Source organism: Achromobacter sp., from assembly GCF_032102605.1.
Lineage (GTDB): Bacteria > Pseudomonadota > Gammaproteobacteria > Burkholderiales > Burkholderiaceae_B > Achromobacter.
Genome location: NZ_DAMDGT010000017.1, coordinates 42,752 through 100,105 on the forward strand (window position 1 = coordinate 42,752; position 57,354 = coordinate 100,105).

Sequence of the window (57,354 nt, forward strand, 5' to 3'; positions counted from 1 at the left end):
GAGGATTGAAAATCCTTGTGTCGGTGGTTCGATTCCGCCCCAGGCCACCAAAAGAATTTCCGGGAACCTCGGTTCCCACGAAAAACCCAGCCATAGCGCTGGGTTTTTTGTTGGCTGTGCGGGCCCCGCGCCCGCTGCCCCGACAATTTGTGTATAGTTGCGGGCTTCGTTGGCCTGGTAGCTCAGTCGGTAGAGCAGAGGATTGAAAATCCTTGTGTCGGTGGTTCGATTCCGCCCCAGGCCACCAAAAGATTCAAGCACTCAGCCCCGCCCGGTATCACTACGGCGGGGCTTTTTGCTTTGGTCTGGCCGGCTTTTCATTCATCGGTCACGCTTCTTCGAGACGTCCCATGCCAACATGCGATTGAGCACCGCGGCCAAATCGGCCTTCTTGATCAAGGTTCATTGACCCAAGGTGTTAAGGCGCTCCATGACCACGCCGGCGCGCTCCGGCTCGGCGATGAGACCCGGCAGCACATTGGCAAAGTCCGGATTTTTAGCAAGATGAATGAAGGCAGCTCCAACGGCGTGCCGCAATTCAACCGGTGCGGCGGCCATTTCCACGACCAGTTCATCTCGACCATCTATGATGTTCAGCACATCTTCCAGGTCATGGCTGTTCATGAAGTCGCCGCCGCCTCGGCCCGCAAAAGCCTCCATCTTGGTGGCGACAAACGCCACGGCACTTATCAGACGAATAGTGACGCCTGAGCCCAGATCCACGATACCGGCAGTCTCGACCGCGTAGGGGTACCAGCGATTGGAAAAGCCCAGAACCTCCGGCTGAACGGGCATGAGGTCAAACGGCACCCCGGATTCCTTGTGTACCCATCGGCAAATGATCTCGCTGCTCACATCGCGCACGAATCCGCGCGCGGCGACCGCTTCTTCGAACCGATGAAACACGGCGCGATCTGCCTCCACTACGGCATCCACGTCGCGCGTTGCGCGTACGGCGTCCGCCAATGGGTCCGTGATCAGGAGGCCCGCGACGGCTCCCCCGACAAACACCACTTGCTCGCGCAATTCGCCCAGCGCTTCGGCGATGCTGCGCAAATAGGGAAGATTCGGATCATTCGCCCGCATCAGCAACTCCCGTGTCAACGCTCATGATTTCGGTCTCCATCAGTTTGGCGGCCAACGTCCGCTCGCGAGCGCGACCGGCTCGCAAGGCATCCAACAGGGCCAGCAATCGGTGAAGGGCCGGGTCCGCAAGCGCTGCCTGTGGCGCGGTGCGGTACAAGGGCGAAAGCGTGGGTCCTTTCGCCATGCCCGAAGGATGCGCCCAGACGGGCGCGTCCGCAGGCGCGGCTGTCAAATGGCTGGCAAGAGGCTCGGCCCCAAACGCGGTCGGCACACCGCGCTTGACCGGCCCTGGCATGGCCGGCCAAACATAGCGCACGCCGTGCACGGCAAACTCCAGGATGCTGGTGCGTACCGGTGACCATTCGCCACGCGCCGGCGCGACCGCCAGACCGGATGCCACGGCGCGTTTGACACTCGCGTGGGTTTCCGAGCCGCTCATGAACAGCGCCTCGCCCAACATTGCATATGTCCAACGGCGAGGGGGGTGAGCGGCCACCTTCAACAACACCAGCAGGTCTTGCGGTTTCAGTTCCATTTGATTGCCGTATTCGCTATTCGCGAATTACGAATATCGCCGATGGGACGGCTTAATGCAAGTGCAGAGGCCAAGGCATGAAGTGCGCTCCCATCCTGACAGGGGAACGCACCCAGACGATCTCCGCCGGCTCAGCTTAAAAGCAGGCCGAGATGAAGCGGCCCGCCGACCTGGATTACGCCCCTCTTTTTGCGGCCAGCATTTCGCGATATCGTGACATGCCGCCGTCCCCCAGTAGATTCCGCCCCCTTGGCCGCTAGTCCGTCGTCTACAACGGAGTCGCGATATGCGCCCCCGCGCACGAATCCTCTTCTGCTTGTTTGGACTGGCCCTGGGATGGGCGCGCGCAGCGTTTGCAGCGGACGTGCCTGCGCCCGCCGCGCCGGCGCCGGCTGCGATTCAGATGGCCGACATCCCCCTGCGCGCGGATACCGACCTGCGCTATGCCGAAGGCGTGCTGCAGCGCGCCGCCACGGCGAATCCCGTTTCGTCGTTCATGCCCCCGCTTGATGTGATCGCGCAGTCGGTGGATGAAAAGCTCTACGAATTCCAGCCGGCCAAACTGCGCAACCTTCCCATCCTGCGGCTGGAAAGCCTTGAGCGGCACTGGCTCTTCGACGTCCGCCGGCTGGCGCGATGGCAGGCCGACATGCGGCAGGCGACGGCGTGGTACGCCAGCGACGCGGCCGAACTGGTGCGGCGGCGCACCGCCTGGCAGGCGATCAAAGACGCGCCCGGCGCAGCCGGGCTGCCCGCCGCCCTGTCCGATCGCATCGAGGTGGTGATCGCTCAATTGACGGCAGCCGGCCAGGCGCTGTCCGGCCCACTGTCCCACCAGGTCGAACTGGAGCAGCGCGCCAACGCCATCGAAGAACAGATCAAGGCTGGCCAGCGGGTGGTGACCGATGCAATCGACTACGTCGACGCCCGTCTGCTGCGCGTCGATTCGCCGCCGTTATGGGCGCTGACGACCTCTGCCGGCTCTGATCAGGACACGCTGGCCCTGCTTCGGGACGGGCTGGATATCGAATTGCGCTTCGCCCGAGAATATGGCGCAGCGGGCGCAAGCAACCAGCGCGCGCTGCACGCGTTGCAGTTGCTGCTGCTGCCTTTGCTGCTGTGGCTGGCCCACAAGAGCCGCAACGCGATCCGAACCGGCGTCATGAGCGAGACCGCTGCAGGCGTGCTGGGCCGGCCGCTATCCACGTGGGTGCTGCTGTCCATGCTGGGAGTGCTGGCGCTGGAGCCGGACGCGCCGCTGATGGTGCAGCAGATCGCCATGGTGCTGGCCGCCGTGCCGGTCCTGCGTCTGCTTCCGCCTTCCAGCCGCCGGCATCTTGATCATTGGCCCCGCGTGATCACGGCGCTTTTCCTGGCCGAGCGGCTGGGTTTTTTGTTCCTGGCCAATACCCTGTTCTACCGCATATCCACCGTTGCGATGACGGCCCTGGCGCTGGCGGCCATCCTGTGGCTGCTGGCGCGCGGGCGGCGCCATGCGTATCCGCCGGGGTCCGAGCGCCTGGTGCGCACCTTGCGCGCCGTGGCCTGGGGCGCGGCCGCCCTCTTGTGCGTATCCTTGAGCGCGAACCTGATCGGCAACGTGTCGTTGTCTGAAATGCTGACCAGCGGGATCATCGGCAGCGGCTACCTGGGCCTGGTGCTTTACGCGGGCGTTACCGTCATCATCACCTTGCTGCAATTACTGTTGGCGCGCCAGGGCATATCGCGGTTCAGGCTGGCGCGCGAACACGCGCCGCCCGTCGTGCAACTGCTCATCCGCCTGTTGACGGCCGCAGCGGTCGTGGGCTGGGCGCTTTATACGATGGACCGCTTCCGCGTGCTGCGCGCCACCTACGCCGTCGTGGTGCAAGTGCTGTCGTACACCCTGGAAATCGGGCAGATCTCGATCAGCCTGGGCAACATCCTGATCTTCGTGATCTCGGTGGTGATCGCGTTCTGGGCGGCGCGCACGATCCGCCTGATCCTGCACGACGAATTGCTGACCCGCATGTCGCTGCCGCGCGGCGTGGGCAACAGCATCGCGTCGCTGACGTACTACCTGGTGCTGCTGCTGGGCCTGGGCGTCGCGCTGTCCGCGGCGGGCTTTCAGACCAGCCAGCTGACCATCGTGTTCGGCGCGTTGGGCGTGGGGATCGGATTCGGCCTGCAAGCCGTGGTGAACAATTTCGTGTCGGGTCTGATCCTGATGTTCGAACGCCCCATCCAGCCGGGCGACGTGGTCGAAATCGGCGGCACGTCAGGCCAGGTGCGAGACATCGGCATGCGCGCCACGCGCATCAAGACCTTTGAAGGCGCCGACGTCATCGTGCCCAACGGCACCCTGCTCTCCGACAAGCTGATCAACTGGACCATGCTGGACCGCAGCCGGCGCATCGAGATCAGCATCGGCCTGGCCTACGGCACGGAGCCGCGGCAGGTGCTCGAACTGCTGGACAGCCTGGCGCGGGAGACGCCGGGTGTGGTGACGGAGCCCCCGCCCATGGTGCTGTTCATGGGTTTTGGCGCCAGCACGCTGGATTTCAGCCTGCGCGCGTGGACATACGACTTCGACCGGTGGATCGAGATCCGCAGCGACCTCTTGGCGCGGATGTATGACGCGCTGAGAGAGGCGGGCATCGAGATTCCGTTTCCGCAACGGGACCTGCACCTGCGCAGCGTTTCGGAAGAGGCTGGCCGGACGCTGGCCGCCACGCGGCCGCCAGGTTCAGCTCCCGATCCCGCCCCCGATTCCGTTTCCGCCCCGTTCGACGCCCCGCCCCCACGGCCTCGCTGATCGGCCAGGCAGCCGAAGTCAGACGCCCGTCGCGACCGGCACCGTCAACCCATTCTTCACCCGGCTCATCACCACCAGCGTGGAAAACCGCTTTACGTTGGGATTGCCCCAGAAATGCCGCTGCGCGAAGACCTCGTATTCCGCCATGTCGCGCATGGTCAGCGTCAGCACGAAATCGACCTCGCCCGTGACGGACAGGCATTGCATGATTTCAGGCGCCCCCTGCATGGCGCGCTTGAACAGGTCCAGCTTGTCGGCCCGCTCGCTTTCCAGGGACACCAGCACGACCATGGTGATTCCACGTCCCACTGCGGCGGGATCCACCACAGACACGTCGGCGGTGACCACCTTCGATTCCCGCAGGCGCTTCATCCGCCGCAGGCACGACACGGGCGACAGGTTCACGCGCTGCGCGACGTCCTGGCTGGTGCGCTGGTTGTCTTCCTGCATGCTCTGCAGGATCTGGAGGTCGAAATCGTCTAGTTCCATGGGTGTCTCGGGACGCAAGCCGGCGGTCTGGCACGGCCTTGGGCAGATTTTAATCTTGGCCGCGATGAAAACCTGCGCGATTTAGACGGGAACCTTCATTTCGCGACCCCGGGATGCAGGAAATATTCATGCCGCTTGCTTACACTGGGAGCCCTCCGCCCGCCTCGCGGGATACCCAGCCGCACCCTGCAATGCCCTCACTCCAGCTTTTCCTGCTGTTCCTCGCCGCCGATGCGGCGCTCAAGCTTACGCCCGGCCCGGACATGGCGCTGACGTTGTCCAGGGGCATGACCCAGGGGTTCCGGCCAGCTTTCCACAGCGTGCTGGGCAACGTGGCGGCGGGATTCATCCAGGTGCCTGCCGTGGTGCTCGGCCTGGCGTCGGTGCTGCGCGCCTTCCCCACCCTGTTCGTCGGCATCAAGGCGGCAGGCGGTTTGTACCTGGGCTATCTTGGCATCAAGGCGATTGTCCGATGCGCCCGGTCGGCCGAGGTTTCGCTGGCGGCGCGCCCGGGCGACGCGCGCGACGCCTTCTGGCAAGGATTCATCACCAACCTGCTGAACCCGAAGGTGCTGCTGTTCATGATCGCCTTCCTGCCCCAGTTCACCACGCCGGACAACGGACCGGTCTGGGTGCAGATGTTGGTGCTGGGCGTAACGATGAAGGCGCTGAGCCTGCCGTACGGCAGCTTCTTCGCGTATGGCGCGTCGCGCATCCGCGGGTGGGTCGGACGCAATCCGTGGTTCCTGCGGGCGCAGCAGGGCCTGCTGGGCGCCATCATGCTGGGGCTGGCGCTGTATGTGCTTTACTCCACCGCCTCGAATCCGTTGCCCTGAGCGTCCGGCACGACAGACGTTCCCGCTTTTCCCTGAACCGCCACGCATGACGCCAGCCCCATGACCGCCGCCACCTTGAACAACGGACACAACGACTCCGCGTCCACCCTGCTTCCCACCCTGTCGCTGATCGGCGCGATGGCCTCGCTGTGCGTGGGCACCTCGTTCGCCAAATCGCTGTTTCCGGAAGTGGGCGCGCAGGGCACGACGGCGTATCGCATCGTCATCGGCGCCATCATCCTGCTGGCGTTCTGGCGGCCGTGGCGCTTCCCGTTGACCCGCCAAAACGCCGCCAAGATCGCGCTGTACGGGGTGACGCTGGCGTGCATGAACCTGCTGTTCTACATGGCGCTGCGCACCTTGCCGCTGGGCGTGGCGATCGCCATCGAATTCACGGGGCCCTTGACGCTGGCCGTGGTGCTGTCGCGCCGCGCCATCGACTTCGTCTGGATCGCCTGCGCGCTGGCGGGCCTGATCCTGCTGATTCCCACCGGGCAGTCCGTCCACGACCTGGACCCCGAGGGGATTGCCTACGCGCTGGGCGCCGCCGTGTGCTGGGCGCTGTACATCATCTTTGGCAAGAAAGCCGGCAACGTGCATGGCGGCCAGGCGACATCGCTGGGGCTGCTGGCCGCGGCCATGGTCGCGCTGCCCATCGGCGCGGCGCACGCCGGCATGGCCCTGCTCGACCCCAAGCTGGTTCTGGCCGGCATCGGCGTCGGCATCCTGTCCAGCGCGCTGCCGTATTCGCTGGAAATGGTGGCGCTGCGGCGCCTGCCGCAAAAGACGTTCGGCGTGCTGCTCAGCATGGAACCGGCCATGGGCGCCCTGGCCGGCGTGATCGTGCTGAACGAACACCTGTCCCAGACCCAGTGGCTGGCCATCTGCGGGATCATCGTGGCGTCGGCGGGCTGCGCGGCGACGGCGCAGCGCAGCCGCAAGGCGGCTCCCGTGCCGGCGCCGGATTGAAAAACTGCGCGGCCTCCGGCGCATGCCGGAGGCCGAAGCACGTCCTACACGCAAACGACAGGAAATACCCAGCGATCAGCCAAAGTGCGGTTCGCGTTGAGGCGGCGCCAGCGGATCGAAGTCTTCCCAGTGGTTGTTGCGCCAGCGGCCATTGGCGTGTTCCACGTCCGCCCCGCCCGCTTCCCGCAGGATGCGGCACGCCAGGACCTCGCGTTGCGGCCGCGTGCGCACCGCGACCATCACGCCCGCCTGGCGGATCTCAGCGTGTGCGTCGGGATTGAAGTGACCGTGCTGGGTCGTACCGTGGCCCGTCACCCATAGCGCGCCAAACAGCGACCCCAGGTACGCGCCCACGCCAGCAGCGGCCAGTATGGCCGCGGTCGAATCGCTCACTTCCGCCGCCACGAAACCGCTGAACACCGCGAACACGGCGCCCACGCCACCCGCGCCCAGATAAGCGCCCATGTCGGCGCGGCCGGAATCGGGATCGGAACGCCGGTCTCCGCCATACGGGAAGCGCCCATGCTCGCCGGCGGGATTGACGTAGAAGGTATGGATATCCCAATCGGGAAAGCCGCTGGTGGCAAGGCGGCCGGCGGCGGCTTTCGCCGCCTCGAAGCCCTCGAATCGGGCAGCTACGATCAAAGACATGGCAGTCTCCTCGCCCGGATGCCGGGCCGGATGCTCATCGTTTTATCGTACGCCCGCAACGTCCGGGCGAACGCAGCCGTTACACCTTGCCGCGGCTGTTACCCCGGCTCATTGGGCGGAGATTTTCTTGGTTCGTATGACCGCACCCCAGCGCTCGTACTCCTGCCGCACATAGCGCTCGAAGGCCCGTGGTGTGCTGCCGGTGGGCTCCATGCCTTGCAGCGTCAACTGCTGCGCGACGTTCGGCGACTGCAGCGCTTTCACGATCGCCTGGCTCAGCCTTTCGACGATGGGTTCTGGCGTGCCGGCGGGCGCCACCACGCCCTGCCAGGCCGCAGCCTCGAAGGCCGGCCCGCCAGCCTGGGCGAAAGTCGGCACGTCTGGCAGTTGATCCGACCGTTGCGCGGCGGGCACGGCAATGGCGCGCAGCCTTCCCGCCTGGATCAGCGGACGCGCGGCGGCCAGGTCAGCCATCATCATCGGCACCACGCCCGCAGCCACGTCCTGCAGCGCGGGCGGCGTGCCCTTGTACGGCACCGCCGTCGCGCGGCCGGCGATCGTTTCCATGAACAGCTCCATCGCCAGATGGTGCGGGCTGCCCACGCCCAGCGACGCATAGCTGCCCGGCTCCGCGCGCTTCAGATACGCTTTGACGTCAGCCAGCGTGTGCAAACCCGAATCCGGCGAAACAACCAGCACGATGGGCAGCATCACCAGCGTGGATACTGGCGTCAGCTGTTTTTGCGGGTCGTAAGGCAGCTCGGTGTACAGCCAGGGATTGAGGGCCAGCGTGCTCATGCCGGCCGTCAGCACCGTGTAGCCGTCCGGATCGGCGCGCGCGGCTTCCTGCGCGGCGACGATCGTGGCCGCGCCCGGACGGTTTTCGACCACCACGGCCTGCCCCAGGGTTTCGCCGACATGACGGGCAACGATGCGAGTGGCGATGTCGCTGCCGCCGCCCGCACTGAAAGGCACGAGCCAGCGGATGGGACGTTCGGGATAGTCGGCTGCCAGCGACGCCGCCGGCGCGGCAGCGGCCAGCGCCGCCGACAAAAGCATGCGCAGCATGCCTGGAAACATAACGGGAACTCCTTTTGATGCCTGCCCGGCGGTGCGGACGATCGACTACGCCCGGGCGGCGCCCAGCCAGCGCAGACCCGCGGACGTCATGCCCGCGGGACGGTATTCGCAGCCGATCCAGCCGCCATATTGCAGTTCGCGCAGCACGTTGAAGATCCAGCCGTAATCCAGTTCGCCGCGGTCCGGCTCCTGACGCAACGGCACGCCCGCGATCTGAATGTGCCCGACCCGGCCCGTGGGAAGGTATTCGCGCAGCTTCATGGTGACGTCGCCCTCGACGATCTGGCAATGGTACAGGTCCATCTGCACCTTCAGGTTGGGCGCGTTGACCGCCTGCACGATGGCATGGGCTTCGTCCTGGCGGTTCAGGAAGTAGCCCGGGATGTCGCGGGTGTTGATGGGTTCGATCAGCAACGTAACGCCCGCCGAGCGCGCCTCGCGGGCCGCCCAGTCAAGGTTCGCGTGATAGCAGTCCAGCATGGCCTCGCGCGACCCGTCCGGCGGAGCCACGCCTGCCATCACGTGGATGTTGGAGCACGACAGCGCCGTCGCATAGGACAGCGCCTGTTCGATGCCCGCCTGGAACTCCGCCTGCCGGCCGGGCAACGCGGCCAGCCCGCGATCACCCTGGGCGGTGATGCCGGGCGGCGCATTGAACAACACCTGCGCCACGCCGGCGGCATCCATGCGCTCGCGCACGAAAGCGGCCGGCGCTTCATAGGGAAACATGCATTCCACGCCGGCGTAGCCGTCGGCGGCGGCAGCCGCATAGCGGTCCAGGAACGCATGTTCCGTGTACATCATCGACAGATTGGCGGCGAACTTCAGCATGGCGGGCTCCTGGCGCATTATGCCGCCGCCGGCGGCGGCATCGGGCGAAAATATCACAGCCCGACGCCGCCCCCAAGCACCAATCAGTACGTCATGCGCACGCCCAGCAGCACGCTGCGGCCGGGCAGGGGCGCCACCGACGAAATGAACGACGCATGGTTGTAGGCCAGCTTGTTCAGCAGGTTGGTGCCCCGCAGAAAGACCTCGTAGCCGGTCGCGCCATACTGCCCGCGATAGGCCACGACCGCGTTGACCATGTTGTAGCCAGGCGTCGTGTCTTCGTAGGCCGCAATGTCCTTCTGCGCGAAGACGCGCGCGTACTCGACGCCGCCCGACCACTGCTGCCAGTTCACGTTGCCCCGCACACCCGCCCGAGCGGCCGGGATGCGCGGCAGATTGCCGTCGCCACCCGTCAGCTTGCCGCGCACGTAGTCCCCGAACACCGCCGCCGAAAACACCGGCGTGAACTGGTGGCGCAACTCGCCTTCCACACCCGTGAATTCCGCATCCTGCTGCGTGTATTCGATCAGGCGGAAATCCTCGTAGCGGTCCAGCGTATTGGCGTAGATGTAGTTCTTCACGCGGTTGTGGAACACGCTGGCCGAGAACGTCGTGTCGCCGGAATGCTTGCGCAGCGTCAGGTCGATGTTGTGCGACGTTTCGCGAGTCAGGTCCGGGTTGCCCAGTTCGTACGTGTTGGTGGCCAGGTGGACGCCGTCCGCGTACAGTTCCTGGGCGTTCGGCAGGCGCTGCGAACGCGACAGCGACAGGGCCACCGAATACTGGGGCGCGAAGTCCCAGATCGCGGCCGCCGACAAAGACGTGCCCGACATGTTGCTGCGCGGCGCGCCGCCCGACGGCGAGACGCGCTGCCAATCCTGGCGCGCGCCCAGCTCGAAGCGCCAGTCGTTCAACTGGTATTCCTCCAGCACGAACAGCCCTGTCGAGCGCGTCTTGCTGGGCGGCAGGAACGCCTCTTCACCTTCGGCGCTGAAGTCGCTATAGGCGTTCTGCAGGCCGATCACGCCGCGCCAGCCCGCGATGGGCTTGTGCTGCAATTCGACGCGCACGTCGTAGCCCTTGTTCTTGAAACGCGTGCCGACTTCGCCGCCTTCGATCTCGTCGTGCTGGTAATCCGTCAACCCGCCGCGAAAGCGGATCTTTTCGAATCCGGCGAACGGATCCTGGTATTCGGCGCGCAGGTCCACCCGATTGCTGCGCAGCTTCACGTAGGGCACGCCGCCATGCTCGTGGTCGTGATCGTGGTCGTGGCCTTCTTCGCCCTCGTGGTCGTGGTCATGCCCGCCGCAGTGCAGATGCGTGCCATGCGGATGGCAGCCTTCGTACTCGTGGTTATGCCCCGGCAGCCCATACTCGCTCTCCAGATGCGTGAACGCCACGCCCACGTAGCCGCGCGGCGTGATCCACGACATGCCGACCGAGCCCTGAGTCGATTCGCTGTACGAGCCTTCCAGCTTGCCCCCGGGCCAGTCCGGCACGTCATAGTCGCTGGTGCGACGCTTCATGCCCTCGACGCGCACGGCGAACTGGCCTTCGCCCGCGGTGATGCCGACGGCCCCGGCGCGCTCCTTGGTGCCGGTCGCGCCGCGCAGTTCCGCCTCGGCCGCGATGCCTTTCTCGGGCACTTCGACCGGGATCTTCTTGTCGATCACATTGACGACGCCGCCGATCGCCCCGCCGCCATACAGCAGCGTGGCCGGGCCGCGCAGCACTTCGATGCGGTCGGCCAGCAGGGGCTCGACGGTCACCGCGTGATCGGGGGAAATGGCCGACGCGTCCATCACTTCGGACCCATCCGACAGCACCTTCACGCGTGGGGCGGTCTGCCCGCGGATCACCGGCCGGCTGGCGCCGCCGCCGAACGTGTCGCTGTTCACGCCGGGCAGGTTCTTGAGCGTCTCGCCCAACGTGCCGTTGCGCTGCTCGACCAGCGCATCGCCCTCCAGCACCGAGGCCGGCGTCGTCGTGCTGTTCAAGTCCAGGCCCAGCGGATTGGCCGACACCGTGATGGGGGCCACGGTCTGCGCCCGCGCCGCCTCGGCTTCGGTCTGCGCCTGCGCGACGGGCGCCATCAACATCAATGAGCACACCAGCGGCCTCAAGGGCGCCCGGTGCCCCGCCCGGCGACGAACGGCCCTGCTGCTTGCTTTCCCGATCCCCTGCTTCTTACCTTTCATGTCGAATCTCTCGGATGTTATATCATTACAAATAGCAGGCGGATGATATAACATTTCATAACCAGTGCAAATGAACGGGTGAAGAGAATCGAACCCAGCCTGCGTCAATGGGGCGCGCCCGCAACAAAAAAGCGCGATCCCACAGGAATCGCGCTTCGATGCAGAACGGCCGACAAGCAGGACGGGCCAAAAGGCCCCTAAGCCTTACCCCGCCTTGAACTCCTTGTTCCAGAATTCCAGGATGTCCGCCTTCTTCTCCGTCAGTCCCTTCAGGTCATACGCGTGCAGCAGCTTGACCTCGGCATCGGAGAAGCCCACGCGCTTCAACGGTTCGGGCAGCGACGCGTTGGTCACGGTGGGCGCGTAGCCCATTTTCTCGGCAAACCCGATCTGTCCTTGCGGATCCAGCATGGCGTTCAGGTAGGCCCACGCCGCATCCTTGTTGCGGCTGTTCTTGGCGACGGCGGCCTCGAACGACACCGGCACCGAGCCCTCTTTGGGAATCACGAAGCCCAGCGGCAGGCCGCTGTCCTTCCATTGCAGCGCGCGCGCCTTCCACATGCACGCGATTGCAATTTCGCCGGACTTGAAGGCGGCGGCGACCGCCTCGTTGGACGGATAGATGCGGGGGGCATTGGGCTTGAGCTTGGCAAGAAAGCGCTTGCCGCCCTCGAAGTCCTTGGTGTTGCCGCCCGCGCCCAGGCCCACGAACACGGCGTTGTAGAGGTACAGAATGTCCGAAAAACCCACCTGTCCCTTCCATTTCGGATCAAGCAGCACTTCCAGGGAGTCGGGCGGCGTGGGGAATTTCTCGGTGTTGTAGACCAGGGTCATCGCGCTGAAGATGTGCGGAATCGAGTACGGCGTCTTCAGCGTGTCGATCGCGTTCGCCAGATTGGGCAGCTTCTTTACGTCTACAGGCTCCAGCGTGCCCGAACGCTCGGCGTCGTACATGTCGACTTCGCCCAGCAGCGCCACGTCCATGCTGCCGCGCCGCGAGTTCTTCTCGGCGCGCAGCTTGGTCACGCGCCCCACGGCGTTGCCGGTGTCGTACACCACCTTCACGTCCTGCTTGGCCACGATGGGATTGATGATCTGCTGCAGCAGGTTCTGGTAATCGCCGCCCCAGGTTCCCACCACGATTTCTTTTTCCGCGGCATTCGCCATGCCGGGCACCCAGCCCAGGGCGGGAGCCAGGGCCAGGCCGGAGGCCGTCTTGATGAAGCCACGGCGAGTCAGGTTTTTCTCTTGCATAACAACCTCGTATCGAAGGGAACAGACGACTTGCTGCGAAGCGCCGCGCGGCAGGCCATGCCCGGCCGCGTGGCTCTGAGTTCAATTTCGGTCACGCCAGCATCTCGACCGGCGAGTCAGGCGCCGACGCCCGGATCTCCTCGGTATCGATATCGCGCGCGATCACGATGATCGCCTCGCGCGCGTCGGGCTGCCGGGTCAGGCGCTGCGGCACGCTGAAGGTCGAGCCGACCGACTGGATCAATATGGGTTCCTCGCAATCGCTGACGCGCACCACCGCCTTGACGCGCAGAAGGCGCTCACCGCAGAGGCCGGCCAGGTTGTCCAGCCATTCGGAGAATTCCGTCCAGCTCGTTCCCGCTCGCGCGCGGGCCGCCATCACGCGGATGCGCGGATGCGCCGCGCCCTGCCCGCCCGCCGACAGCACCCGGGCCGCCAGTCCGGCCATGTCAGCCGTCCCTTGCGATGGCGAGAACGCCGCCTGCACGGCGCGCTGGCGGTCCGGGTCGGCGACAACGGATGCCAGCGGATTCAGGGCGACTGCGTGCGCGGCGCGGGCTTCCAGTCCACCTGGCGGCAACAGGTCGGTCTTGGTCAGGACGATGCGGTGGGCGGCGCCGAACTGGGCCATGGCCTCGTCCATTTCCGCCAGCGCGTCGGGATCGCGGCCGCAATCGTCGGTGCAGACCACCGTCAGGCGCAGGCCACGGCTTGCCAGCTCGGGATCCGCCAGCGACGCAATGATCGGGCCGGGCCGCGACAGCCCGCTGCATTCCAGGATGACTCGCTGCAACGGCCCCGCGCCCTCGGGACGCGGCGCATCCAGCAGCGCGCTCAGCGTGTACACCAGGTCGCTGCGCAGCGAGCAGCACACGCATCCGTTCGCCATCAGCGTCATCGGCACGTTGTCGCTCTCGTTGGCGACGATGGCCCCGTCCACGCCGACCTCGCCCGCTTCGTTGACGATCACGCCCGTGTCGCGGGAATCCGGATCGCGCAGGTAGTCCACCAGCAGCGTGGTCTTGCCGCTGCCCAAAAAACCGCACAGCAGGAACAGATCGACCGCCATCAGGAAGCGTCCTCGCCCGTATCGCACGGCGATCCGGCGGGCGCGCCGCCCGTCGGCGGCCGTTCGCCGTCCGGATCGTCAGCCCAGCTATCACTGACCATGGCCCGCACATCCGCAAGCAGCTCAGCCGTGTCATACACCACGCCGGACTTGATCGTGGTTTGCAGGCAGCGCTTCCATTCGACGTTGGCGGTGTCGTCGTTCAGGCGCATGGCGCCGGTGCCGAAGAGCAGCTTGAAGTCGGTCAAGGGGTTCTGGTCGTGGATCAGCAGGTCGGCGCGCTTCTGCACGTCGATGGAGCCGGTATCGTCGTCGATACCCAGCAGCGCCGCGCTGTGGGACGTGGCCGCCCGCAAGACCTCGATGGGGTGAAAGCCCGCTTCCTGCAGCAGCTCCAGCTCACGGATGAAGCCGAAACCGTAGATCTGGTAGATGAATCCCGAATCGCTGCCCGCGCAGACGCGGCCGCCCAGGTTCTTGTATTCGTTGATGAACTGCATCCACAGCCGGTAGTTCTGCTTCCATTCGATCTCGTTCGTGGTGCTCCAGCGATACCAGTACGCGCCATGCCCGCCGCGCTGCGGCTGGAAGTAGCGCCACACCGCCTTCCAGGTGTATTCGTCGTGCCAATCCGCCCGGCGCGCGCGCATCAGGTCGCGGTTGGCGTCGTAGATGTTGAAGGTGGGCACGAAGGTGTGCCCCAGCTCCAGGAACTCGTCCATGACCTGGCGCCACTTGGCCGACCCCGGCTGCGCCGCCTGCATGAAGGTCTGGCCCGCCACCGCGAAACGGTAGTACTCGTCGCTGTAGTTGTAGTCCGTGGGAAAGGACTGCACCACGCGGTCCTCGAACAGGGCCTCGGGCAGACCGTAGTAATGCTCGGAACTGGTCAGCCCCCAGCGTGCGGACTTCAGCGCGTTGACGCGCGTCACCGCCATCTGCGCATGGTGGCAGCCCGATCGCAGGCCCACCTTGGCGGCCTCGTCCAGCGCGGCTTCCATGATGGCGGGCGGCGCGCCGAAGAACTTGATGCCGTCCGCGCCGCGCGCAGCCAGCTTGCGCACCCACTCGCGGCCCTGTTCGGGCGTGTGGATGGTCTTGACGCGGTCATTCACCGCGGGGAAGACCGAGTGCACCACCATGCGCGGCGCCGCGATCTTGTTGGTGGCGGACAGCTCTCGCTGCTCCATCGTCCAGCCCAGGCCGCCCATCGCGCCCATCTCGCGCACGGTCGTCACGCCATGCGCCAGCCACAGCTTGTAGATGTAGTCGGCGGGCGGCACGATGCCGCTCATGGCGTGATACGGCGTGCCGATGTGCGCATGCGCGTCCACGAAGCCCGGCGTGACGAACTTGCCGTGGCAGTCGATCTCGTGGTCGCCTGGCCCTGGCCGCCGCTTGGGGTCGATGGCCTTGTGCGGCGTCCCCACGTTGACCAGCGCCGTGATCCGGTCGTTCTCGATCACGATGTCCACCGGCCCCCAGGGCGGCGCGCCCGTGCCGTCGATGATCGTGGCGCCGCGCAGGATCAGGCGCGGGAATGGCCCCAGCCCGCGATCGCGCGGCGCGGGCGCCGACGGCGGATGCCATCCCTTGGCGGCATTGACGTCGCGCGACTCCTCGCCGACTTCCGACTGCGAAAACGTGGGATCCGTCATGGCGCTTACACCCCCAGCCCGTTGTGTTCGATTTCCCCGCCCTTCATGATCAGGTCGATGTGCTCGCCCTGGCCCAGCAGGCAGGAGAGGTCGCGGTACGGATTGCCGTCCACCAGCAGCACGTCCGCCAGCGCGCCGGCCTGGATGCGGCCAAGCTGGCCCACGTGGTTCAGCACTTCGGCGGCCGTCGTGGTGGCGCACTGGATCACTTCCTGCGCGGACAGCACCTCGCGGCGGATGCGGAATTCGTCGCTTTGCAGGCGCTGGGACGGACCCAGCAGGTCTGACCCGTAGCCAATCTTCACGCCCGCCTTCTTGTAGATTTCCAGCGAATGCAGGCCGGCGGTGCGCACCGTGGCGATCTTTGCGACGGAATCGGGCGGCAGGCCGTAGTCCGCGCCTTCGTTGGCCAGCGCCTCGTAGGTCACCAGCGTCGGGACGACGAACGCGCCCTTCTCCGCCATGAGGCGCGCCACGCGCTCGTCGACGAGGTTGCCGTGCTCGATGGTGCGCACGCCGTTGCGGATGGCGCGCTCGATCGCATCCGCCGTGTAGGAATGCGCCATGACGTAGGTCTGCCTGCCGGCCGCCTCGTCGACGATCACGCGGATTTCCTCTTCGGAATAGCCGAACGCCGCGATGGGATCGGTGGGCGAAGCCACGCCGCCCGAGGCCATCATCTTGATCTGATCCGCGCCCATCTGCAGTTCCTGGCGCACGGCCTTGCGCACGTCGTCGATGCCGTCCGCCACGCGGCCAATGTCGCCCGCGCGAAAGCAGCAGCCGCAGAAGCTCATGGGACGCAGATGATCGGAGCGCGGACGCGGATCGCCGTGGCCGCCCGTCTGGCTGATGGCGCGACCCGAAATGAACAGGCGCGGCCCCTTGACCGTGCCCTCGTTGACGGCGCACTTCAGGCCCCAGCCGGCGCCGCCCGCATCGCGCACGGTGGTGAAGCCCCTGCGCAGCATGGCCGCCATGATCGGCACGGCGCGCATCATCACCAGCGCGTCCGGCAGCACGCCTTGCGTGCTGAGGTTGAGCTGCGTGGCCAGCACGTGCACGTGCAGATCGATGAGGCCGGGCATCAGCGTGCGGCCTGCGGCGTCGATCACCCGTGCGGAGGCCGCGTTGATCGGCTTGTCCGACACTTCCTTGATGACGCCGTCCTCGACCAGCACGTGATGGCCCTCCAGCAGATCGGACTGCAAGGGATCCAGCAGGTTCGCGTTCTTGAACAGTACAGCGGACATGATTATTTCCTTGTCGTGTTGCCGGGATCAGGACGCCATGGTCTTGATGTAGCGGCGGTGGATCAGCCAGTTCGAAATCAGCGCAATGATCAGCGTGCCGCACACCAGGATCACGGCCAGGGCCGCGCCGAAGGGCCAGTTCGAGGCCTTGGTTATCTGGTCGTAAAGCGCGGGCGCCATCATCGTCAGGCCGGAGCCGCCCAGCAGCACCGGCGTGGCGTACGCGTTCATGCAAAGAATGAACACCAGCATCGTGCCCGCCGCCACGCCGGGCGCCGCAATGGGCAGCACGATGCGGCGGAAGGTCGTGAAGAAGCTGGCGCCCACATTGCGCGCGGCCTCTTCCACCGACAGGTCCATGCCTTCCAGCACGCTCTGGAGCGTCAGGATCAGGTACGGCATGACGACGGCGGTGGTGCCGATCACGACGGCGGTGGGTGTGTACATCAGCGTCAGCGGCTTGTCGATGACACCCAGCCCCTGGAGCACGGCATTGACGACGCCGGCGTTGCCCAGCGCGACCATCCAGCCGGCGGCGCGCACGACGTTGCCCACCATCAGCGGAAACACCAGCAGGATCACGAACAGGCTCTTGAACCGGCTTTGCGTGCGCGCCAGGAAATACGCCACGGGAAAGCCCAGCACCAGCGCCAGCACCGTGCACAGTGCGGCGATGCCCAGCGTGGTGAAGAAGATGTCTCGATAGTAGGGATCGCCGAAGAACTTGGCGTAGTTGTCGAAGGTGAAGGCCGTCTGCATCATCTCGACGGGATCGAAATGATTGAAGCTGTAGCGGGCCAGCTGGAGGATCGGGATCATGATGATCACCAGCACCACCAACGAGGCCGGAAATGCCAGCCCCGGCCCAAGCCAGCGGCTGGGCCGCCCGTCTTGCGTTGCGGTCGTCATCAAGCCTCCTATTAGGTGAAGGCCACGCAGTCGTCGGGCTCGAAGCACGCGTAGACGCGCGCGCCGGGCGCCGGCGGCGCGACGCGGGCGCCGCCGTTGACGACCTGGCTGATCATGCGGTCGCCGCCGTCCAGTTGCACCCGGACCTCCAGCACCGACCCCAGGTACAGCGACGACTCGACCACGCCCGCCAACGCGTTACCGGCCGCGGGCTGGTCCTGCAGCCGCACTCGCTCGGGCCGCACGCCCACGTGCGTGGCGGCTCCGCCGCCGGGCGCCGCGATCTGCTGGCCCGTCTTCGTCTGGAAGACATTGTCGGCCTGCCCGCGCCCTGTGAAGACGTTCATCTTGCCCAGGAAATCCGCCACGAAGAGATTGGCGGGTCGCTCGTACAGCGTGTCGGGGGATCCCACCTGCTGCACGATGCCGTCGTGCATGATGGCCATGCGGTCCGCGATCGCCAGCGCCTCTTCCTGGTCATGCGTGACGAATACGGTGGTCAGGCCCAGGCGGCGCTGAAGCGCGCGGATTTCCTCGCGCACTTCCAGCCGCAGCTTGGCGTCCAGGTTGGACAAGGGCTCGTCCAGCAGGAACACCTTGGGTTCGATCGCCAGCGCGCGCGCAATCGCCACGCGCTGCTGCTGGCCGCCGGACAGCTGGCGGGGATAGCGCTCGCGCAGCTCGGTCATGCGCACCATGTCCAGCACGCGCCGGATCTTGGCGTCGCGGTCCGCCTTGGGCACCTTGTGCATTTCAAGCCCGAAGGCCACGTTCTCGGCCACCGTCATGTGCGGGAACAGCGCATAGCGCTGGAACACCATGCCGGTGTCGCGCTTGTGCACGGGAAGCCGCGTGACGTCGGTGTCGCCGATGCGGATGCGGCCCGCCGTCGGCGTGATGAATCCCGCGATCATGCGCAGCGTCGTCGTCTTGCCGCAGCCGCTGGGCCCCAGGAAAGTCACGAGTTCGCCTTCGGCGATTTCCAGGGAAAAATCCGACACCGCGACCGCCGCGCCGAACTGCTTGCGGATATTTTCGATTGAGACCTTCGCCATTTCCTACACCACCTGACTGAGTTTCACATAGCGGTCGGTCACAAGCATGATGATGCCCAACAGCAGGATTTGCACCGAGGCCACCGACGCGATGGTCGGGTCCAGATTGAATTCCAGGTACTGCATGATCGCGATCGGCAGCGTCGTGCGGCCGGGGCCCACCAGCGACAGCGACAGCTCCAGGTTTTCGAAGGACACCACGAAGCTGAACAAGGCCGCGGCGACAATGGACGGCCGCAGCATGGGCAGCGTCACGCGCATGAATGCCACAGGCGCGCTGGCGCCCAGGTTGCGCGCCGCCTCTTCGATCGAGCCGTCCAGGCCCGCCATGCCGGCGGTCACGAGCCGCACGGTCCACGGAATCGTCAGGCACACGTGGGCGATGACCAGCCCGCCGAAGGTGCCGACCAGGTCCTGGTCCAGCACCTCTTCGGCGCGCAGGTAAAAGAGGTAGATGCCCACGCCCGCGACGATGCCGGGAATCAAGAGCGGCGACAGCAGCAGTGTGTTGATGCCCTTGCTGCCCTGGAATCGATAGCGCGCGATGGCCACTGCAGCCAGCACGCCCATGGCCACGCCGACGAAGGCGGCCACCAGCGACACCTGAAGGCTGAAGATGAAGCCGTTGGCGAAAGCGGGGTTCTCCCACGCCTTGACGTACCACGACAGCGTGTAGCCGGACGGCGGGAAATAGAGAATGGCGTCTTTGAAGAAGCTAAGCCAGACCACCAGCACGATGGGGCTGAGCATGAACGCATACATCAGGACGACGAAGACACGGTGCAGCCAGGTGGCCCACGGGATCACGCGCAACGGCTTTTCCCGCGAGGCCACGGCGGCCGAGTCCAAAGGAGGCGCATTGTGCAAATCCGGATCCTTTCAGCAACTGCCGGCTTGGTTTCAAACTCCTCCGGAGACTCTGCGGTCCCTGCGGTTAACCAAAGCATATCGACGGGTTGCTTGAAGGCTCAAGTAGGGATAACCCAACACATGCGATGAGTCGCGGGTTATCCCTGCTGGTGCGCCAAAACCGGTGCAACCCGCCACGCAGCAATACCGCGGCAGGTGCAACCCATGCTGCGACGCAGGACTATCGCGACGCCTGCAGCCCGCACAGCGCCTGCAGCACGGCGACGCGGCTCTGTCCAAGCACCATGCCCTGCCAATCGGCCTGTCCGCAATAAAAAGCGTCAAGCGTGGACTGCAGGATCTCGCGAGTCAGCGCATCGCCCGCTTCCGGATGCGCGCGCAGCCAGTTGCGCCCGCGCAGTGCAAGCACTACCTCTTCCCACGGCAACGTGCCGAACTCCAGCGCCATCAGGGTCGGCTCGGACTTCGGGCAGGCCTCGTAGACAAGGCCAGCCAGATGGCCGGTGATGTCCACCGAGGCGGAACTGCCCTGGTAAGGCACCGCGACGTCGCTGCCCCACCACTGCCGGGCGCGCGCCACTTCCGAATCGTCGCGCCTGCCGGCGTAGATCTTCTCACCGTGGCCGCGCGGCCCCAGGCCGGTATGCACGTCGATCCAACCGATGCGCGCATGGCGGCTTGCGTGCGTCTGCAGGATCGCGCGCAGGTTCTGCAATGACGGCGCAGAACGATCGCCACCGTAGAACAGCCCGTCCGGGTGCGTGTACTGCCCGCGCGACACGGCTTGCGTCGTGGCGGCCAGGCCGTGCTGTTCGATGTGGCGCGCGATGGCCTGCCGGTTGTGCTCGGTGGGCGGCCACTCCTGCGGCAGCAGCAGGCCGTGGATATCGCCATAGCCCGGATTGGCGGGCAGAGGCCTGCCGTCAAAGGGCTGCGCATTCCGGTTGAGGTCCACATTGCCCTCGTCCGTGCGCGATACCCACGAAAACCCATAAGGATTCACCGCATGCACCAGCAGCAGCGCCACGCCCGCCTGGCGCGCGCGCTCCAGCATGGGCGCGTCATCCAGCAGGGACAGTTGGCAGCCCGAACCACAGAAACCCTCCACCCCATGCGTGGCCGACGTCATGATCAGCACACGCTGCGCGCCGGCATCGCCGATCAGCGCGACGTCGGTGGCCAGCGCCTCGCCCTGGCTGCCCTTGGCCTCGATGGGATAGGACTGGATGTGCGCGGCCAGCGGTTCAGCCGCCGCCAGGAAGCGTTCGCGCGCCTGCGCGTAGCTGTCGGAAAAATAGCGGGTCAACGCGTGCATGTCAGGACTCCTGGCTGTCGATGTCGTGGCCGGTGCGGTCCTGTATCCAGAACAGCACCACGGTGGATAGCGTCACGGTGACCATCAGGTACCAGGCGGGCGCCATCGGATTGCCGGTGACGTGCAACAGCCACGTCACGAAGAATTGGGCAAAGCCTCCAAAGACGGATATGCCAAGCCCGTACACCACCGACATGCCGGTGGTGCGCACGGCCTTAGGGAACAATTCGGGCAGCATGGTGATGACGGGCGCGGTCTGCATCGCCAGCAGCACTGCCAGCAAGGCGATCACCGTCATCAGCCGCGCGGAGCTGGGTGCGGACACCAGCCATTCGAAACACGGCAGCAAGGCGCACACGGTGACCGCGCGCGACCAGAAGATCACGCGCTTGCGCCCGACCCGGTCCGCCAGCATCCCGACAAACGGCGCCAGCACGAAGCCGATGGCGCCCAGCACCACACTGGCGAACAACGTGGACGTGGCCGGCAATCCGAGTTCCTTGGTGGCATAGGCCGGCATGTAGAAGCCGATGATCTGCGCGCACACCATGCCACCGATGACGAGCAGGATGCCCTTGGCCACCGTGCCCTTGTATTCGGTGAAGATGCGGCGCAGCGGCTGGTGCTCCGCGGCGAATTCGCGCCTGCCGCTCGCGGGCGTTGCGGGTTCCAGCGTTTCCTCCAGGTTGCGCCGGATGTAGGCGCCAACCGGCACGGTCAGGATTCCGATGACGAACGGCACCCGCCACCCCCACTCCTGCATCTGCTCTTTGGTCAGCGCACCCATGAGGATCGCCACCGTCAACGCCCCCAGCATCACCCCCAGCGACTGGCTGCCGAACTGCCAGCTCGAATAGAAGCCCCGCTGGCTGGACGGCGCGTGTTCCACCAGCAGCGTGGTCGACGCGCCAACCTCACCGCCCGCCGCGAAACCCTGTATCAGCCGCGCCAGCACCATCAGCACCGGCCCCGCGACGCCCATTTGGGCGTAGGTCGGCGCCACGGCGATCAGCGCACACCCCAATCCCATCAGCCATAGCGTCAACGTCATGGCGGCGCGACGCCCGTAGCGGTCCGCGTACGAGCCGATCAGCATGCCGCCCACCGGGCGCATCAGGAAACCGACGCCAAAGGTGGCGGTGGTCAACAGCAGCTGGCCGTACCCGGACGCTGCGGGAAAGAACAGCGGCCCGATGACCAGCATCAGGAACGTGAAGACGGTGAAGTCGAAAAACTCCAGCGCGTTGCCGATGGTCGTGCCGGCGATGACCCGGCGGCGCATCGATGGCGTGTACAACTGCGGACCGCCGGACGCGGCGATGGCGATAGACATGGTTTTCCCCTTGATGTCCGATCCGGGAGCAGCCGGTCCGTGATTCCGGACGCTGTACCTGCCCCATCGCCGTGAATATACGGATGGCGCACGATAAGCAAAAGACAGTATTTTTGTTCTCGTGAATACTTTTCCTTATAGGGCGGCCCTGCCCGCCGGCACATCGCCGAGTATCGGATTCCTTCGTCCATGAACCTGCGCCAACTTCGCGCCTTCGTCCTGATCGCCGAACATCGCAGCATCCGCGCGGCAGCCCGCGCGCTGTTCGTCACGCAACCCGCCGTCACGCGCAGCCTGCGCGAACTGGAACAGAGTGTCGGCGCCGAACTCGTGCGCCGCAGCGTCAAGGGCGTGGAGCTCACGCCATACGGCGAAGCGCTGCACAAACGAGCCGTGCTCATCCTGCAGGAAGCCCGCAAGGCGCAGGAGGAGATCGGGCAGATGCGGGACGGAGAAGGCGGCACGCTCAATCTGGCCATCAGTTCCGCGGCATTGACGGTGCTGCCCGCCGCGCTGGCGGCCTTTCGCGCCCGCATGCCCCGCGTGTCGGTGGCATTCAACGAGGTCGCGCCGCCCTACAGCCACGAACAGCTGGAGTCCGGCCGCTACGATTTCCTGGTACAGACGGAATATGACGGCGATATCGACGACGGCTTTGCGCGATCGACGTTGTTGTCGCTGCCGCTGGCGGTGGGGGCCCGGGCGGGTCATCCCAAGCGCGGCGCGCGCACCCTGGCCGAGCTGCACGATGCGCTGTGGCTGCTTCCCGGCAATGTGCAGGCCCCCGCCAACTTGCTGCGCCTGGCGTTCGCCGCGCATGAACTGCCGCCGCCCCGGGACGTGATCCCCTGCCAATCCATCGCCGTGGCGCTGGCCCTGATTGCGGATAGCGACGCGTTGGGGATCTTCGTGCGAAATCTGTTCGACCACCAACTGCTGCCCCGCAGCCTGCGCATGATGCCGCTGGCGCACGAACTGCCCGCCGCCCGCGTGTCCATCCTGACCCGAGCCGACTCGCCACCCACGCCGGCGGCGCAGTGCTTCATCGATTGCCTGCGCCAGGCGCAGGAATCGCCCCGGACGCGCATGTCCGCAGGCGCCGGCGCTTCGCATCGAGGTGGCGGGACACGCAATCCGAGCGCCAGATAAAACGGTGTCGCCTAAGGGTGCCGGCCGCCGTCCATGGCTTGCGGCCCACCCGCCTGCATCCAGCTCGTCAGCGCCATCGCCATCAGGACCACCAGCGAGGGATACAGCATGCTGAGATTTCGCGCCTCGCCCTCGGCCGCGAACATCAGGAACAGCGGAACATTGACCGCCAACGCTGTCAGTACGTGCAGGCGGAATGCCGCGGGCAGGCGACGCCAGCCCGTGGCCGCGACGCCGGCGATCATCAGCATCATGAAGGCGCTCAGGCCTTTGGGCAGCATGACGCCATAGGTGCTTTCCGTGCGGAACCAGTTACCCGGGTCGAAAAAATAGAACAGGTTGGCCCCGGGCTGGAAGCTCACCGTGCCGCCGGGGTTGCCGGCGTACCGCATGCGCAGCGCCAGATACACACACCCAGCGATGAACACCAGCGCGCCGACGACACCCGCTGCCTTGAACCGTGACAGACTCACGCGCAGGAAGGGGTACAGCGTCACCGCGAAGAAGAAAAAAGCCTCCTTGTTCCACGCGGCGATGCCCGCCACCACCGCCAGCAGGCCCAGCCTCCCTGCGGCGCGAACCGGCTTGTCCACCGGGACGCGCCACGCCAGCAGGATCGCGCATGTCATGAACAGCACTTCGAAGAAGTCGTAGAAATAGCCCCCTTCCGTCAGGAAGAACGGCAGCAGCAGCGCAAACACCAGCGGCGCGGCGGTTGCGGCGGCAGTGCTGGCTCCTGCCCTCAAGCACAGCGCCCGCATCGCGAACAGCGATCCCAGCAACGCGCCGAAGGTCAGGTAATAGACGATGTGATAGCGCAACGTGATGGATGGCACCATGGCCTGGGAGGCCGGATAGCGCATCGCCAGCCCCGAGCGGCTGTCCACGCGTCGCGGATCGGACAGGCGCGCGGACAGGCGTTCCACCGTTGCGGCTGGCATCAGGGCCTGTATGCCGTTGGCAATGGCGGGCGCGAACTGCCGGTAGACGTAGGGCCGATCGGCCGTGCCTTCCACCATCGAGCCCAGGGAACTCGGGCTGTGGCCGTCGTAAAGCCGCCACTTCGTATAAAACCCGTTGAAGGCCGCCGCAGCGACCACCACGTAAAGCATGGCCATCAAGAAACGGCGATAGCCCACGCTATTGAAAAATTGAATCATCGAACTTCCAGGCCCGAATCCGGGCGGACTTCCGTCTGCGGCGCCAGCCATTTCGCCAGTGCCAGCGCCAACAGGCACAACAGCGACGGATAGAGCATGCTCAGGTTGCGCATTTCGCCGGGCGAGCAAAACAACACGAACAGCGGCACGTTGATGGCCAGGGCCAATTGTGCGTGCCGCCTCAAGGCTTGCGGCAGGCGCGGCCAGCCATTGATCGCGATACCGACAACGGCCAGGACGCTCACGATGCCGAAGCCGCGCGGAAGCAGCACCCCATAGGTGCTTTCAGTGCGCAGCCAGTTTCCGGGATCCAGGTAGTAGCGCAGGTTGTCCCACAACTGATAATCCACCGTGGAACCGGGGTTCAGGGCATAACGCATGCGAAGCGCCAGGTATACGCTGCCGCAGACGAACAGCAACACCGCCACCAGGCCCGCGGCCTGCACACGGGAAAAATTGCGTCGCAATAGCGGGTACAGCGCCGCAGTGAAGAAGAAAAAGGCTTCCTTGTTCCAGGTCGCCAGGCCAGCCAGCGACACCAGCAGCAGAAGTCGAACCGGCGTCTGGCGGGAGGCGCCCAGAGCCAGCAGCGCCGCGCTCATCATGAACATCAGTTCGACGAAATCGTAGAAGTAGCCGCCCTCCGTCAGGAAGAACGGCAGCATCAGCGCAAGAATGGCAGGCGCAGCCGTCGACGCCGCGGCGTCCGCCCCTGCCTTCAGGCACAAGCGCCGCATGACGAAAAGGGCCGCCAGCAACGCCAGGAACGTCAGGTAATAGACCAGGTGATATCGCAGCGTGACGGCGGGAACCAGCGCCTCGGATCCCGGGTAGCGCATCGCCAGGCCGGATCGGCTGTCCACACGCCGCGGCTCGGACAGGCGTTCGGACAAGCGAGCCACGGTCGCCTGCGGCAGCAGCGCCTGGATGCCATTGGCCAGCGCCGGCACAAACTGGCGATACACATACGGACGGTGGGCCGTGCCTTCCACCATCAGAGACAAGCCCAGGGCGGGCCGTCCGTCGTTCAGGCGCCATTTGGTATAGAAGCCGTTCATGACGGCCGCCGCCACGACCACATAGGCACACGCCAACAGGAACCAGCGATAGCCCGCGCTGCGGAAAAAACGCTTCATGGGATGCTCGCGCCTATTTCGAAATCAGGAACACGCCGACCGCAATGAACGCTGCGCCCGCCATCCGCATCGCGGTGATCGACTCGGTGCCGGACACCAGCCCGTACAGGAACACGCCGGCGATCGCGCAGGCCACCATCAGCGGGTACGCCAGCGTCAGGTCCAGATGGCGCAGCGCCAGGGCGTAAAAGCCGAATCCCAACCCGTACGCCCCGACCGCCGCCAGATATGGAAGCGCCTGTGTCGTGAGCGGCGCCGCCTGCGCCGCGCCCGCCGCCTTGAGCGCCACGCTTGCCGCCACGCTGCACGCGCCGCTGAGTATCAGCCAAAGGTATGCCATTTTCATGCCCCCACAAGCAAAACTACGACGGCCACCCAAACCAGCACCGCGATGCGTATCTGTTTGTCGGCCAGCAGGTCCCGGCCCGGCTCCTCGCCCGATCCGCCCCTGTACAGCAGATGGATGTAGCGAAAGACCCCGAAAGTCACGATGGGCAGGGTGATGATCAGATGCTGGGTGCCGTGCATCGCCGCCGTCTCGGCGTCCACGGTGTAGAGGCCATACGCCAGCAAGGTCGCGCTGGCGGTGATGGCCACGAGGATGTCCAGCAAATGCGGGGAGTAGTATTGCAGCACGGTGCGCGTCCTGCCCGTTTCGACAGACTCCCCTTCCGGCGCGGACACGATCTCGGCGCGCCGTTTGGCAAAGCCCAGGAACAACGTCAGCATGAAGCTGCACAGCAGCATCCAGCGCGACGGGATGATGCCCACTGCGTAAGTGCCACACGCGAGCCGGATCATGAACCCGGCGGCGATGCAGAACACATCGACCAGCACCTTGTGCTTGAGGCTCAACGTATAGGCGATGTTCAGCGCCAGATAGCCGGCCACGGCCAGCGCCACGGGCCACAGCCCGCACGCCAGCGGCAGGCCCAGCGCGGCGCAGAACAGGACGGCGATCAGCACACGCGCCGTGGACAGGCTGACGCGGCCGCTGGCGAGGGCGCGATGGCGCTTCGTGGGATGAAGGGCATCGGCCGCGCGGTCGTGGTAGTCATTCAGCACATAGACCGCGCTGGATGCGAAACAGAACGCCACGAAGCCCACGCCCACGGCGAACACCAGCGCAAGGTCCGACCACCCATGGCTGAAGATCAGCCCGATCAGCACGAAGCCGTTCTTGAGCCATTGCTGCGGACGCAGCAGGGAGACCAGGGCGTTCATGGCTTGACCGCCTGGCCGCGATACCACGCATGCTGCGCCGCGTCGATCAGCCATTGGTCGCCGCGGCTGTCGCCATAGGCATAAAGCTCGTACTGATCCGGGGCGCCAAAGCGCTCCACGAGCCGACGAATCTTCTCCGGTCCCCAGCAATTGTGGCCATCGAAGTCGCCGGTCAGCCGACCCTGCGCGTCCACCTGCATCCGAGTGCAGATAAGGTCGTCAAACCCCAGCAGGCGCGCCACGTCTTCCAAATAGACATCGGGCGACGCACTGACCAGCACGCAGTGGTCGCCACGCTGCTGGTGCCAGCGCAGCCGCCTGACCAGCGCGGGACGCAACGGAATGGTGTGCACCCACGCGCGCGCGACCCGGGCCAGGTCGGCGCGGGAACGGCCCCGCAGCGCGTGCCGGCAGAGCGCCATCTTTGCGTCTTCGTTGCTGCGCAGGCGCAGCGCATAGCCGGCCAGCGCGGGCGAGGACCGCAGCAGGGCCGCCGCCAGCCTGACCCAGGAAAGATGGGCCAGGAAAGGGACGAACGTGTCTCGCTGGGTCAGCGTGCCGTCAAAGTCGAACGCCGCGATTACCCGCGTGGACAGTGGAAACTGCGATTGTGTAGCCATGCTGCTTGAGCGATGGAGCCCGGGCATACCGGGTCACCGCAAACTATGCCGGAAAAAAAGCCGGCGCCCAACACGCAAATACGCGTTACGGGGCGCCGGTCTGTCTGGACACAAACCGCGAGGCGGTGACCCGCGGCCTTATGTCGATAATTGTTTATTTGTAACATACCGTGAGGAGCGATGATACCGCAGCTGGCCGGGTGGTTCGGGGCGAACAGGGCTCGAAATGTCCCGTTTCTCGGCTGCAAAATCAGGTCTTGCGCGAACCGAGTTCCGCGCCGGCCAATTGCTCGGATAGCCGGGCTACCGCGGAGTGGTCCTGCCCCGGGCCCAGCGTCTTGGCCGCCGACGCCCACAGTTCGCGGCACAGCGATGAAAATGGCGCGGGCGTGCCGCTGTCGGACGCAATGCCCAATGCGATGCTCAGGTCTTTCACCATGAGATCCAGGCCGAAACCGGAATTGAACTCTCGGGACAGCACGAATTGCTTGAATTTCTTCTGCGTCGAGTTGTTCATGCCGGTGGACGCGTTGAGCACGTCCACGATGACGTCCGGATCCAGGCCGAACTGTCGACCGATGAGCATGGCTTCGACGCCGATCAGAAAGCCGCCGGCGGACACCAGGTTGTTCAGCGCCTTCATGGCATGGGCGCTGCCGACGTCACCCACGGCGGTAATCGACGAACCCATGGCGGATAGCGCCGGACGCACCCGCTCGAGCGTGGCGGCCGCCCCGCCGAACATGATGGACAGGTCGCCGGTGCGTGCGCGCGCCACGCCGCCCGACACCGGCGCGTCCACCATCTGGCCGCCTGCCTGATGCACGGCCTGCGCCAGGCGCTGCGTGTGCGCGGGAACGCCGGAACTCATGTCGATGACGACGCTGCCTGGTTGCAGCGCGGACAGCACACCGGCTTCGCCGGTCAGTACTTCTTCTACGATGGCGCTTGTGGGCAGCATCGTGAAGATGAGGGTTGCCTGGGCGGCCAGTTGCGCGCAGCTGGCGGCGGCCTGGCCTCCGACTTCTTGTGCAAACCGGCTGGCCTGCGCTGGCGCGGCGTCGAAGACCGTCACCTGGAATCCCGCCTGAACCAGCCGGGCCGCCATGGGCCAGCCCATGCTGCCGATGCCGATGAGCCCGACGCGTTCCGCGTCCGGGCTCATGATTGCGGCCCCTTGAACGCCCCCTCTTCTTCAAGCACCTGGTTCGCCACCTTGAAGGCGTCCAGGCCGGCCGGGATGCCGCAATAGACCGTGGCCTGAAGCAGGATCTCCTTGATTTCTTCCACCGTGACGCCGTTGTTCAGCGCACCCTTGACGTGCAGCTTGATCTCGGCCGGGCGGTTCAGCGCCGTCAGCATCGCCAGATTCAGCATGCTGCGCGTCTTCTTTTCCAGGCCGGGACGGCCCCACGTGTATCCCCAGCACCACTCCGTGGTGATCTTCTGGAAGGCCATCATGAAATCGTTGGCGCGAGCCAGCGAACCATCGACGTATTCCGCGCCCAGCACTTGGCGGCGCAGTTCCAGTCCTTGGTCGAACAGGGCCTGGGTTTCGGACTTGGTGTCTGCCATGGGGTCCTCCGGAGATGGCGCCAGAACGCGCGTCCCGGCCTGCCTGTTGTGATTGAACCGATTGTGAGCGACACTTCGCCGCAACGTCAATAGTCTGATTGTCTGACAATCTTCAGCATTGTTTAAGCCCGCGTTCGGGGCCGGCCCGGGCCACCGGCGCGGGCTATATTGCGTCTTTCCGATCGAGAACCAGCCATGCCCAGCCCTGCCGGCACAGTCTTCGAAAAACCCGCCACCCTGCGCGCCCGCGTCGAGGAATTCCTGCGCGCATCCATCATGGACGGCCGCATTCTCGGCGGCGAACGGCTGCGCGAAGTCGAGCTCTGCGATCAACTGGGCATCAGCCGCAGCACGCTGCGCGAGGCGCTGCGCACGCTGGAGGCCGAACGCCTGATCACGATCGAACCGCACCGCGGCCCCACGGTGGTTCGCATCACTGAAAAGGCGGCGCGTGACCTGTACGCGTTGCGGGGGCTGCTCGAAGGCTTTGCGGCGCACGAATTTGCGCGCCTTGCCGGCGAGACCGACGTGGCGCGCCTGCGCCGATCGGTGGATGCGCTGCACCGCCAGGCCAAGGGCGGCGGCAAGCCCGCCCTGCTGGCGGCCAAGCGGGACTTCTACGACGTGCTGCTGTCAGGCTGCGACAACGACCTCATCAAGGACATGCTGCCCGGGCTTCTGTCGCGCATCAACCTGCTGCGCGCCACGTCGTTTGCCCGCGCCGATCGCCTGCCGGAAAGCCTGGCCGAGATCGACCGGATCTACGAACGCATCGAGGCTCGCGATCCGCAGGGCGCGCGGGAAGCGGCCCAGGAGCACATCAGCCGGGCGGAACGCACCGCGCTGGAAGTGCTGCGGCGCCAGCAGGAAGACACCGTGAAAAACAAAGGCGCGCTCCCTGGGCGTACAGGCAGCCGCAAGCGTGCCGCGTCAGGCGAATGACGGATTGAAGGTCCGCCGTGCGGGGATGACCGCTACAGCGAATATCTGTAGTCGCAGTTAAGCGTGGCCTGCAATGGCGTGGCATAGCCACTGGCTTGCTTGCCGCCCGGACGCGGGGCCAGCAGCTTGGCCTGGAACGTGCCCGCGAGATCTCCGTCCGCGTTCTTTTTTACGGCCACCGAGGACGGCAGCGCATAGAGGGTCAGCGCCTGGTCCGCGGCCGGCGCGATCAGCGTGAAGACCGCCTGCGCAAAATTCGCGACCACGTATCCCGGCGCGGCGTCGGCCGTGAACGCCAGGGTGGACTTGCCGTAGGTCAGGGTCAGCTCCAGCTCGTCGGAAGACGGCGAGGGGATGACGCCTTGCAGCGCCACCTTGCCGCTTTCCGACACGCACGACAGCGATGCCGGCGCGGACCCGGCGTGAGCGGCGCCCGCAAGAGCAGCAAGTGAAACCTGGCAGATGACGCGTGCAATCATGGTCGCTCCTTCAAATTCCCGGCCGGGGCCGGCAAATGCAGACGGACGGGCTGCCTGCGCGCGCGGCCTCATAGCCCGCGCGCCGGCGCAAACCCCGTGTCACTGCGCGGCTTGCGCGCCTGCCTGCTTGCGTTCGATGGTTTCCTTCAGCAGTTCGCCCACCCCGTGGCGGATGGCCGACATGCAGCGCGCGATGATGGCGCGAAGCAGCGCTTCGTCGGGCAACCTGTCCGGTCCGGCGATGAAGCTCTCGATCGATCCCGATACCCGACCGGCCGCCGCGCCCTCCTGCGGGATGCTGAGCTTCACGCCCTTGCAGCGGTAGTTCACGGTGTTGACCACATCCTGCAGTTCGGCTCGGGTGATCTTCAGGTCGTCCGCATCGACGAACCCGGGATAGATCAGACGCATGAATTCCGGATCGCCTTCCGACAGGCTGAAGAACATCGTGCCCAGGTCAGGGTGGCGGAAGACCACATCGCCTTCGTCGTCCACACGCGCGACAAGGCCCAGCTCTTCCTGGATGACGGTCTGGTAAAGCGCGGCAAGGGGGGTGGTGTTGGACATGTCTGGACTCTCCGTGTGGTTGGCGGGCGGCGGGTACATCCGCGCCCATGCCATCGCTACGCTCCGCCCTGATAAAGGTTCGGAAAAAATTTCGCCAGAAATATATCAAACCTTTTTGGTCCCCCGGCGTAGCGCTCATACAGGCATCCCGCCTTCCCAATTCCAAAAAGGAAAGACCATGCAAGAAAACGAATCGCGCGACACGATGACGCTGTTGGGGGCTCGCGCCAGCCGTTGGGCGCGCTATGCCGCCGCGAACGTCAACCGGGGCGATGCCATCGCGGCGTTGCTGTTCCTGTTGGCAACCACCGCATTCTCGGTGGTCAGTGTTCGCATGATGGGATCGCAGGCAGGCCTGAGCTTCTATGGCCTCTTGCGCCTGCTCAACGGCGGCGACCTGCAGGGCGCAATGGGAGGCCAGGGCGCAGGCATCTACGCGCTGCTGTGGCTGCTGGCCATGGTCGGGCCGCTGCTGCCCTCGCTGTTGCCGCACCGGGCGGCCCGGCTGGGCTACTTCGCGCCCCTGGCGCTGTGGGGCATCGCCATCGCAGGCGTCGCCTCGCAGGTGCGCGAATTCATGGGCGCGAGCCGTCAGCTTGCGGGCTTCATGGGGAGTTCGCGCGGCAGCCGCAACATGGCCCAGGACATGGCCGGCGCGCTGTGGGACAGCCTTTCCTTCGGCTTCGGCTTCTATCTTTCGCTGGCGATCATGGTGGGATTCACGCTGCGCGGGATTGCCGCGTGGCGCCGCCGCGCTTGATTTTCCCCGGGGGCACGGCTATGGTGCCGCTGCCCTCGCGCCGCAGGGACGACGCGCCCCGGCGCGGATGGGTCGCCGTCATGCCGGTGGCCCGGCCACAAGAATCCGAATCATGAATACGCTCGAACCCAAGCGCTATGTCATCAACAACATCGACGCGCTGCTGCGCATCATGCACGCCGATCCCCGCTATGCGCTGGACTTTCGCAACAAGGCCGAGCAGCACATCACCCTGAAGCTACGCAGGAAGTTTTTCAACACCTCGCCGGACGGCGTGCTGGACGCCTTCAACAGCGCGTTGATGAAGTTTCTGCAAACCCGCAGCTTCCGCGACGAGGGGTTTCTGCATGACCAGCCGGCGGCGGGCTGGGCGGCGCACGAACTCGCGGTGGGCAAGCTGGGCGGGTATCTCTATCGGGGATCCCTGCACGAACTGATCCGGGCGCACCGCCGCACGCGGAACGAGGTCCCGTGGAAGTACAGCGCAGAAGACGGCGAGCCGGCCGGCGACAGCCAGGCCGAGCTTGACCAGGTGGGTGACCCGTCGCCCTACGCCGACCCCGCCCGTGCCTACGAGCACCTGTCTGTCGTCAGGCGCATGCGCGAATGCCTCAACCGGCTAAGCGACACCCTGCGCGCCACGATGTACCTGTACCTGGACGAGACGCCGATGGAACAGATCGCCAAACTGCAGGACCTGCACGTTCCCACCGTCAAGAGCCGCCTGCACGCCGCGCGCAAGCTCGTGGCCGAATGCACGCGCAAAGGGATGGACTGACCATGCCCCAAGACCGCCTGCTGTCCTACCTGTCCGCGGACATGGACGACGCCACCCGCCGCGCCTTCGAGGCCGAACTGGCGCGCGACCCGGCCCTGCGCGCCGAAGCCGACGAATGGCGCGCGCTTGCCGAAGCGCGCCAGTTGGCGCACAACGAAATCGGGCAGGCCGACCGCGACCGCGACTTCCTCCTCGCGCTGGCCCGGAGCCAGCAGCGCGCGCCCGCGCCGCGCCGGGGCTTCTGGCAATCGCTCTGGCCGAACGCATCCGGCCTGCTGATGCCGACGGGCTGGGCGCTGGCTCTGGCGCTGTCGGCGGTGGTTGTGCTGCAAGCGCCACGCGACGATTTGACCTCGGACGTCGTGCTCACCCGCGGCGGCGCCTCCTGCCCGACCCTTTTGGTGGATCTGCCCGACAGCGTCACCGCTCGGCAACTGCGCAACACCCTGTCCCAGTACGCCGTGTCCATCGTTTCGGGGCCCGACGAGGACGGCCGGTTCGTGCTGGCCGCCCCTCGCGAATCGTCCCTGCGCGACGCCGCGGCGGCATTGGGTGCGCTGTCGGCCGTGCCCGGTCCGGCCGGCGCATGCCCGCGGCCATGAACACATCTTCAAGGAGCATGCACGTGCAACCGTCATTCACGACACGCAGGCGCCTGCTGAGCGGCGCGCTGGCGGCCGCCGTGGCGACGGCGCTGATTCCCGGCGTGGCTGCCGCCGCCGACCCCGCGCCCGTTCCCGCCGCGCGCAGGTATGCGCTGGTCATCGGCAACGCGCGCTATGCCGTGCCCGCCAACGTGCTGGCCAACCCCGTCAACGACGCCCGGCTCATTGCCGACACCTTGCGCAAGCGCGGCTTTGACGTCACCCTGCTGACCGACCTCACGACCGCGCAAATGGAGGCCGCCGTCGAGGAATTCGCCGCGCGGGCAAAGGACGCGGAGCTGGCCATGCTGTACTTCGCCGGCCATGCGGTGGCGCTGGACGACGTGAACTATCTGTTCGGCGTCGAGCTGCCCCTGCCTCTGGCCGACGTGCGCATCCGCAGCGCTCAGCAGAATTCGCTGAGCATGCGGCGCGTCTCGCAGGCGCTGCGCCGCGCCGACATCCGCGCCCGCCTGCTGGTGCTGGATGCATGCCGCACCAACCTGACCCGCGGCCCCGCCGCCGCCGGACTGGTCCATACCGTGCCGGCCGGCGGCGAACTGATCGCCTTCTCCACGCAGCCGGGCGCCACGGCCGAGGACGGCTTTGGCCGCGACGGCCCCCGCCACAGTCCCTATGCGTTCTACTTCGCGCAGGGGCTTGCCGCGCTGCCGGCGTCGGCGCCCGTCGAGACCTTCTTCAAGCAGTTGACCGGCGACGTGCAGACCGCCACGGCATATCGGCAGGTTCCGCACTATGCCAGCAGCCTTGTGGGCACCATCACGTTCACCAGCCTGGCCGACGGGCAGACGCCCGCCACGCCCGGCGGCCAGCCCGGACAAGCGGGCCGCGGCCCCTCGCCCACCCTGGGACGCGACCTGATCAAGGACCGCATGACCGCCTGGGAATACGAAATCGAACGCGGCGCGCAGTACCTGGACGAGCCGCGGCTGGAATCGCTGACCGCGCGCGCCCGAGCGGGCGACGTGGTGGCCATGACCACGCTGGGCCTCATCGCCGAAAACGGCGAGCACGTCGAACGGAATTACAAGACCGCCGCCCTTTGGTACGAGCGCGCGGCCGATCAGGGTTTCGCGCCCGCACAGACCTACCTGGGCGAGCTTGCAGGCATGGGGCGCGGCGTGCCCAAGAACTACAAAGTGGCCGAGCGGCTGTTCCGCGAGGCCGCGCAGGCTGGCCACCGACGCGCCGCGCTCGACCTGCTGGACCTGAAGGTGCGCATGGGCGAACCCGTAGACCCGCGCGAATGGTCTACGGTGCTGCAGGACGCGGCGCGCAATCCCCCGTGGTTGCCACAGCCCGGCATGTCTCCCATCCAGGGGCTGCAGGATCTGCTGCGCGCCCCGGGCGGGCAGCCGTAAGGCGTGCGATGGCGTCCCGCCTGTGGATGGCTGGCTGGCGACACCCGGGCGTTGTTCTCCGGGAACGCCTTGTTGCAAGAGACCGGCCCGACATCGGCTAGGATGGAAACCGCCTATCGGAAGGAGACCTTCATGCCCTCATTGAGACAAGCCGCCTGCGCGGCCGTGATCGCCGTTGCCCTCCCCATCGCCGCCCATGCCGAATCCGTCGTCCTGCATGTCGAGCAGGCCACGCCCGGCGCCGATCCGCACACCAATGCCCGCATTGTCGACATCAAACTCAAGCCCGACAGCACCAAGACGCTGGCGGACTTCACGCGCAACCGCGTGGGACAGCGCATCCAGTTTCGATCGAACGGCATCCTCCTGTCCTCGGCCACACTGATGAGTCCGCTCGAAGGAGACAGCCTGCGCATCACGGCCGGCGAACATGGCTTCGCCGGCAAGTCGGCTGAAGACATCGCGCAAGGCATCATGAAAGAAGGCGGATTTACGATGGACGACGAGAACCGCTAGCCGCGCTTCCTGCCATCCGCGTCATGCACCCCAGGGCTGGCGCCGCACATGCGGCGTCAGCCTTTTGTTTTTTGACATCGGGACGCAAGTGCGGACAGTTTCAGTCATCTGTCATTAACCTTTCATTTCGGACTTCTAGTATTGCTCGTCCCCATCGGGCACAGACCCAACGCCAGGAGTTCCAATGAGCAAGTCCATCTCCGACAAGACCGTCCGCAATCCCAGCCAGAGCAGCCCGTTCAGCGAGATTCTGGAAAAGAACATGTCCCGCCGCATGGTGATGCGCGGCGGCATCGCCGCTGCTTTCGCGACGGTGACCAGCCTGGGCCTTGCCGGCTGTAACAGCAGCGACGACGATGATGACAACGTCGACGGTGGCGGCCAGAACCCCGCGCCCGAAGTCCCCGGCGGCGAGCAGCCCGCGGCTCCGGTCAAGCTGGGCTTCGAATCCCTGCCCAACTCGATGACCGACGCCTGTGTCGTCCCCGCCGGCTACATCGCCCACGTGTTCGCACCGTGGGGCACGCCGTTCAACGACAACGCCAGCCCCTGGGACCGCAACGGCAACAACAGCTCGACGGACCTGCTCAATTCCACCGGCATGCACCACGACGGCATGCACTACTTCCCGCTCAACGGCAGCTCGACCGAAGGCTTGCTGGCGATCAACCACGAATACATCGACCCGAAGGCCCTGCACCCGAACGGCCCGACCCTCGTGGCCGGCAAGCGTCCCATCGAAGAGATCCGCAAGGAAATCAACGCGCACGGCGTGGCGATCCTGCACGTGCGCCGTGAAGGCGCGCGTTGGAACATCGTCCACAATTCGCGCTACAACCGCCGCTTCACCTCGGCCACGCCGATGAAGCTGGCCGGCCCGGTTGGCGGCACGGATCTGGTCAAGACCCCGTATTCGCCCAACGGCACGATGGTGCGCGGCACCAACAACAACTGCGGCAACGGCTTCACGCCCTGGGGCACCTACATCACGGCCGAAGAGAACTGGGCCGCCTGCTTCGTGAACACCGGCACGCAACCGGCGCATCAACTGCGCGTGGGCCTGGCCGACGCCGTCGGCCGCTATCAATGGGAAACGGGCGCCAACGATCCGCTGGAAATCCAGGGCGAATTCGCGCGCTTCAACGTCACCGAAACCGGCGCCGACTTCACGCAGGACTGGCGCAACGAAGCCAACGGCTTCGGCTACCTGGTCGAGATCGATCCCTTCAACGAAAACAGCATCGCCACCAAGCGCACCGCCTTGGGCCGCTTCGCGCACGAAGGCTGCGCCTACGGCACGCCCGAAGCCGGCAAGCCCCTGGCGTTCTACAGCGGCGACGACTCGCGCTTCGAATACATCTACCGCTTCGTCTCGGAAGCCGTGTGGGATCCGAAGGACGCCGAGCGCACCGACCGCCTGGCCGTCGGCTCAAAGTACCTGGACAAGGGCACGCTGTACGTCGCGCGCTTCGATGCGGACGGCACGGGCGAATGGCTGGCGCTGACCGGCTCCACCGTGGGCGCCGGCGGCCGCACGCTGGCCGATGAATTCGGCAGCCTCGAAAACATCATCCTGAACACCCGCGGCGCGGCCGACTTCGTGGGCGCCACGCCCATGGACCGCCCGGAATGGACGGCCACGCATCCGACGAACGGCGACATCTACCTGACGCTCACGAACAACACCAGCCGCAACGCCAGCAAGGGCACCAACCCGCCCAACCCGCGCCTGAACAACGCCAACGGCCACATCGTGCGCTGGCACGACGAGCCGGGCTCGGCCAAGTTCAAGTGGGACATCTTCGTCTTCGGTTCCGACGCCGGCGCCGACGCCGACACCAACCGTTCCGGCCTGACCGCGCTGAACCAGCTGGCAAGCCCCGACGGCCTGGGCTTCGATCCGCGCGGCATCCTGTGGATCCAGACCGACAACGGCATCGACGGCGGCCGCAACAACAACGTGGCCAAGGCGACCAACGACCAGATGTTGGCCGTGATCCCGGGCGCGCTGTCGGACAGCACCGGCACGGGCCCGGCGATCAACGCCTCGAACCAGGCGGACCTGCGCCGCTTCTTCGTCGGCCCGAACGAAGCCGAAATCACCGGCTTCGCCTTCACGCCGGACTACACCAGCATCTTCCTGAACGTGCAGCATCCGGTGAACTGGCCCTCCTACGACACCGACGATGCGACCACCGCAACGACCGGCGTCGTGCGCCCGCGTTCGTCCACCGTGGTGATCCAGCGCGCCGACGGCGGGCCGATCGGGGTGTGATGATCGTTTGCGCGGGGTGATCCACTCACCCTGCGGGCAAACAACGGAAAAGCCACCTTCGGGTGGCTTTTTCCTTGACCGCAAGAGCGCGTCTGCGCCTTGCTCACTTGTCCATCACGTTCCCGTGAACACCGGCGCGCGTTTTTCCAGGAACGCCTTGCGGGCTTCCTGCGCGTCGTTGGTCTTGGCAACCTGGGCGGTCATGTCCTGTTCGTAGCGGTAGCCGTCGCGCAGGCTCATGTCCTCGATGGCGTTGGCGGTCTGGATCATCAGGCGCACCGACGCGGGGCTCTTGCTGGCGATCTGGTCGGCAATCGCACGCGCTTCCTCCAGCAGCTTGTCCGCCGGCACGCAGGCTTCCACGATGCCCAGGCGATAAAGCTCCTCTGCCGACACGCGCATGCCCGTCAGCATCATGCGCCGCAGGCGTGAATGCCCGAACAAACGCTGCGCGTGCTTGACCCCACCAAGCAATCCGACGTCGACTTCAGGCAAGGCCAGGCATGCGCCTTCCGCGGCGATCAGGATGTCGCTGGACGCCGCGATGCCCAATCCCGCGCCCAGCGCCGGCCCGTTCAACGCCGCGATGACCGGCTTCGGACACTCGCGAATGGCATGAAACAGTTCGCGCGTGCGGCGCGAGTGCTGGGGCAGCCCGCCCGGCTGATCCAGCATCTGTCCACGGTTCTTCAAGTCGGCCCCGGCGCAGAAGACGCGTCCCTCGCCCGTCAGGACGACGCAGCGCACGTCCGGATCGTCTCCGAACATGTCCAGCGCCAGGGTCAGGTCCAGCAGCAATTGGGTGTTGACGGCGTTGACGGGCGGATGCGCCAGCCACACGGTGGCGACATGGTTCTGCAATTCCACGCGGAGGGTGTCAAAGCGGTAGTCGGGCATGATGTTCCTGTCTCGTGTCAGAGGGTTTGATCGGCGCGCAGTTCGGCGATTTCTTCGGCGCTCAATCCCAGCTCGCCGAGCACCTCGTCCGTGTGCTGGCCCAGCGTGGGCGGGCCGTCGTTCAGACGCAGCGCCGAATTGCGAAAGCGGAATGGACTGCGGATCTGCGGCATGTCCATGCCCGCGGGATGCGGCGCGTTGAACAGCATTTCGCGGTGCACGACCTGCGGTTCCTTGAGGGCCTCGCCGATGTTGTTGATGGGCGCGCAAGGCACGCCTTCGCGATCCAGCGCCGCCAGCAGCGCGGCCTTGTCGTGCTCGACCACCTGCTCGTCCAGCCAGGGATCCAGGATGGACAGGTTGATCACGCGCGCGGCGTTGGTGCGGAACCGCTCGTCCTGCGCCATCTCCGGATGGCCCAGCACGCGGCAGAGCTTGGCGAATTGCGCATCGGATCCCACGGCCATGATGATGTGTCCGTCCCGGCAGGGATAGACGCGCTGCGGCTGGATGTTGGGGTGTCGATTGCCGCGCCGCGGCGGCACGACATCGGTCAACAGATAGTTCATGGCCTGGTTGGCCAGCAGGGTCACGCCCACGTCCAGCATGGCCATGTCGATGTGGTCGCCCTGCCCGGTGACCTCGCGCCGCGCCAGCGCGGCCAGGATGGCGTTGCTGGCGTACAGCCCGGTGATGAGGTCCACCATGGGCACGCCGATCTTCATCGGGCCGCCGCCGGGCCGGTCGTCCGATTCGCCGGTGATGCTCATGAGGCCGCTCATGGCCTGGATCATGAAGTCATACGCCGGCTGCTGCGCGCGCGGGCCCGTCTGCCCGAAACCCGTGATGGAGCAGTACACCAGGCGCGGGTTCTCCTTGCTCAACTGCTCATAGCCCAGCCCCAGCCGGTCCAGCGTGCCGACCTTGAAGTTCTCGAGCACCACGTCGGCCTCGCGTGCCATCTTGCGGATCAGCGCCTGCCCGCGCGGCGATTTCAGGTTGACGGTGACGCTGCGCTTGCCCCGATTGCAGATCAGGTAATAGCCGGACTCGTTGGACCGCGACCCGTCTTCATGCGTGAGAAACGGCGGCCCCCACGCACGGGTATCGTCGCCCGCCCCGGGCTGCTCGATCTTGATGACCGATGCGCCCAGGTCGGCAAGCGTCTGGCTGGCCCAGGGGCCGGCCAGGACGCGGCTCAGGTCCAGCACGCGGATATGGGAAAGAGGATGAGACTGCTGCGATGACATGATGCTGGTGACTCCAACCGGCTATTTCTCGGCAATGCCCGCTTTGTTGATGACGTCGCGCCAGCGGGCCTGTTCCTTCTTCAGCAGCTCGGCCATTTCCTCCGGCGTGTTGGAGATAGCCAGGATGCCCTGCTCAAGCATTTTTTCTTTCACGCCGGGCTCTGCGATGGTCGCGCGCAGGGCCTCCGCCAACTGCTGCACGATGGGTTCGGGCGTGGCCTTCGGCACCGAGATGTAGTTCACCGGCGACGCGTCGTAGCCCGGCAGCGTCTTGGAGATCGGCGGCACGCCAGGCAGCAGCGGCACCTCGAAGGGCGTCGTCACCCCAAGCGGGATAAGACGCTTGTCCTTGATGAAGGCGGTGTAGATCCCCACGGTGTCTATCGCGATGTCGCCATTGCCGCCCACCAGGTCCTTGACCGCCTCGCCCGTGCCCTTGTAGGGAACGTGCTGCAGGCGCACGCCGGCCAGAATCTGCAACAGTTCACCGTTCAGATGGCTGCTGGCGCCGATGCCCGCGCTGACGTAGTTCAGTTCACCCGGACGCTTCTTGGCCAGTGCGATCAGCTCTTCCAGCGACTTCACGCCCAGCTGCTTGTTGACGACCAGCACGCTGGGCGCCAGCGACACCTGCGATACCGGACGCAGTTCATCGGGGTCGTACGGCATGTTCTTCATCAGGTAGGGCAGCGTCATCTGCTGGCCCGGCGTGGTGTAGAGCAAGGTGTAGCCGTCCGGATCGGCGCGGGCCACGGCGGCCGCGCCGATGACGCCGCCGGCGCCCGCCTTGTTTTCGACGATGACCGATTGCTTGAGCTTTTTGGACAGCGTCTCGGCGACGACCCGGGCGGTCAGGTCAGCCCCGCCGCCGGGGGCAAACGGCACCACCAGCTTGATGGGCTTGTCGGGATAGGCCGCCAGCGCGGAACTGGCCACCAGCGCAAGCGCGCAGGCGCGTGTGATGAAGCGGATCAAGGTTTGTCTCCTGTTGGCCGGCCGGGAACGGCTGGCTCGTTGTTATCAGCTCGCACCCGGCGGGCGGGCGTCGAGCTGGGTCAATGATTCACTTACGATTTCCCGCAGCAGGGCGGTCACGACTTTCACGGCCTGCGTCGGCCGGTCGGTCAGCATGAGCGACACGATGCGCAGGACGGAGGGCTGGACGATCTCGGACGCCTGCAGCTCGCCCCGTTCGACCTCGGCGGCCACGAAATGCCACGGCAGCAGGGTGTAGCCGGCGCGTCGGACCACCATCTGCTTCTGGATGAAGCCCGAGTCCGCCTCCACCGACACGCTGATATTGACGTTGTGCCGCCGGCCCATTTCATCCAGCATCATGCGCACGGACGAGGGCTTGCGCGACAGCACCAGCGGCAGGCCGTCCAGCTTGGCGAACGGCACCTGGCGGTCGGCGGTGATGCGGTCGCCGGGCGGGCCGATCAGGTACGACGGCAGGCGCAGCAGGACGTCCTCGTCGCTGCCCAGCGCATCGTGGCTGCGGTACGGCAGGCCGATATCGATCTCGTGGTGGGCAAGCCAGCTTTCGATCTGCCCGGCCGCGCTTTCCACGATCTGCACCTGGATGGCCGGATACTCGCGCTGCAACCGCAGCAGCAAGGGAATGATCAGCGCATTGCTCAGCGAAGGCAGCGTGCCGATGCGCACCGTGCCCGACACCTGCCCGTGGGCTGCAGCCACCACGTCGTTCAGGCCGATCGCGCTGGCAAGCACCTGTTCGATCGCGGGCTGCACCTGGCGACCCAGCTCGGTCAGGCCCATCCCGCGGCCATTGCGCGTGAACAGGTAGCCGCCGCACTGCTTTTCCAGCATCGAAAGATAGCGGCTGACGGCGGGCTGGCTTACGCCCAGGTCAATGGCCACCTTGGTGATGCTGCCGCTGCGCGCCACCATCGAAAAGATCCGCAGCGCGCGCAAGTCCCAGCCTGCGGAGTCATTCGGTTTCGCCATGGCGTCACTGGCCCGACAGCTTCTCGGCGACGATGATTTCGCTCCAGCGCGCCACCTCGCTGTCAAAGAACTGCTGGAAAGCCGCCTGGTCGCGGAACAGGGCAACCGCCCCCATTTCACGCGCCCGCTGCTGCACGATGGGCTCGGCAATCACCTTGCGCAGGCGCGCCTGCAGGTTCTGTATCTGTTCCCGGGAGGTCTTGGCCGGCACGAAAATCCCCCACCAGCTCGACGCGTGGACGTCACGCACGCCCAGCTCGTCCAGCGTGGGCAGGTCCGGCGCCGCTTCCAGCCGTTCGGGCGCCGCCACGGCCAGCGCCCGGATGCGGCCGGACTTCACATGCGTCATCGCCTGAAGGGTGTCGAAGTACGCGTCCACCTGTCCGCCCAGCAAGTCGTTGATGGCGGCGGACGTGCCCCGGTAACTGACGTGCGTGACCTGCAGGCCCACTTGACGCGCGAAAAGCGCCGCCGCCAGATTCGGACTTGATCCGACCCCTGAATTTGCGAACGACAGCCCGCCCGGCGCCTTGCGCGCATGGGCCAGCAACTGCGGCACGTCGGTCGCCAGGTCGGCCCGGACGTACAGGACCAGCGGACTGGTCGCCACCTGTGCCACCGGCACGATGTCGCGGGGGTCGTAGGGCATGCTCTTGATCATGGCCGGATTGGTCGCCGTGCCCACGCTGCCCAGCAACACCGTGCGACCGTCCGCCGGGCTCTTGGCGACATAGGCGGTTCCGATCGCGGCGCCGCCGCCCGGACGGTTGTCGACCATGATCGGGCTGCCCTGGTCCGCCTGCAAACGCTCGGCCAGCACACGGCCATACAGGTCCGTGACGCCGCCGACCGCATACGGGACGACGATACGCTCCACGGACGCGTCGGCAGCCGAAGCCGTCGCGGTCATGCCCGCGGTGGATATGCACGCGGCTATCCACGCCATCAATACACGCATTTTCCTGTCTCCTCGCCGTTGTGGCTGTCTTGATTTAGGGGCAATTCTAGGAAGGTTCCCGCCATTGCACCCCAGCAGTTTTGTAATAGCAGCTCTCAACAAAGCGTTATGAACGGACCGCGGACGCGACCCTAGAATTTGCAGCTCCCTTTCCAAGCCATGCCGTCACAGAAGGACCATGATGAACGCACTCGATTCTTTTTCGATTTTCGGCCCATTGCCCCGGCAAGCCGAATTCATGGAGGCGGCGGCGGGCATCCTGGCCCAGGTGTCGCCAATGGCAAGACTGCGCGAACTGCGCGGCGCCAGCCCGGGGTGGGATACCGCCACCTGGAAGGCGCTCGCTGAAGCCGGCTGGACGTCGGTCACGGTGCCCGAAAGCCTGGGTGGGCTGGGCCTGGACGTCGAAGTGCTGGGCGCAATCGCCACTGCCGTCGGCGAATCCCCCCTGCCCGACCCCTATCTGGGCGCCGGCGCCCTGCCCGCCCTCGTGCTTCCGGCCTTTGCGGACAACGCGCTGGCCCGCGACCTGCTGAACGACGTGATCAGCGGATCGGCCGTGCTGGGCCTTGCCTGGCAGGAAAACCCCGGCGAACTCATCCCGACTTCCGTGTCGACCTCCGCCAGCATCGAGGGCGATCGGATCCGCCTTGTGGGCAGCAAGCGGTGGGTGTCGCCCGTTGGGGCTACCGGCTGGCTGGTGCACGCCCGCAGGGGCGAGCTGCCGACGCTGGTCTGGCTGCGGCCGGACGACGCCGGCGTCACGGTGGAAACCGAACAGCGCGCGGACGGCAGCCTGTTGTGCACGCTGCAGATGGACGTCGTGTTGTCCGCCACGCGTATCGTCGCGCAAGGCGAGGCCGTGGACAGCGTCTGCCAGCAGGCGCTGGAGACGACGCGCCTTTTGCAGTGCAGCGAACTCTACGGAATCGCCCGGCGCGTGTTCTGCATGACGCTGGATTACCTGAAGACGCGTGTGCAGTTCGGCCGTCCGATCGGCGCCAACCAGGCGTTGCAGCATCGCATGGTGGACGCCTACGTGGGCGTCATGGCGTGCGGCGCCCTGCTGGCCGACAGCTATCGCGAGGCCAGCCAGGACCCGGCTGCGCTGCCGCGCGTGGCGGCGTTGGCCAAATCCCGCATCGCTGAGCGGGTCATCGCGCTATGCCGCGAATCCGTGCAACTTCACGGCGCCATCGGATACACCGACGAATACGACATCGGCATCTATCTCAAGCGCGCCTTGCACCTGGCAAGCTGGCTGGGCAGTCCGCGCACGCTGCAGGCGCGCTACCTGGCCCTGCGCCAGCAAGGTGGCCGCCAGGCTCAGGCCGACGGCGTCGCGGCGTCGGGCGAAGACTACGCCGCCATGAGCGACGAGGGCTTCCGCCTGATGGTGCGCGGCTTCCTGCGTTCGAACTACCCGCAGCATCTGCGGCACGTGCCGCGCCGCCTGCGCCTCGCTGAAGTGCGCGACTGGTACCAGACCTTGTCGCGCAACGGCTGGCTTGCGCCCGCCTGGCCGCGCGAACACGGCGGCATGGCCCTGTCGCCCGCCAAACTGCTGATCTTCTTCGAGGAAATGGAAGGCTGGGGCGCGGCGCGACTGCCCGACCAGGGCATCATCAACCTGGGCCCGGTGCTGATCCAGCACGGCACGCCGGAACAGAAGGCGCACTACCTGCCGCGGATCCTGTCGGGCCAGGACATCTGGTGCCAGGGCTATTCCGAGCCCAACGCGGGTTCCGACCTGGCGTCGCTGCGCACCGAGGCGCGGCGCGTGGGCGACGACTTCATCGTCAACGGCCAGAAGATCTGGACGACGCTGGCCCACGACGCGACCCACATCTTTGCGCTGGTGCGCACCGACAAGACCGTCAAGCCGCAGGCCGGCATCAGCTTCCTGCTCATCGACCTGAAGTCGCCGGGCGTGACCATCCGGCCGATCACCAACATCATCGACGAGCAGGAATTCTGCGAGGTTTTCTTTGAAGACGTGAAGGTCCCCGCCACGAACCTGGTGGGCGAATTGAACATGGGCTGGACCATCGCCAAGGACCTGCTCGGCTATGAACGCATCTTCGCCGGCAGTCCCCAGCAGTCGCGCCAGGCCCTGCATCATCTTGAGCAACTGGCCGACAGCCAGTCCCTGTTCGAACTGCCCGAGTTCTGCCAGACTTATGCACAACTGCTGGGCGACGTGCGCGAACTGGAATCGCTGTATGGCCTTTTCGCGGACATCGTGCGGCGTGGCGCACTGCTGCCGCCATCGGTTTCCGGCCTGAAGGTCCTGGCCACCGAAACCTACGTCCGCATCGCCCGCGAAATCGTGCGCTGGGCCGACGAAGCCGGGGGAACCTGGACCGGCGTGGCGATGAACGACGGCACCTCGCTCATTCCCGCCGCGCCGTTCCTGCAATCGCTGGTCACCACCATCTATGGCGGCTCCAACGAGATCCAGCGCAACATCGTGGCCAAGGCGGTGCTGGGCATGGCCAACCGATAAGGAGCCTTCTTGAAAGCAGCCTTCTACGAAATCCCCGGCGCGGCGCAGGACGTGCTGCGTGTCGGAGACGTGCCGCCGGAATCGCCCGGCGCCGGCATGGTCCAGGTCCGCGTCGCCGTCTCGGGCGTCAACCCTTCCGACGTCAAGACGCGCACTGGCTCGGGTGCGCGCGCCAATCCCTGGCCGCTCACGATTCCGCATCAGGATGGCGCCGGCGTCATCCTGCAGGTGGGTGCGGGCGTGGACGCGGGCCGGGTGGGCCAGCGCGTCTGGCTCTACGAATGCCAACTCGGCAGGCCTAACGGCACGGCGGCGGAAATGGTCACCGTTCCCGAAGGACTGGCCGTGCCCCTGCCTGACGGCGTGCCGCTGGAAGTGGGCGCCTCGCTGGGCGTGCCGGCCCTGACGGCCTGGTACTGCAACGAACAGATCCAGGCGCAGGCCGGGCGCTGTGTGCTTGTGCATGGCGGCGTTGGCGCCGTGGGGTTCTACGCAGCGCAAATGGCGCGACTGCGCGGCGCCGAAGTGTTGGCCAGTGTGTCGAACGCTGACCAGGCTGGTATCGCGCAAGCGGCCGGCATCGAGACCGCACCGCGTGGCGCCGACCTGAATGGCGCAGCCAGGCAATGGCTGGCCCAGCGGCAGCGCGAAGGCTTCGACGCCTTCATCGACCTGGATTTCGCGGGCAACCTGTCAAGCAATCTGGCGCTGGCCGAAAATGGCGCCCACATTGCGACCTATGCGTCGGACACCGACCTGCAGCCCGCCTTGCCGGTGCGCGACCTGATGCGCCGCAATCTGCGGCTGTCGTTCCTGCTGGTCTACACCATGCCGCCGGTGCAGAAGCAAAAGGCCATCGCACAGCTCAACCAATGGCTGGCGGATGGCAGTCTGCATCACCCGCAGGTGCACACCTACGCGCTGGAAGACATCGCAATGGCGCACCAGGCCGTCGAAACGCGCAGGCATGTGGGCAAGGTGGCGGTGCTTCCCTGAACGCGGTAGCTATCCAACACGGTGGGCGTAAGCGGGTCGCGGCCGTGGCGCATCGAGCACGGCCATGCAGGCCTCCAGCACCCGTTCCGGATGGATCGAATTGATGCCGGCCGACAAGACTTCCGGCACGACGTCCCGGGCATACTCTCGCGCCCAGAACCACTCCGGATTGGGTTCGTTGAACACGCCCACGTAGGGCACGCAGACGCCCTGCGCAATATGGGAAGGGCCACAGTCGTTCGAAACAATCAGGCGCGCGTCCTGCATCAGCGCGGCCAGGTCGGCCACCGGCCGGCAGAATTCCACGCGAAAATCCGGCCGCTGCATGCGTTCCAGGCGGTCACGCTCGGCGGCTTCGTCCGGCCCGAGGACAAAGGTGAACTGCGCTGCTCCTCCTAGCCGCGCCCGGATCATCCCGGCCAGGGCCACATAGTGATCCAGCGACCACCGCTTGAATTCGCCCGCTCCCCCTCCCGGGATCAGGACGATGTCAGCCGGCTTAGTCTTGTCCACGCACAGCTTTGCGATCTGAGTGAAGCACTGGCGCGCGGTGGAATGCGCATCGTGCCCGCGTAGCGTTTCCAGGAGACGCAGGTTCGCCAGGCCGATGTACTCGCGAATGTCCTTGGTGTGGGAATGCGTCCAGACGCAGTCGCCAACCCTTCGGTTCTTGAAACCCACGCGCAGCGCGGGCCTGCGAAGCAGGTTGATGAGCGCGAAACGCTCGCTCGTATGATGCAACGTCAGGGATGCGCTTGCCCGGGCAGGAAGCGCCCTGAGTTGCTCGCCGAACGCATCGGCGCGAATGAACTCGTCAACCCACGGCAGGCAGGTGTAGTAATCGCCCACCTCGTAGCGCGAAACGACCCGCACCCGCCTGTCCGGCCACCATTGTTTCAGCAGGTAAAGCGTGGGAAACGCGACGATCTGGTCGCCAAACCGCGGCTGACTTCGGACAAAAACGACGATATCGGACATGGCCCCTGACCTATTGGAATGAACGTGCTGACGCGCGCTACGCGTGGGTTGGCGCCAAAATGACGAAGCTCACTCCCGTGGCATCACTTTGCGCAACCCGCGCCGGTGCGCGATTCGGGCAACGGGGTATTCGCAGGCGTGTTGCCTGCGAATTCGCGAATCTTTTCGGCCAGATCCGGCGTCGGCTTCTCGTAGCCGTAGCAGTACGGCGGGACCGGCGCCGACTCGGGCCGGTAGTCCTGCAGCACGGGCTTCGCATCGCCCAGATACAGGTTGTCCTTCAGCCGCAGAAAGGCCTTGTAGTCGCGGGTATAGCCGTGCTGGTCTTTACGCTTCTCGTAGGCGCCCCGATCGGATTCGCCGTTGCCCAGCGCGCTGCGCTGCGACGCCTTGGGGATATAGCTGCAGTAATTCACGTTGATCCCTTCCACGGTGGGAAAGAATTCCGGTTCCGCGCATTTGCGCTGTGAGTCGTTGTTGAAGATGTTGCCTTCAACCAGCGCCTTGGCTTCCAGGCTGAAGCTCATGCCGTAGAAATCCCAGTTCTCCACCAGGTTGTTGAACAGGTGAAACGTGCCGAACTGCGCGCGTGGATTGCGCTGCACGGTGTTGAAGAAATAGTTGTGGTGCAACGTCACGCGGGCGATCGAGTCGCGATCGTAGTTGTGAAACAGATTCTTCGACGTGATGTTGTTCAGCAGCATGACCTTGTTTGAATTGTGGAACTTCGTCCACGAGATCGTCACGTCGGTCGAGCCATTCTTCACGTTGAGCAGGCGGTCGGACATGCGCGACAGATCCATGTGGTCGACCCACACGTCGCGGCTGCCGTTGGCCACGTTCACGGCCTGCGTAAGCCGGTTCAGCCGCCCGTCGATCGTCAAGTGCGTCAGAATGACGTTCTGGCTTCCGTACACGCCCAGGCCGTCGTCGATCAAGGCGACCCGCTTGCCGCGTCCGTCTATCGTCGTGTTGGACGGCACGCGCAGCTGCGAGTCCAGGACAATGGTCATGTCCGATGCAAAGCGGATCCACGTCGGCCCTTTCTTGGCCTGCGCCAGGGCGGCTCGCAACGTGCCTGGCCCCTTGTCCTGGTCCGACGTCACCACGATGAACTTGCCGCCCAATCCGCCCGTGGCCTTGGCGCCATAGCCTTCACGCTGCTGCAGCAACGTGGCAATGAACGAGCACTGTTCATCCGGCGCCGCGCACCGCTCCTCGGCGGCCGCCGCGCCGCCGTACAGCGCCGCCAGCGCCAACAACCAGGCTATCGCCTTTTTTCGTGCAAACATCGAATCCGCTTCCTATTCTTGCGCGGACCGATCCGCGGAGGTCACATGGCGCCAGATGCCGCCGCTCAGGCGCAGGTTCTCGGGCGCCCCGGCCAGATGTTCCCGAAGCCGTTCGAAATACGCCTTCTGCCAGCGCTGCGCATAGGCGTCCGGGTCCTCGCCCGGATTGGCCGCCGGTAGCATTTCCAGCGTGTACGCCACGCGCCCGTTCTCCCAGCGCGGCGCGTAGAACACCGACGGCACGTTCAGGCGATGCGCCAGATGGGACGCGAAGCTCGAGTACGTCACGTCCTGTCCTTCGAACGTCGTGCGCGGCGCGGCGGGGTTTGCGGCGCCGTCGATGGCCAGGCACAGCACGTAGCCCGATCCGATCGCGCGCATGCAGGCCTTGGCGACCTGCGCCTCGCTCTGATCGGCGGTGGAGATCAGGGCAGCGGAATAGCTGCTCTTGGCCACGCTGGGCGCCGTGGCCAGCCAACGCGACGGGATGCCCACCAATTCCAGGGCCATCAGGCCGGCGTACATGGGGCCGACGTGCGCCGTGGCGACCACGACGCCGCGCCCTGCCGCCAGCAACGGCGCAAAGAACTGTTCGCCGGTATCAAGTTCGCCCAGCAATTCCATGGCCTCTTCGACACGCTCTTCGCGGCATTCAAGCCAGTCGAACAGCAGATGGTCGATCATGTGGCCCCAGCGCGCCCGGCGCTCCCAGGTGGCGCGGTCGATGGACGTGTCGCCACGCATCGACCAGGCCCAGTCCAGGCGGGCCTGCGGAATGGGCGCGGTGTCCAGCTTTTCCTCCATGCGGGCCATGGCTTCCTGGAAGGTTTCAGGAAGCCGCGCGCCCCGCGCGGCGACGTACTGCTCGAACAGGTTCTCGGCCTCCTGCTTGCGGCCCGCCTGCGATAGCGCGCCAATGGCCGAGCGCTGCCACAGCAGGTTGTCGGGCGATTTCTCGAGCAGCTTCAGGGTCTGCTCGGCTGCCTCGTCGTACTGCAAGGTGTAGCGCAGCGCGCGGGCGTACAGCGCGCGCGTCTGCTCCAGGTCTGGCGCCAGTTCAAGAGCCTGGGCCAACGGCGCCACCGCATCCTTGTAGCGGCCGGCGCGCAGCAGGGTTTCACCGTAAAGCGTCAACAGCCTCACGTCCGTCGGCGCTGCCTGCAAGCCCGCCTCGAAATGCGTCAGCGCATGGACTTTGCGATCATCCTCGGTGGCGCGACGCAGATGCGACAGACCCAGCGACGAACGCAGCGCCGCGCAATCGTGGCCGGCGCCAAGGGCGGCGTCGCCGAACGTGATCGCCGCCGCGGTGCGGCCGTCGGCCATCAGCGCGCGCAGGGCCGTCGTCGCCACGCGTTCGTTGGGCAGCTTGTCCGGATCCAGCGCGGCTGCGATGCCCGCCGCCTCGGCCGCATCGCCGTTTCGCACGAAGGCCGTCATCCACCAATGCGCTTCGCCGGGCTCAGCCCGGGCCTGGTCCAGGGTCGCGCGCGCGACTTCGGCGGCCTCGGGCACCCGGTCGGCCTGCACGCGCAGCTGGATCCGCGCGGCATGCAGCGCCGCGTTGCCAGGTTCGATGCCCGCGGCGGCGTCCGCCTCGGCGATCGCCCGGTCCCATTGCCCCAGGCGGCCCAACAGGCTGGCGAGCAGGCGGCGGTCGTCGGCACGCGACGGCAGGACGCCGATCAGCACATTCAGCGCGGCCACCGCAAGATCGATCCGCGCCTCTTTGATGTAAGGCGCAACCAGCAGCCGCCGCACGTCGCGCCAACCGTCGTTGGCCTGCCGCAGCACGGGCTCCAGCGCAGCCATGTCGCGCTCGGGATCGGCCGAGGCGCGTATCTGTCCGATGACCTCGCGCAGGCGGGCGGTGGCGGTCCGCGCATCCGCGACGGACTCGGTCGCGCGAGTTTCCATAACCGTGTCAACCATGACGCAGCCCCCTCAACAAAGCCATCGCCACGCGAGCGATGAACATGAACACAAAGCCCAACGCCAATGCCTGCAACAGCAGGATGCCGACGCGCGGGCTGCTGGGCCGGTCCGTGGGGACCGGCTGCGCGATGATGGACAGGTACCGCTGCAGACGCAAAGCGTCCGTCATCGCCTGCTGATACGACTGCTGCGCCAGGGTCAGGTTCGAATCCGCGAACGCCTGGGTGTTGCGCAACGCCTCGTACGACTTGAGCTGCTTGGCTTCGGTGTTGCCGTCCCCGCTCAAGCGATGGCGCACGGACGCAAGCCGCTTCTTCAAGGCCGCGACCTGCATCTGCGCCGGTTTGAGCATGAAATGATCCTTGTTGCCCAGGGCCCGGATCTTGTCCAGGTTGATCTGCGCAGTGCTCAGTTCCGCTTCGAGCTGGCTGGACAGGTTCAGCAGCATCGACACGGTGGCGGTCGGATCGATGTTTCCGTGCTGGGTGCGCCATGCCATCAGCGCGTCGCGGGCGGCGAAAGATTTCTCCTCGGCAAACTTGACCGACTCTTCGCTGACCTTCAGCTTGTCGGCGACGCCCTTCTTGTTCATCGAGCTGACGAATTCTTCGGCAAGGCCGATCAGCTCCTTGGACAGCATGGCGGCGTCCTCGGAAGAAAACGCGCTTACGCGCAGCACGTCGATCTGTTCCAGCGCGTTGAAGGAGACGTGCACCGACGCCTGATAGGCGCGATACAGGTCGTCCTCGCTGGAGTCCTCGGAAAGATGATTCAGCGGATCCCACCCTTCGTTCATCATGTAGCGCCGCAAGCCGACCTTCTTGTCGAGCTGCTGCATGGCGTCGCGCGACTTCAGGAAGTCGGCCACCGCCCACCCGTCCACGAACCCGCCCAGCATGCCGCCCGAATTCCCCGTGGTGAGCAGGCTGGCCGCCGCGCCCGCGCCGCCTTGCTGGCCCGACGCCGACTGCACGAAGAACCGCGACTCGGCCTCGTAGCGCGGCGTCGCGACGAAAGACACGTACAACAGGGCAATCGCAACCGGCGCCAGGACGATGAGCGCATTGATCCAGCGATGGCGACGGCGCTCGCGCACCGCCGACTGCCGCTCGCGGCGGCGGCGTTCGATCTCGGAGCCGCCTTCAGAGGCCGACGTCGTCGAAGCTGCCGCCGAGGACGTCGTCGCCTGTGCCGGCGTCGCTCCGAGATCGTCGCGGGGGATACCTGCGGAGGCACTGGTCGAGGTCGTCGTCGATGCTGAGCGCGCTTCGTTCATAGATCAAGCCTTTGAAGCAGTAATCCGCCAACTGATTCTGGCGGTAACTGGAAAAAATAAGAGTCCGACCGACCAGCCGTTCTTCGAACAGGGCGAGCCAGAGTCGGGTGAAACGGCAGGGTTCGAAGGGCATGGTCCCTTCGATCACGTAGACGTCGAACGCTGGCGCCAGCGCCAGCGCGAACGAAAACTCCTGCCTTGCGTAGAGCGGCCAATGCTCCATGGGCTTGGCCAGGCATTTGGGATCGCTGATCAGGTCTGCAACCAGCTCGTAGGTCGTGTCGGCGTCGATCTCGTACATCTCGCTCACGAAATCGATCATGCTCAGACCGTTCGCCTTGCCACGGATAAATCCCTGCCGCCCGATCGCCCACGACACGTTGCCATCGTGCTTCACGAAGCCCTGGCGCGGCGGTCGCAGGCAGCACAGCACGTCCACGAGCTGGCGATGCATTTCCGGCGCGGGCGACAGCAGCGCGTAGCGCCCGGCCGGGATATCGAGCGTGGCGTTGGCCAGCAGCGGCTGCCGGCTGCCGAAGGCGTAGGGTTCGTCAGTGACGCCATTCAAATGGATCATCTTTAGGACCTGTTAACTCACATCGGCTGGACATTGGGACGGGCGAGGCGCTCAGCGATCAGCGCGACCACCATCAGGAACACCAGCGAGGTCAGGAAATAGCCCAAGCTGGCATCGTGCGACTCGTACGCCTGGAAATACGCCGAACGCAGCAGCTGCATGCCATGCGCGAACGGCGACCAGAGCATCCAGGGGCGCAATTGCTCCGGAAACTGCTCCGACACGAAAAAGACGGCCGCGAAGATCTGCAAGAAGCGCTCGATGATCGGTGCGAGCCGAAGAAAGAAGTGCCAGTAGGTCGCGATCGAGCCGAACAACACCCCCATCGCCGTCCCGCAACCTCCCATCAGCACCACGAAAAGGAGGAACCCGGCCCAGCTTTTCGGCAGCGTGATAAGGCCAATCGCGTGGCCGGCGGTGATCAACACCCCGAACACCACCAGATACACCGACACATAGATAAGCGCCTGCACCAGCGCACACATCAATGGCGTGACGCCCTGGAAGTTCAGCAGGCCGCGAGCCGACACATAGGCCGTGCTGCTCCTGAACGCGATCTGCCGGAACATGATCCAGGTCGTCGCACCCAACAGCGAGAACGTCTGCACGTCCATGCCCAGGATGTAATGCGTGCCCATCAGGATGTACAAGGACGAAATCAGCGTCAGCAGCACCACCGGGCCGACCAGCGCCCACACCAGGGCGATGCGGCTTTCGCCGTGCATCACGCGCAGCTGGTAGATGAACATCGCCATCAGCGTGCGCCCGACCGGCCGGGCCTGGCCTGCCGTCTCCGGCGGATGTCCTTCGTGCAGGACGCGCAGGTGGTCCCGCAGGATCTCCAGGTCGCCCGCTTCGTCCCGCGGCACCTCGATTTCCAGCGCGATGTCGTTGCGCGATGCATGGCGCCGCGCTTCGCGCGCTTCGTCCTGCTTGCGCCGCTCGACGCGCCGCGCATGCGCCGCGGCCAGACGCTCGTCCTCGGCCACCAGCTTGGCCGGCATGTATCCCGGCGCAAATACCTCGACACCCGCGCGGATGTCCTGCTCCAGCAGGCGCACGATGATGCGCAGGCGCCGCCGGGAGAAGTCAGCCAGGGTCTCGTCGACCCCGCTGCGGGCAATCTCCGCGTCCAGCTCCGCCTGCACGGCCTCGTACACCGCCCGCCGGGCGGCCACGGAGTCGTGCGGCTCGCCCTGCAAGCGGGCAAGCAACGGCTTGAACAGCACGGCCGGCGTGGCCTTGGCTTCGAACAGCTTGGCCGGGTCCAGCCGCCAGGCGGCGACGCCGGCCCCTACCGTGTAGTTACTGTCTTTCCGGCGCGATCGCCAGCCTTTGATCCGATCCTCGTTACTCATCGACGCGCTATTGGGCTACGCCGGTCGAGCTGGAGCCGGAATCGCTGTCGATGGCTCGCGTGGCGCTGAAGCCGGCGCTCATCGTGACGCGGAAGGCGGAAAGCACCTTCTGCACCTGCGTGAACGGGGCGTCCGAAATGTAGATCGCCTGACCCTCATGCACCGTGAATTCGCGCGCCAGCGCCACCTGCTCCGGACGGGTCAGGTCGAACTGATAGACCACGGGCAGCTGGTCCGGCTTGCCTTCCGTCCCGGCGGTCGCGGGGGTGAACAGGAACACGGATCGCGGGTCGGCCAGCTTGTCGTCCAGGCCTTTGGAATCCGCCAACGCGTCCAGCACGCTGTAGTTGCGCTTGCTGATCGCCACCCGGCCTTGCTGGCCTGCCGCGCCCAGCACCGTCAGGAACTCCTTGGAGTCGTAGGCGGTGATGACGTCGCCAGACCGCAGCAGGATGTCGTTGTTCTGGTTCCGGTAGATATCCGACAGGCGCACTGACGCCACCTGGTTGTCCCGGCGCAGACTGACGATCAGCTGCTCCGGATTCGTCTGCACCGGCGCGGCTTGCGCCAGCGCGCTGCTCAGGCGCTGGGACGTCTGCGTAATCGGGTACATGCCTGGCTTGGTCAGGTTGCCCTGCACCGTCACCATCTGCCCGCGCGCGTCCGCGGCGCGCGTCACGCTGACGTCGGCGCCGACGACGAGCTTGCTCAGCCGCGCCACGATGGAGTCGTGCAACTGTCCCAGCGTCAAGCCTTGCGCCCGGAATTTGCCGATGATCGGGAACGTGACATAGCCCAGGCGATTGATTTCCTGGTTGCCCAGGTCGCTCACGCCGGACGGATCGGCGGCGAACACACCCAGGCCGCCGCGCTCCCACACCTTCACGTTGATGCCGTCGCCAGGAACCAGGCTATCGAATCCCGCTTCCGACAGATCGCGGTAACGGACGGGGAAATCGGCCACCTCGGGCACCCTGCTCTTCTGCACGAGGTCGCGAGACACGGGCATCACGATGACGTCCTTGTCATCGTGAGCCCCCGTCATTTCATTGAGCATCGGGCCGGACCGCGGCAGCTGGCAACCCGTGAGTGTCAGTGCGGCAAGCAGCAGCATGGCCACGGTCAGGTGGCGCCGCGAGCCCAGGGCCGAGACGTTCATTTGCATAAGTTCCTTCAGCATCAGCAGCTTAATAAAGAGCAATCACCAAGACAGCGCAACAACGAATCACGCCTGCTTCAGGCGACGCGGCGCCAGGTCGATGCGTTCATCGTTCTCGGACTCGGACATGGCGGGCATGCAGATGCTCATGAACTTCGTAAGCATCGCATCGAGCGAAAACAGCTCTTTCGCCCGCTGGCGGCTGTGCGCCCTCAGCTCTTGATTGGTGCGCACACGGTCCACCATCGACACCACCTTTTCGCACGCCTCGTGCATGTCCGGGTGGTCCACGTCGGTCAGCAGGTGGCCCGTCTCGCCCTCGACGAAGCACTCGCCTGCGCCGCCTGCCGGCGTGGAGATCACGGGGACCCCCAGCAACTGTGCTTCGATCAGCACGTTCGGCAAGCCTTCGTAGCGAGACAGCAGCACGCTGGCGTCCATCTGCGAATACCAGAAGCCGACATGGTTGGACAGACCCACTAGCAATAACCTTCCGGTCACGTTCAGCTCTTCGGCCAGCGCCTCGATGATGTCTCGCAAGCGTCCATCGCCCACGATGACAAAGCGCGCCTGTGGCCGATCCTTCAGATACAGGGCCGCCAGCTTGATCCACAGCTGCGGTCGCTTGTCCGGCTCCAGCCGGAACACGCCGCCGATGGTTTCCGTGGCGTCGCTCGTGGCTTCCTGGAAGGCTTTCCACTTTTCCTTGTCGGCGTCCGACGCGTCAGTCGCCAGGTCGGGAACGCCGTTGTACAGGATGTGAAAGCGCATGATCGGGATGCCCAACCATTCCGAATACGCCTCGGCGGCCTTGCGGCTGTTGCTGACGAACACCACGCCCGGCACCAGCGCCAGGGCCTGGTACAGCTCGGGGTACTCTTCGCGGAAGCGATCCTTGCGGATGTTGGGCGGCAGCCCGCGGAACACCAGATGGATGGTCGGAGCGCCAGCCAGCAGCGCGGCCAGCGCGCCGAACAGGCACGTGCCGTCCTGCCACAGGCTCACGACGTCGAACGAGTTGGCGCGCAATACCGGCGCCAGGCGCGTCACGCCGTAGTGGACGGGCGGGGGCAACTGCTCCAGCAGGCGGCTCAGGCTGCCTTCCGGAACCGACTGGTGAGACACCGAGATCGCCGGCAAGCGGTTGATTTCCGTGACCGGAATTCGCGCCTTGACCAGGACGGGCAGGAAAAAGTCGTCCTGCTTCTTGGGCGAGCCCGACGGTTCGGTGTGCTGCTTGACCATCACCTCGACCTTCTTGGGCCGCATGACGATGTCGGGAGGCTGATGCTCGGGCGACTCGGCCAGGCGGGTCAGTTCGCCGGCCAGGCGCGTCAGCTGCCGTTCGGCGCCGCCGGGCCCCAGGCTTCCCGTGACAAGCGCCACGGAAACCGGCTTGTCCGCCGTGTGTTCGGCGATCTTGCGGTTGCGAAAATGCAGGATCGCATGCTTCATCGACACGATCCGCACGTCCTTGCCCGCCAGCGCCTCTTCGGACTCGAAGCGCTGATAGAACGCGTAGTCGCTTGCCAGCCCCTCCGCGAGTTCGGCCGCCTTGCTGCCGGGCGCCAGATGCTTGGCCACCGGCGCGATCGCGTCGAACGCGTCGGCCAGCAGGCCGCGCTTGCGCAGCCGCTTGGCGAATTCGACGCGCATGTTGCGATCCGTGTACTGCGTGATCAGCCGACGGAACAATGCGTCGGACTGATCGTGCGCACGGATGTCGCTAAGCAGCTTTGCCCGCGAAAAAAGCCGGTCGGGGTTGGTCGCCGACGCGGGCAGATGCCTGTCCACCAGCGCCAACGCCTCGTCCAGATGCCGCTCCTTCACCAGGCGGGTCGCGCAAAATCGCACGATCTGCAGATCGTCCGGGCATTCCTCCAGCAAGGTCGCCCATTGCTCGGCCATGCCCTCGTTCAGGCCCGCCGACTCCTGCAATCGAAGCAGAAGGAAGCGGACCTTCGAATCCTCCATGTGATCCCGCGCCAGCACCTTTGCTCGGGCCAGGTTTTCCTGTGCGACTTGCACCCGTCCCGACGCGGCGACGATTTCCTCCAACTGCGCTTGAACCTGTTGAAGATCGGACGCGGCGTCCGCTCGCTCGGTAATCAGTGGAGGATTCATGCTGCCTTTCTCCGGTTGATCTTCTCGATCCACACTTGGCAGCGCTCGATGTAATGGTCGAACTGCGCCGGATTCTCGGAACGCTCCTGCAGCTTCTTCCAGTACGGCAGAGCCAGTTCGAAACGGTGCAGGCGCATGGCGCCGACGGCAGCCAGGCGCAGGCCGATGGGATCATCCGGCACCAGGGCCACGATGCGTTCGCCCAAGGCCAGGCGTTCGGTCGTGCTCGACGAATCCAGCGTGCGGGCTTCGGCGTACAGATAGGCCAGGATGCGACGCTTTTCGTGATCCACTTCCGGCATGCCGGGCCACGATTGCGCAACGCGGTCCAGCAGGTTCCAGGCGGCCTGGTGGTCGCCCTGCGACAGGATCTGGCGGGCGCCGCGGATCGCACGCGGTCCCAACCGGCCAAGCTGGCGTTCGGCTTCGTCGCGGGCGCTTTGATCGGCGGACGGATGGGCAAGCACGTTCTTGTATGCGTCGATGGCTTCGCCAAACCAGCCGCCGTTGAACGCCACACGCGCAAAGTGAAGCTTGGTGTTGAACGGCGCGGCTTCGCCGGCCGCGGCCTGCTCCAGATGGCGCATCGCGGTCTTCTTGTCCCCCAGCGCATCGGCGGCGCGGCCGCGCATGGCATGCAGTTCGGGGAAGTCGACGTTCGTGTCCAGCGCCAGGTTGGTCAGGTCGA

The 57,354-nt window shown here is 65.9% G+C and carries 52 protein-coding genes and 1 tRNA gene (1 of these 53 running past the window's edge); 14 read left to right on the forward strand and 39 right to left on the reverse strand.

Annotated elements, in window-relative coordinates; translation table 11 throughout:
• Positions 1-171 precede the first annotated feature (171 nt).
• A tRNA-Phe gene (locus RT614_RS25540) sits at positions 172-247 on the forward strand.
• 155 nt (positions 248-402) lie between these two features.
• Here the strand turns inward: RT614_RS25540 and RT614_RS25545 are convergent.
• Both RT614_RS25545 and RT614_RS25550 read right to left on the reverse strand, forming a co-directional pair.
• Positions 403-1,086 carry a hypothetical protein gene (locus RT614_RS25545; protein WP_313625027.1) on the reverse strand — a complete coding sequence of 228 codons (684 nt, stop codon included), beginning with the start codon at positions 1,084-1,086 and terminating at the stop codon, positions 403-405.
• Positions 1,073-1,621: a hypothetical protein gene (locus tag RT614_RS25550; protein ID WP_313625029.1), complete on the reverse strand. Its 549-nt coding sequence runs from the start codon at positions 1,619-1,621 to the stop codon at positions 1,073-1,075. The genes RT614_RS25545 and RT614_RS25550 overlap by 14 nt, the downstream gene beginning before the upstream one ends.
• Positions 1,622-2,024: 403 nt before the next feature.
• Between RT614_RS25550 and RT614_RS25555 the strand changes: the two genes are divergently transcribed.
• Positions 2,025-4,415, forward strand: coding sequence for a mechanosensitive ion channel family protein (locus RT614_RS25555; RefSeq protein WP_313625031.1), 2,391 nt, complete (start codon positions 2,025-2,027; stop codon positions 4,413-4,415).
• A gap of 18 nt (positions 4,416-4,433) precedes the next feature.
• Here RT614_RS25555 and RT614_RS25560 read toward each other — a convergent pair whose 3' ends face one another.
• Positions 4,434-4,904, reverse strand: a complete 471-nt coding sequence (locus RT614_RS25560) for an Lrp/AsnC family transcriptional regulator (protein WP_313625033.1) — start codon at positions 4,902-4,904, stop codon at positions 4,434-4,436.
• A 191-nt stretch (positions 4,905-5,095) separates the two neighbouring features.
• Between RT614_RS25560 and RT614_RS25565 the strand changes: the two genes are divergently transcribed.
• Positions 5,096-5,740 carry a LysE family translocator gene (locus RT614_RS25565; RefSeq protein WP_313625035.1) on the forward strand — a complete coding sequence of 215 codons (645 nt, stop codon included), beginning with the start codon at positions 5,096-5,098 and terminating at the stop codon, positions 5,738-5,740.
• Between the two features lie 60 nt (positions 5,741-5,800).
• Positions 5,801-6,709, forward strand: coding sequence for a DMT family transporter (locus RT614_RS25570; RefSeq protein ID WP_313625037.1), 909 nt, complete (start codon positions 5,801-5,803; stop codon positions 6,707-6,709).
• A 75-nt stretch (positions 6,710-6,784) separates the two neighbouring features.
• Here the strand turns inward: RT614_RS25570 and RT614_RS25575 are convergent, their stop codons facing one another.
• The 13 genes from RT614_RS25575 to RT614_RS25635 form a co-directional block, all read right to left on the reverse strand.
• Entirely contained in the window at positions 6,785-7,360 is a 576-nt protein-coding gene (locus RT614_RS25575) for a hypothetical protein (RefSeq protein WP_313625038.1), read from the reverse strand.
• A gap of 108 nt (positions 7,361-7,468) precedes the next feature.
• Complete coding sequence (locus RT614_RS25580; protein WP_313625039.1) at positions 7,469-8,428, reverse strand: tripartite tricarboxylate transporter substrate binding protein; 960 nt, start codon at positions 8,426-8,428, stop codon at positions 7,469-7,471.
• 57 nt (positions 8,429-8,485) lie between these two features.
• Positions 8,486-9,271 (reverse strand): 2-oxo-tetronate isomerase, encoded by a 786-nt coding sequence (gene otnI / locus RT614_RS25585; protein WP_313625041.1) that lies wholly within the window; start codon positions 9,269-9,271, stop codon positions 8,486-8,488.
• Positions 9,272-9,354: 83 nt separating this feature from the next.
• Complete coding sequence (locus tag RT614_RS25590; protein WP_313625042.1) at positions 9,355-11,370, reverse strand: TonB-dependent receptor domain-containing protein; 2,016 nt, start codon at positions 11,368-11,370, stop codon at positions 9,355-9,357.
• Between the two features lie 303 nt (positions 11,371-11,673).
• Positions 11,674-12,723, reverse strand: coding sequence for an ABC transporter substrate-binding protein (locus tag RT614_RS25595; RefSeq protein ID WP_313625043.1), 1,050 nt, complete (start codon positions 12,721-12,723; stop codon positions 11,674-11,676).
• 91 nt (positions 12,724-12,814) lie between these two features.
• Positions 12,815-13,792: a GTP-binding protein gene (locus tag RT614_RS25600; protein ID WP_313625044.1), complete on the reverse strand. Its 978-nt coding sequence runs from the start codon at positions 13,790-13,792 to the stop codon at positions 12,815-12,817.
• Positions 13,792-15,450, reverse strand: coding sequence for an amidohydrolase family protein (locus tag RT614_RS25605; protein WP_313625045.1), 1,659 nt, complete (start codon positions 15,448-15,450; stop codon positions 13,792-13,794). Before RT614_RS25605 ends, RT614_RS25600 begins: the two co-directional genes overlap by 1 nt.
• A gap of 5 nt (positions 15,451-15,455) precedes the next feature.
• The gene (locus RT614_RS25610; RefSeq protein ID WP_313625046.1) at positions 15,456-16,703 is read right to left on the reverse strand and encodes an amidohydrolase family protein; all 1,248 of its coding nucleotides are present in this window, start codon (positions 16,701-16,703) and stop codon (positions 15,456-15,458) included.
• Positions 16,704-16,730: 27 nt separating this feature from the next.
• Entirely contained in the window at positions 16,731-17,612 is an 882-nt protein-coding gene (locus RT614_RS25615) for an ABC transporter permease (RefSeq protein ID WP_313625047.1), read from the reverse strand.
• A gap of 11 nt (positions 17,613-17,623) precedes the next feature.
• A complete protein-coding gene (locus RT614_RS25620; protein WP_313625048.1) occupies positions 17,624-18,667 on the reverse strand; it encodes an ABC transporter ATP-binding protein in 1,044 nt (347 codons plus the stop codon).
• A gap of 3 nt (positions 18,668-18,670) precedes the next feature.
• Entirely contained in the window at positions 18,671-19,534 is an 864-nt protein-coding gene (locus tag RT614_RS25625; RefSeq protein WP_313625050.1) for an ABC transporter permease, read from the reverse strand.
• 223 nt (positions 19,535-19,757) lie between these two features.
• Complete coding sequence (locus tag RT614_RS25630) at positions 19,758-20,852, reverse strand: M14 family metallopeptidase (RefSeq protein ID WP_313625051.1); 1,095 nt, start codon at positions 20,850-20,852, stop codon at positions 19,758-19,760.
• A gap of 1 nt (position 20,853) precedes the next feature.
• Entirely contained in the window at positions 20,854-22,185 is a 1,332-nt protein-coding gene (locus RT614_RS25635; RefSeq protein WP_313625053.1) for an MFS transporter, read from the reverse strand.
• A gap of 189 nt (positions 22,186-22,374) precedes the next feature.
• On the opposite strand from RT614_RS25635, the gene RT614_RS25640 reads away from it, so the two are divergent.
• Positions 22,375-23,334 (forward strand): LysR substrate-binding domain-containing protein, encoded by a 960-nt coding sequence (locus RT614_RS25640; RefSeq protein WP_313625055.1) that lies wholly within the window; start codon positions 22,375-22,377, stop codon positions 23,332-23,334.
• A gap of 11 nt (positions 23,335-23,345) precedes the next feature.
• On the opposite strand, the gene RT614_RS25645 is transcribed toward RT614_RS25640, so the two are convergent.
• From RT614_RS25645 to RT614_RS25675, 7 genes are all read right to left on the reverse strand, one after another.
• Positions 23,346-24,494, reverse strand: coding sequence for a hypothetical protein (locus RT614_RS25645; RefSeq protein ID WP_313625057.1), 1,149 nt, complete (start codon positions 24,492-24,494; stop codon positions 23,346-23,348).
• Positions 24,491-25,630 carry a hypothetical protein gene (locus RT614_RS25650; RefSeq protein WP_313625059.1) on the reverse strand — a complete coding sequence of 380 codons (1,140 nt, stop codon included), beginning with the start codon at positions 25,628-25,630 and terminating at the stop codon, positions 24,491-24,493. The genes RT614_RS25645 and RT614_RS25650 overlap by 4 nt, the downstream gene beginning before the upstream one ends.
• Before the next feature lie 13 nt (positions 25,631-25,643).
• Positions 25,644-25,970 (reverse strand): DMT family transporter, encoded by a 327-nt coding sequence (locus tag RT614_RS25655; protein ID WP_313625060.1) that lies wholly within the window; start codon positions 25,968-25,970, stop codon positions 25,644-25,646.
• 2 nt (positions 25,971-25,972) lie between these two features.
• Positions 25,973-26,854, reverse strand: a complete 882-nt coding sequence (locus RT614_RS25660; protein ID WP_313625062.1) for a decaprenyl-phosphate phosphoribosyltransferase — start codon at positions 26,852-26,854, stop codon at positions 25,973-25,975.
• On the reverse strand, positions 26,851-27,474 hold the full coding sequence (locus RT614_RS25665; RefSeq protein ID WP_313625064.1) for an HAD family hydrolase: 624 nt from the start codon (positions 27,472-27,474) through the stop codon (positions 26,851-26,853). Before RT614_RS25665 ends, RT614_RS25660 begins: the two co-directional genes overlap by 4 nt.
• 250 nt (positions 27,475-27,724) lie before the next feature.
• Positions 27,725-28,639, reverse strand: a complete 915-nt coding sequence (locus RT614_RS25670; RefSeq protein ID WP_313625065.1) for an NAD(P)-dependent oxidoreductase — start codon at positions 28,637-28,639, stop codon at positions 27,725-27,727.
• Positions 28,636-29,049: a carboxymuconolactone decarboxylase family protein gene (locus tag RT614_RS25675; protein ID WP_313625066.1), complete on the reverse strand. Its 414-nt coding sequence runs from the start codon at positions 29,047-29,049 to the stop codon at positions 28,636-28,638. Before RT614_RS25675 ends, RT614_RS25670 begins: the two co-directional genes overlap by 4 nt.
• Before the next feature lie 195 nt (positions 29,050-29,244).
• On the opposite strand from RT614_RS25675, the gene RT614_RS25680 reads away from it, so the two are divergent.
• A complete protein-coding gene (locus tag RT614_RS25680) occupies positions 29,245-29,991 on the forward strand; it encodes a GntR family transcriptional regulator (RefSeq protein WP_313625068.1) in 747 nt (248 codons plus the stop codon).
• A gap of 32 nt (positions 29,992-30,023) precedes the next feature.
• Here RT614_RS25680 and RT614_RS25685 read toward each other — a convergent pair whose 3' ends face one another.
• Together RT614_RS25685 and RT614_RS25690 are read right to left on the reverse strand one after the other, a co-directional pair.
• A complete protein-coding gene (locus tag RT614_RS25685; protein WP_313625070.1) occupies positions 30,024-30,470 on the reverse strand; it encodes a hypothetical protein in 447 nt (148 codons plus the stop codon).
• Positions 30,471-30,569: 99 nt separating this feature from the next.
• Positions 30,570-31,037, reverse strand: coding sequence for a hypothetical protein (locus RT614_RS25690; RefSeq protein ID WP_313625072.1), 468 nt, complete (start codon positions 31,035-31,037; stop codon positions 30,570-30,572).
• A gap of 178 nt (positions 31,038-31,215) precedes the next feature.
• Here RT614_RS25690 and RT614_RS25695 point away from each other — a divergent pair, with 178 nt between their 5' ends.
• The 6 genes from RT614_RS25695 to RT614_RS25720 all read left to right on the forward strand — a co-directional run bounded on the left by RT614_RS25695 (position 31,216) and on the right by RT614_RS25720 (position 37,392).
• On the forward strand, positions 31,216-31,797 hold the full coding sequence (locus RT614_RS25695) for a hypothetical protein (RefSeq protein ID WP_313625074.1): 582 nt from the start codon (positions 31,216-31,218) through the stop codon (positions 31,795-31,797).
• Positions 31,798-31,909: 112 nt separating this feature from the next.
• Complete coding sequence (locus RT614_RS25700; protein ID WP_313625076.1) at positions 31,910-32,575, forward strand: sigma factor-like helix-turn-helix DNA-binding protein; 666 nt, start codon at positions 31,910-31,912, stop codon at positions 32,573-32,575.
• 2 nt (positions 32,576-32,577) lie between these two features.
• Positions 32,578-33,177 (forward strand): hypothetical protein, encoded by a 600-nt coding sequence (locus tag RT614_RS25705; RefSeq protein ID WP_313625078.1) that lies wholly within the window; start codon positions 32,578-32,580, stop codon positions 33,175-33,177.
• 17 nt (positions 33,178-33,194) lie between these two features.
• Positions 33,195-34,601, forward strand: coding sequence for a caspase family protein (locus RT614_RS25710; protein WP_409558519.1), 1,407 nt, complete (start codon positions 33,195-33,197; stop codon positions 34,599-34,601).
• A gap of 132 nt (positions 34,602-34,733) precedes the next feature.
• Positions 34,734-35,117: a SecDF P1 head subdomain-containing protein gene (locus RT614_RS25715; protein WP_313625081.1), complete on the forward strand. Its 384-nt coding sequence runs from the start codon at positions 34,734-34,736 to the stop codon at positions 35,115-35,117.
• 184 nt (positions 35,118-35,301) lie between these two features.
• Complete coding sequence (locus RT614_RS25720) at positions 35,302-37,392, forward strand: PhoX family phosphatase (RefSeq protein WP_313625082.1); 2,091 nt, start codon at positions 35,302-35,304, stop codon at positions 37,390-37,392.
• 114 nt (positions 37,393-37,506) lie between these two features.
• Here RT614_RS25720 and RT614_RS25725 read toward each other — a convergent pair whose 3' ends face one another.
• Genes RT614_RS25725 through RT614_RS25745 form a run of 5 tightly spaced genes read right to left on the reverse strand, consistent with a single transcriptional unit; the run spans position 37,507 to position 42,465 of the window.
• A complete protein-coding gene (locus tag RT614_RS25725; protein WP_313625084.1) occupies positions 37,507-38,289 on the reverse strand; it encodes an enoyl-CoA hydratase/isomerase family protein in 783 nt (260 codons plus the stop codon).
• 17 nt (positions 38,290-38,306) lie between these two features.
• Positions 38,307-39,539 (reverse strand): CaiB/BaiF CoA-transferase family protein, encoded by a 1,233-nt coding sequence (locus tag RT614_RS25730; RefSeq protein WP_313625085.1) that lies wholly within the window; start codon positions 39,537-39,539, stop codon positions 38,307-38,309.
• Between the two features lie 21 nt (positions 39,540-39,560).
• Positions 39,561-40,514, reverse strand: coding sequence for a Bug family tripartite tricarboxylate transporter substrate binding protein (locus RT614_RS25735; RefSeq protein WP_313625086.1), 954 nt, complete (start codon positions 40,512-40,514; stop codon positions 39,561-39,563).
• Positions 40,515-40,559: 45 nt separating this feature from the next.
• Positions 40,560-41,507, reverse strand: a complete 948-nt coding sequence (locus RT614_RS25740) for a LysR family transcriptional regulator (RefSeq protein ID WP_313625087.1) — start codon at positions 41,505-41,507, stop codon at positions 40,560-40,562.
• Positions 41,508-41,511: 4 nt separating this feature from the next.
• Positions 41,512-42,465, reverse strand: a complete 954-nt coding sequence (locus tag RT614_RS25745; protein ID WP_313625089.1) for a tripartite tricarboxylate transporter substrate binding protein — start codon at positions 42,463-42,465, stop codon at positions 41,512-41,514.
• 178 nt (positions 42,466-42,643) lie between these two features.
• Here RT614_RS25745 and RT614_RS25750 point away from each other — a divergent pair, with 178 nt between their 5' ends.
• Together RT614_RS25750 and RT614_RS25755 are read left to right on the forward strand one after the other, a co-directional pair.
• A complete protein-coding gene (locus tag RT614_RS25750; protein ID WP_313625090.1) occupies positions 42,644-44,971 on the forward strand; it encodes an acyl-CoA dehydrogenase in 2,328 nt (775 codons plus the stop codon).
• 9 nt (positions 44,972-44,980) lie between these two features.
• Complete coding sequence (locus RT614_RS25755; protein WP_313625091.1) at positions 44,981-45,967, forward strand: NADPH:quinone reductase; 987 nt, start codon at positions 44,981-44,983, stop codon at positions 45,965-45,967.
• Between the two features lie 9 nt (positions 45,968-45,976).
• Here RT614_RS25755 and RT614_RS25760 read toward each other — a convergent pair whose 3' ends face one another.
• From RT614_RS25760 to RT614_RS25800, 9 genes are all read right to left on the reverse strand, one after another.
• Complete coding sequence (locus RT614_RS25760) at positions 45,977-46,945, reverse strand: glycosyltransferase family 9 protein (protein ID WP_313625092.1); 969 nt, start codon at positions 46,943-46,945, stop codon at positions 45,977-45,979.
• A gap of 83 nt (positions 46,946-47,028) precedes the next feature.
• The gene (locus RT614_RS25765; RefSeq protein ID WP_313625094.1) at positions 47,029-48,237 is read right to left on the reverse strand and encodes a polysaccharide lyase family 1 protein; all 1,209 of its coding nucleotides are present in this window, start codon (positions 48,235-48,237) and stop codon (positions 47,029-47,031) included.
• Positions 48,238-48,249: 12 nt separating this feature from the next.
• Entirely contained in the window at positions 48,250-50,169 is a 1,920-nt protein-coding gene (locus tag RT614_RS25770) for a Vi polysaccharide transport protein VexE (RefSeq protein ID WP_313625095.1), read from the reverse strand.
• Positions 50,162-51,193 (reverse strand): sugar ABC transporter, encoded by a 1,032-nt coding sequence (locus RT614_RS25775; RefSeq protein WP_313625119.1) that lies wholly within the window; start codon positions 51,191-51,193, stop codon positions 50,162-50,164. Before RT614_RS25775 ends, RT614_RS25770 begins: the two co-directional genes overlap by 8 nt.
• Before the next feature lie 121 nt (positions 51,194-51,314).
• Entirely contained in the window at positions 51,315-52,025 is a 711-nt protein-coding gene (locus RT614_RS25780; RefSeq protein WP_313625096.1) for an ATPase, read from the reverse strand.
• A 17-nt stretch (positions 52,026-52,042) separates the two neighbouring features.
• Entirely contained in the window at positions 52,043-53,383 is a 1,341-nt protein-coding gene (locus tag RT614_RS25785; protein WP_313625098.1) for an ABC transporter permease, read from the reverse strand.
• Between the two features lie 7 nt (positions 53,384-53,390).
• Positions 53,391-54,548, reverse strand: coding sequence for a polysaccharide biosynthesis/export family protein (locus RT614_RS25790; protein WP_313625099.1), 1,158 nt, complete (start codon positions 54,546-54,548; stop codon positions 53,391-53,393).
• Between the two features lie 60 nt (positions 54,549-54,608).
• Entirely contained in the window at positions 54,609-56,666 is a 2,058-nt protein-coding gene (locus RT614_RS25795) for a glycosyltransferase (RefSeq protein ID WP_313625101.1), read from the reverse strand.
• Positions 56,663-57,354: the end of a hypothetical protein gene (locus tag RT614_RS25800; protein ID WP_313625102.1), read on the reverse strand. It continues 1,789 nt past the right edge of the window; the window shows 692 of its 2,481 coding nt (coding positions 1,790-2,481); its start codon lies off the right edge, out of view — the gene reads right to left on this strand; its stop codon occupies positions 56,663-56,665. Before RT614_RS25800 ends, RT614_RS25795 begins: the two co-directional genes overlap by 4 nt.

Coding starts and splice junctions, on each gene's coding strand:
- RT614_RS25640 (WP_313625055.1), top strand. CDS start 22,375: ATGAACCTGCGCCAACTTCGCGCCTTCGTCCTGATCGCCGAACATCGC.
- RT614_RS25555 (WP_313625031.1), top strand. CDS start 2,025: ATGGCCGACATCCCCCTGCGCGCGGATACCGACCTGCGCTATGCCGAA.
- RT614_RS25740 (WP_313625087.1), bottom strand. CDS start 41,507: ATGGCGAAACCGAATGACTCCGCAGGCTGGGACTTGCGCGCGCTGCGG.
- RT614_RS25645 (WP_313625057.1), bottom strand. CDS start 24,494: ATGATTCAATTTTTCAATAGCGTGGGCTATCGCCGTTTCTTGATGGCC.
- RT614_RS25730 (WP_313625085.1), bottom strand. CDS start 39,539: ATGTCATCGCAGCAGTCTCATCCTCTTTCCCATATCCGCGTGCTGGAC.
- RT614_RS25745 (WP_313625089.1), bottom strand. CDS start 42,465: ATGCGTGTATTGATGGCGTGGATAGCCGCGTGCATATCCACCGCGGGC.
- RT614_RS25660 (WP_313625062.1), bottom strand. CDS start 26,854: ATGAACGCCCTGGTCTCCCTGCTGCGTCCGCAGCAATGGCTCAAGAAC.
- RT614_RS25545 (WP_313625027.1), bottom strand. CDS start 1,086: ATGCGGGCGAATGATCCGAATCTTCCCTATTTGCGCAGCATCGCCGAA.
- RT614_RS25770 (WP_313625095.1), bottom strand. CDS start 50,169: ATGGTTGACACGGTTATGGAAACTCGCGCGACCGAGTCCGTCGCGGAT.
- RT614_RS25620 (WP_313625048.1), bottom strand. CDS start 18,667: ATGGCGAAGGTCTCAATCGAAAATATCCGCAAGCAGTTCGGCGCGGCG.
- RT614_RS25685 (WP_313625070.1), bottom strand. CDS start 30,470: ATGATTGCACGCGTCATCTGCCAGGTTTCACTTGCTGCTCTTGCGGGC.
- RT614_RS25590 (WP_313625042.1), bottom strand. CDS start 11,370: ATGTTGATGGCGCCCGTCGCGCAGGCGCAGACCGAAGCCGAGGCGGCG.
- RT614_RS25690 (WP_313625072.1), bottom strand. CDS start 31,037: ATGTCCAACACCACCCCCCTTGCCGCGCTTTACCAGACCGTCATCCAG.
- RT614_RS25680 (WP_313625068.1), top strand. CDS start 29,245: ATGCCCAGCCCTGCCGGCACAGTCTTCGAAAAACCCGCCACCCTGCGC.
- RT614_RS25785 (WP_313625098.1), bottom strand. CDS start 53,383: ATGAGTAACGAGGATCGGATCAAAGGCTGGCGATCGCGCCGGAAAGAC.
- RT614_RS25700 (WP_313625076.1), top strand. CDS start 31,910: ATGAATACGCTCGAACCCAAGCGCTATGTCATCAACAACATCGACGCG.
- RT614_RS25565 (WP_313625035.1), top strand. CDS start 5,096: ATGCCCTCACTCCAGCTTTTCCTGCTGTTCCTCGCCGCCGATGCGGCG.
- RT614_RS25725 (WP_313625084.1), bottom strand. CDS start 38,289: ATGCCCGACTACCGCTTTGACACCCTCCGCGTGGAATTGCAGAACCAT.
- RT614_RS25670 (WP_313625065.1), bottom strand. CDS start 28,639: ATGAGCCCGGACGCGGAACGCGTCGGGCTCATCGGCATCGGCAGCATG.
- RT614_RS25750 (WP_313625090.1), top strand. CDS start 42,644: ATGATGAACGCACTCGATTCTTTTTCGATTTTCGGCCCATTGCCCCGG.
- RT614_RS25595 (WP_313625043.1), bottom strand. CDS start 12,723: ATGCAAGAGAAAAACCTGACTCGCCGTGGCTTCATCAAGACGGCCTCC.
- RT614_RS25715 (WP_313625081.1), top strand. CDS start 34,734: ATGCCCTCATTGAGACAAGCCGCCTGCGCGGCCGTGATCGCCGTTGCC.
- RT614_RS25560 (WP_313625033.1), bottom strand. CDS start 4,904: ATGGAACTAGACGATTTCGACCTCCAGATCCTGCAGAGCATGCAGGAA.
- RT614_RS25605 (WP_313625045.1), bottom strand. CDS start 15,450: ATGACGGATCCCACGTTTTCGCAGTCGGAAGTCGGCGAGGAGTCGCGC.
- RT614_RS25615 (WP_313625047.1), bottom strand. CDS start 17,612: ATGACGACCGCAACGCAAGACGGGCGGCCCAGCCGCTGGCTTGGGCCG.
- RT614_RS25765 (WP_313625094.1), bottom strand. CDS start 48,237: ATGTTTGCACGAAAAAAGGCGATAGCCTGGTTGTTGGCGCTGGCGGCG.
- RT614_RS25720 (WP_313625082.1), top strand. CDS start 35,302: ATGAGCAAGTCCATCTCCGACAAGACCGTCCGCAATCCCAGCCAGAGC.
- RT614_RS25650 (WP_313625059.1), bottom strand. CDS start 25,630: ATGAAGCGTTTTTTCCGCAGCGCGGGCTATCGCTGGTTCCTGTTGGCG.
- RT614_RS25600 (WP_313625044.1), bottom strand. CDS start 13,792: ATGGCGGTCGATCTGTTCCTGCTGTGCGGTTTTTTGGGCAGCGGCAAG.
- RT614_RS25665 (WP_313625064.1), bottom strand. CDS start 27,474: ATGGCTACACAATCGCAGTTTCCACTGTCCACGCGGGTAATCGCGGCG.
- RT614_RS25790 (WP_313625099.1), bottom strand. CDS start 54,548: ATGCAAATGAACGTCTCGGCCCTGGGCTCGCGGCGCCACCTGACCGTG.
- RT614_RS25780 (WP_313625096.1), bottom strand. CDS start 52,025: ATGATCCATTTGAATGGCGTCACTGACGAACCCTACGCCTTCGGCAGC.
- RT614_RS25760 (WP_313625092.1), bottom strand. CDS start 46,945: ATGTCCGATATCGTCGTTTTTGTCCGAAGTCAGCCGCGGTTTGGCGAC.
- otnI (WP_313625041.1), bottom strand. CDS start 9,271: ATGCTGAAGTTCGCCGCCAATCTGTCGATGATGTACACGGAACATGCG.
- RT614_RS25705 (WP_313625078.1), top strand. CDS start 32,578: ATGCCCCAAGACCGCCTGCTGTCCTACCTGTCCGCGGACATGGACGAC.
- RT614_RS25695 (WP_313625074.1), top strand. CDS start 31,216: ATGCAAGAAAACGAATCGCGCGACACGATGACGCTGTTGGGGGCTCGC.
- RT614_RS25795 (WP_313625101.1), bottom strand. CDS start 56,666: ATGAATCCTCCACTGATTACCGAGCGAGCGGACGCCGCGTCCGATCTT.
- RT614_RS25635 (WP_313625053.1), bottom strand. CDS start 22,185: ATGTCTATCGCCATCGCCGCGTCCGGCGGTCCGCAGTTGTACACGCCA.
- RT614_RS25675 (WP_313625066.1), bottom strand. CDS start 29,049: ATGGCAGACACCAAGTCCGAAACCCAGGCCCTGTTCGACCAAGGACTG.
- RT614_RS25550 (WP_313625029.1), bottom strand. CDS start 1,621: ATGGAACTGAAACCGCAAGACCTGCTGGTGTTGTTGAAGGTGGCCGCT.
- RT614_RS25655 (WP_313625060.1), bottom strand. CDS start 25,970: ATGGCATACCTTTGGCTGATACTCAGCGGCGCGTGCAGCGTGGCGGCA.
- RT614_RS25575 (WP_313625038.1), bottom strand. CDS start 7,360: ATGTCTTTGATCGTAGCTGCCCGATTCGAGGGCTTCGAGGCGGCGAAA.
- RT614_RS25630 (WP_313625051.1), bottom strand. CDS start 20,852: ATGCACGCGTTGACCCGCTATTTTTCCGACAGCTACGCGCAGGCGCGC.
- RT614_RS25580 (WP_313625039.1), bottom strand. CDS start 8,428: ATGCTGCGCATGCTTTTGTCGGCGGCGCTGGCCGCTGCCGCGCCGGCG.
- RT614_RS25710 (WP_409558519.1), top strand. CDS start 33,195: ATGCACGTGCAACCGTCATTCACGACACGCAGGCGCCTGCTGAGCGGC.
- RT614_RS25610 (WP_313625046.1), bottom strand. CDS start 16,703: ATGTCCGCTGTACTGTTCAAGAACGCGAACCTGCTGGATCCCTTGCAG.
- RT614_RS25570 (WP_313625037.1), top strand. CDS start 5,801: ATGACCGCCGCCACCTTGAACAACGGACACAACGACTCCGCGTCCACC.